The organism is Streptomyces sp. NPDC002125, assembly GCF_053593715.1.
In genome coordinates this window covers 115,344-172,516 of record NZ_JBSFDD010000010.1, presented here as the reverse complement: position 1 = coordinate 172,516, position 57,173 = coordinate 115,344, and the positions used below count along the sequence as shown (strand labels likewise).

51 protein-coding genes (2 of these 51 cut by a window edge) are annotated in these 57,173 nt (G+C 72.9%); 14 read left to right on the top strand and 37 right to left on the bottom strand.

The window, feature by feature from the left end; translation table 11 throughout:
- The 5 genes from ACWCQM_RS19515 to ACWCQM_RS19495 form a co-directional block, all read right to left on the bottom strand.
- Positions 1-602, bottom strand: the 5' end (the start) of a protein-coding gene (locus tag ACWCQM_RS19515) for a lysine N(6)-hydroxylase/L-ornithine N(5)-oxygenase family protein (protein ID WP_450916423.1). The gene continues 832 nt to the left of window position 1, outside the view; 602 of the gene's 1,434 nt are visible here — the first part of the coding sequence; the start codon lies at positions 600-602; the stop codon falls past the left edge of the window.
- Entirely contained in the window at positions 599-1,996 is a 1,398-nt protein-coding gene (locus tag ACWCQM_RS19510) for a pyridoxal phosphate-dependent decarboxylase family protein (protein WP_450916422.1), read from the bottom strand. The genes ACWCQM_RS19515 and ACWCQM_RS19510 overlap by 4 nt, the downstream gene beginning before the upstream one ends.
- Positions 1,997-2,223: 227 nt before the next feature.
- Complete coding sequence (gene pepN, locus ACWCQM_RS19505; protein WP_450916421.1) at positions 2,224-4,815, bottom strand: aminopeptidase N; 2,592 nt, start codon at positions 4,813-4,815, stop codon at positions 2,224-2,226.
- A 325-nt stretch (positions 4,816-5,140) separates the two neighbouring features.
- Positions 5,141-5,476 (bottom strand): chorismate mutase, encoded by a 336-nt coding sequence (locus ACWCQM_RS19500; RefSeq protein ID WP_450916420.1) that lies wholly within the window; start codon positions 5,474-5,476, stop codon positions 5,141-5,143.
- 37 nt (positions 5,477-5,513) lie between these two features.
- A complete protein-coding gene (locus ACWCQM_RS19495; protein WP_450916419.1) occupies positions 5,514-6,359 on the bottom strand; it encodes an AraC family transcriptional regulator in 846 nt (281 codons plus the stop codon).
- A gap of 125 nt (positions 6,360-6,484) precedes the next feature.
- On the opposite strand from ACWCQM_RS19495, the gene ACWCQM_RS19490 reads away from it, so the two are divergent.
- On the top strand, positions 6,485-8,293 hold the full coding sequence (locus ACWCQM_RS19490; RefSeq protein WP_450916418.1) for a glycoside hydrolase family 35 protein: 1,809 nt from the start codon (positions 6,485-6,487) through the stop codon (positions 8,291-8,293).
- 6 nt (positions 8,294-8,299) lie between these two features.
- Here ACWCQM_RS19490 and ACWCQM_RS19485 read toward each other — a convergent pair whose 3' ends face one another.
- Complete coding sequence (locus tag ACWCQM_RS19485) at positions 8,300-9,076, bottom strand: S1 family peptidase (RefSeq protein ID WP_450916417.1); 777 nt, start codon at positions 9,074-9,076, stop codon at positions 8,300-8,302.
- Between the two features lie 254 nt (positions 9,077-9,330).
- Between ACWCQM_RS19485 and ACWCQM_RS19480 the strand changes: the two genes are divergently transcribed.
- Positions 9,331-10,236, top strand: a complete 906-nt coding sequence (locus tag ACWCQM_RS19480; RefSeq protein WP_450916416.1) for a hypothetical protein — start codon at positions 9,331-9,333, stop codon at positions 10,234-10,236.
- A 38-nt stretch (positions 10,237-10,274) separates the two neighbouring features.
- A complete protein-coding gene (locus tag ACWCQM_RS19475) occupies positions 10,275-11,453 on the top strand; it encodes an ankyrin repeat domain-containing protein (protein ID WP_450916415.1) in 1,179 nt (392 codons plus the stop codon).
- Positions 11,454-11,703: 250 nt separating this feature from the next.
- On the opposite strand, the gene ACWCQM_RS19470 is transcribed toward ACWCQM_RS19475, so the two are convergent.
- The 5 genes from ACWCQM_RS19470 to ACWCQM_RS19450 form a co-directional block, all read right to left on the bottom strand.
- The gene (locus tag ACWCQM_RS19470) at positions 11,704-13,377 is read right to left on the bottom strand and encodes a DEAD/DEAH box helicase (protein WP_450916414.1); all 1,674 of its coding nucleotides are present in this window, start codon (positions 13,375-13,377) and stop codon (positions 11,704-11,706) included.
- Positions 13,378-13,583: 206 nt separating this feature from the next.
- Positions 13,584-13,787, bottom strand: coding sequence for a cold-shock protein (locus tag ACWCQM_RS19465; RefSeq protein WP_015607926.1), 204 nt, complete (start codon positions 13,785-13,787; stop codon positions 13,584-13,586).
- A 499-nt stretch (positions 13,788-14,286) separates the two neighbouring features.
- Complete coding sequence (locus tag ACWCQM_RS19460; RefSeq protein WP_450916413.1) at positions 14,287-14,898, bottom strand: TetR/AcrR family transcriptional regulator; 612 nt, start codon at positions 14,896-14,898, stop codon at positions 14,287-14,289.
- Positions 14,899-14,957: 59 nt separating this feature from the next.
- Positions 14,958-15,500 (bottom strand): pyridoxamine 5'-phosphate oxidase family protein, encoded by a 543-nt coding sequence (locus ACWCQM_RS19455; protein WP_450916412.1) that lies wholly within the window; start codon positions 15,498-15,500, stop codon positions 14,958-14,960.
- Between the two features lie 76 nt (positions 15,501-15,576).
- Positions 15,577-16,320, bottom strand: a complete 744-nt coding sequence (locus ACWCQM_RS19450) for a vWA domain-containing protein (RefSeq protein ID WP_450916411.1) — start codon at positions 16,318-16,320, stop codon at positions 15,577-15,579.
- A gap of 168 nt (positions 16,321-16,488) precedes the next feature.
- Between ACWCQM_RS19450 and ACWCQM_RS19445 the strand changes: the two genes are divergently transcribed.
- Positions 16,489-17,403, top strand: a complete 915-nt coding sequence (locus tag ACWCQM_RS19445) for a rhomboid family intramembrane serine protease (RefSeq protein WP_450916410.1) — start codon at positions 16,489-16,491, stop codon at positions 17,401-17,403.
- 241 nt (positions 17,404-17,644) lie between these two features.
- Positions 17,645-18,385, top strand: coding sequence for a dienelactone hydrolase family protein (locus ACWCQM_RS19440; protein ID WP_450916409.1), 741 nt, complete (start codon positions 17,645-17,647; stop codon positions 18,383-18,385).
- 136 nt (positions 18,386-18,521) lie between these two features.
- Here the strand turns inward: ACWCQM_RS19440 and ACWCQM_RS19435 are convergent, their stop codons facing one another.
- The 3 genes from ACWCQM_RS19435 to ACWCQM_RS19425 form a co-directional block, all read right to left on the bottom strand.
- Positions 18,522-19,982 carry a glutamate synthase subunit beta gene (locus ACWCQM_RS19435; protein WP_450916408.1) on the bottom strand — a complete coding sequence of 487 codons (1,461 nt, stop codon included), beginning with the start codon at positions 19,980-19,982 and terminating at the stop codon, positions 18,522-18,524.
- Positions 19,975-24,534, bottom strand: a complete 4,560-nt coding sequence (gene gltB / locus ACWCQM_RS19430) for a glutamate synthase large subunit (RefSeq protein ID WP_450916407.1) — start codon at positions 24,532-24,534, stop codon at positions 19,975-19,977. The genes ACWCQM_RS19435 and gltB overlap by 8 nt, the downstream gene beginning before the upstream one ends.
- Positions 24,535-24,940: 406 nt before the next feature.
- Positions 24,941-25,672, bottom strand: a complete 732-nt coding sequence (locus tag ACWCQM_RS19425; RefSeq protein WP_450916406.1) for a VIT1/CCC1 transporter family protein — start codon at positions 25,670-25,672, stop codon at positions 24,941-24,943.
- Between the two features lie 223 nt (positions 25,673-25,895).
- On the opposite strand from ACWCQM_RS19425, the gene ACWCQM_RS19420 reads away from it, so the two are divergent.
- The 7 genes from ACWCQM_RS19420 to ACWCQM_RS19390 all read left to right on the top strand — a co-directional run bounded on the left by ACWCQM_RS19420 (position 25,896) and on the right by ACWCQM_RS19390 (position 33,982).
- On the top strand, positions 25,896-27,191 hold the full coding sequence (locus ACWCQM_RS19420; RefSeq protein ID WP_450916405.1) for an ADP-ribosylglycohydrolase family protein: 1,296 nt from the start codon (positions 25,896-25,898) through the stop codon (positions 27,189-27,191).
- Positions 27,192-27,352: 161 nt separating this feature from the next.
- Entirely contained in the window at positions 27,353-28,594 is a 1,242-nt protein-coding gene (locus tag ACWCQM_RS19415; RefSeq protein ID WP_450916480.1) for an ADP-ribosylglycohydrolase family protein, read from the top strand.
- On the top strand, positions 28,530-29,726 hold the full coding sequence (locus ACWCQM_RS19410; RefSeq protein ID WP_450916404.1) for an ADP-ribosylglycohydrolase family protein: 1,197 nt from the start codon (positions 28,530-28,532) through the stop codon (positions 29,724-29,726). The genes ACWCQM_RS19415 and ACWCQM_RS19410 overlap by 65 nt, the downstream gene beginning before the upstream one ends.
- Positions 29,723-31,090, top strand: a complete 1,368-nt coding sequence (locus tag ACWCQM_RS19405) for an ADP-ribosylglycohydrolase family protein (RefSeq protein ID WP_450916403.1) — start codon at positions 29,723-29,725, stop codon at positions 31,088-31,090. The genes ACWCQM_RS19410 and ACWCQM_RS19405 overlap by 4 nt, the downstream gene beginning before the upstream one ends.
- Positions 31,087-31,971, top strand: a complete 885-nt coding sequence (gene rbsK, locus ACWCQM_RS19400) for a ribokinase (RefSeq protein ID WP_450916402.1) — start codon at positions 31,087-31,089, stop codon at positions 31,969-31,971. The genes ACWCQM_RS19405 and rbsK overlap by 4 nt, the downstream gene beginning before the upstream one ends.
- Positions 31,968-33,170: a CaiB/BaiF CoA transferase family protein gene (locus tag ACWCQM_RS19395; protein WP_450916401.1), complete on the top strand. Its 1,203-nt coding sequence runs from the start codon at positions 31,968-31,970 to the stop codon at positions 33,168-33,170. Before rbsK ends, ACWCQM_RS19395 begins: the two co-directional genes overlap by 4 nt.
- Entirely contained in the window at positions 33,167-33,982 is an 816-nt protein-coding gene (locus tag ACWCQM_RS19390; RefSeq protein WP_450916400.1) for an HpcH/HpaI aldolase/citrate lyase family protein, read from the top strand. Before ACWCQM_RS19395 ends, ACWCQM_RS19390 begins: the two co-directional genes overlap by 4 nt.
- Before the next feature lie 254 nt (positions 33,983-34,236).
- On the opposite strand, the gene lgt is transcribed toward ACWCQM_RS19390, so the two are convergent.
- The 11 genes from lgt to hisI all read right to left on the bottom strand — a co-directional run bounded on the left by lgt (position 34,237) and on the right by hisI (position 43,093).
- Positions 34,237-35,235, bottom strand: coding sequence for a prolipoprotein diacylglyceryl transferase (gene lgt / locus ACWCQM_RS19385; RefSeq protein ID WP_450916399.1), 999 nt, complete (start codon positions 35,233-35,235; stop codon positions 34,237-34,239).
- 118 nt (positions 35,236-35,353) lie between these two features.
- A complete protein-coding gene (locus tag ACWCQM_RS19380) occupies positions 35,354-36,178 on the bottom strand; it encodes a DsbA family protein (protein WP_450916398.1) in 825 nt (274 codons plus the stop codon).
- A 75-nt stretch (positions 36,179-36,253) separates the two neighbouring features.
- Positions 36,254-37,066: a tryptophan synthase subunit alpha gene (trpA, locus tag ACWCQM_RS19375; protein WP_267076263.1), complete on the bottom strand. Its 813-nt coding sequence runs from the start codon at positions 37,064-37,066 to the stop codon at positions 36,254-36,256.
- Positions 37,063-38,301, bottom strand: a complete 1,239-nt coding sequence (gene trpB / locus ACWCQM_RS19370; RefSeq protein ID WP_450916397.1) for a tryptophan synthase subunit beta — start codon at positions 38,299-38,301, stop codon at positions 37,063-37,065. Before trpB ends, trpA begins: the two co-directional genes overlap by 4 nt.
- 168 nt (positions 38,302-38,469) lie before the next feature.
- Positions 38,470-38,646 (bottom strand): tryptophan biosynthesis modulator TrpM, encoded by a 177-nt coding sequence (gene trpM / locus ACWCQM_RS19365; protein ID WP_383117393.1) that lies wholly within the window; start codon positions 38,644-38,646, stop codon positions 38,470-38,472.
- Positions 38,647-38,693: 47 nt separating this feature from the next.
- Positions 38,694-39,503, bottom strand: coding sequence for an indole-3-glycerol phosphate synthase TrpC (gene trpC / locus ACWCQM_RS19360; protein WP_450916396.1), 810 nt, complete (start codon positions 39,501-39,503; stop codon positions 38,694-38,696).
- Between the two features lie 115 nt (positions 39,504-39,618).
- The gene (locus ACWCQM_RS19355; RefSeq protein WP_450916395.1) at positions 39,619-40,104 is read right to left on the bottom strand and encodes a DUF2752 domain-containing protein; all 486 of its coding nucleotides are present in this window, start codon (positions 40,102-40,104) and stop codon (positions 39,619-39,621) included.
- Between the two features lie 82 nt (positions 40,105-40,186).
- Positions 40,187-40,438 carry an HGxxPAAW family protein gene (locus ACWCQM_RS19350; protein ID WP_450916394.1) on the bottom strand — a complete coding sequence of 84 codons (252 nt, stop codon included), beginning with the start codon at positions 40,436-40,438 and terminating at the stop codon, positions 40,187-40,189.
- Positions 40,439-40,533: 95 nt separating this feature from the next.
- A complete protein-coding gene (locus ACWCQM_RS19345; RefSeq protein WP_450916393.1) occupies positions 40,534-41,193 on the bottom strand; it encodes a TIGR02234 family membrane protein in 660 nt (219 codons plus the stop codon).
- Between the two features lie 14 nt (positions 41,194-41,207).
- Positions 41,208-42,701, bottom strand: a complete 1,494-nt coding sequence (locus ACWCQM_RS19340) for an anthranilate synthase component I (RefSeq protein WP_450916392.1) — start codon at positions 42,699-42,701, stop codon at positions 41,208-41,210.
- An 11-nt stretch (positions 42,702-42,712) separates the two neighbouring features.
- Positions 42,713-43,093: a phosphoribosyl-AMP cyclohydrolase gene (hisI, locus tag ACWCQM_RS19335; protein ID WP_450916391.1), complete on the bottom strand. Its 381-nt coding sequence runs from the start codon at positions 43,091-43,093 to the stop codon at positions 42,713-42,715.
- An 85-nt stretch (positions 43,094-43,178) separates the two neighbouring features.
- On the opposite strand from hisI, the gene ACWCQM_RS19330 reads away from it, so the two are divergent.
- Positions 43,179-43,811 carry a TIGR03085 family metal-binding protein gene (locus tag ACWCQM_RS19330; RefSeq protein ID WP_073747737.1) on the top strand — a complete coding sequence of 211 codons (633 nt, stop codon included), beginning with the start codon at positions 43,179-43,181 and terminating at the stop codon, positions 43,809-43,811.
- Between the two features lie 30 nt (positions 43,812-43,841).
- Here ACWCQM_RS19330 and ACWCQM_RS19325 read toward each other — a convergent pair whose 3' ends face one another.
- From ACWCQM_RS19325 to ACWCQM_RS19315, 3 genes are all read right to left on the bottom strand, one after another.
- The gene (locus ACWCQM_RS19325; RefSeq protein WP_450916390.1) at positions 43,842-45,446 is read right to left on the bottom strand and encodes a sodium/solute symporter; all 1,605 of its coding nucleotides are present in this window, start codon (positions 45,444-45,446) and stop codon (positions 43,842-43,844) included.
- A gap of 368 nt (positions 45,447-45,814) precedes the next feature.
- Positions 45,815-47,167, bottom strand: coding sequence for a PucR family transcriptional regulator (locus ACWCQM_RS19320; RefSeq protein WP_450916389.1), 1,353 nt, complete (start codon positions 47,165-47,167; stop codon positions 45,815-45,817).
- A gap of 126 nt (positions 47,168-47,293) precedes the next feature.
- Positions 47,294-50,095 (bottom strand): AAA family ATPase, encoded by a 2,802-nt coding sequence (locus ACWCQM_RS19315; protein ID WP_450916388.1) that lies wholly within the window; start codon positions 50,093-50,095, stop codon positions 47,294-47,296.
- A gap of 160 nt (positions 50,096-50,255) precedes the next feature.
- Here ACWCQM_RS19315 and ACWCQM_RS19310 point away from each other — a divergent pair, with 160 nt between their 5' ends.
- Positions 50,256-51,029: an alpha/beta fold hydrolase gene (locus tag ACWCQM_RS19310; protein WP_450916387.1), complete on the top strand. Its 774-nt coding sequence runs from the start codon at positions 50,256-50,258 to the stop codon at positions 51,027-51,029.
- A 106-nt stretch (positions 51,030-51,135) separates the two neighbouring features.
- Here ACWCQM_RS19310 and bdeA (ACWCQM_RS19305) read toward each other — a convergent pair whose 3' ends face one another.
- From bdeA (ACWCQM_RS19305) to ACWCQM_RS19265, 9 genes are all read right to left on the bottom strand, one after another.
- Complete coding sequence (bdeA, locus tag ACWCQM_RS19305) at positions 51,136-52,071, bottom strand: bis(hydroxyethyl) terephthalate hydrolase (RefSeq protein WP_450916386.1); 936 nt, start codon at positions 52,069-52,071, stop codon at positions 51,136-51,138.
- A gap of 311 nt (positions 52,072-52,382) precedes the next feature.
- Positions 52,383-53,315, bottom strand: a complete 933-nt coding sequence (gene bdeA, locus ACWCQM_RS19300; RefSeq protein ID WP_450916385.1) for a bis(hydroxyethyl) terephthalate hydrolase — start codon at positions 53,313-53,315, stop codon at positions 52,383-52,385.
- A 190-nt stretch (positions 53,316-53,505) separates the two neighbouring features.
- Entirely contained in the window at positions 53,506-54,261 is a 756-nt protein-coding gene (gene hisF / locus ACWCQM_RS19295) for an imidazole glycerol phosphate synthase subunit HisF (RefSeq protein ID WP_450916384.1), read from the bottom strand.
- Entirely contained in the window at positions 54,258-54,656 is a 399-nt protein-coding gene (locus ACWCQM_RS19290) for a RidA family protein (RefSeq protein WP_267076250.1), read from the bottom strand. Before ACWCQM_RS19290 ends, hisF begins: the two co-directional genes overlap by 4 nt.
- Positions 54,653-55,378, bottom strand: coding sequence for a bifunctional 1-(5-phosphoribosyl)-5-((5-phosphoribosylamino)methylideneamino)imidazole-4-carboxamide isomerase/phosphoribosylanthranilate isomerase PriA (gene priA, locus ACWCQM_RS19285; RefSeq protein WP_267076249.1), 726 nt, complete (start codon positions 55,376-55,378; stop codon positions 54,653-54,655). Before priA ends, ACWCQM_RS19290 begins: the two co-directional genes overlap by 4 nt.
- The gene (gene hisH, locus ACWCQM_RS19280) at positions 55,378-56,019 is read right to left on the bottom strand and encodes an imidazole glycerol phosphate synthase subunit HisH (protein ID WP_450916383.1); all 642 of its coding nucleotides are present in this window, start codon (positions 56,017-56,019) and stop codon (positions 55,378-55,380) included. Before hisH ends, priA begins: the two co-directional genes overlap by 1 nt.
- A 9-nt stretch (positions 56,020-56,028) precedes the next feature.
- Entirely contained in the window at positions 56,029-56,196 is a 168-nt protein-coding gene (locus ACWCQM_RS19275) for a hypothetical protein (protein ID WP_267076247.1), read from the bottom strand.
- Positions 56,193-56,786, bottom strand: coding sequence for an imidazoleglycerol-phosphate dehydratase HisB (gene hisB, locus ACWCQM_RS19270; protein ID WP_031098999.1), 594 nt, complete (start codon positions 56,784-56,786; stop codon positions 56,193-56,195). The genes ACWCQM_RS19275 and hisB overlap by 4 nt, the downstream gene beginning before the upstream one ends.
- Positions 56,783-57,173 carry the 3' end of a histidinol-phosphate transaminase gene (locus tag ACWCQM_RS19265; protein WP_450916382.1) on the bottom strand. Its footprint extends 728 nt past the window's final position, so the window shows 391 of its 1,119 coding nt (coding positions 729-1,119); the start codon falls outside the window, past its right edge; it ends in the stop codon at positions 56,783-56,785. Before ACWCQM_RS19265 ends, hisB begins: the two co-directional genes overlap by 4 nt.

Genomic DNA, 57,173 nt, shown 5'->3' with positions numbered 1-57,173 from the left:
TGGTGGAGGTAGTCGGCGGAGTGGATGACGGGGATGCCGGGGGCTTCCGCGAGGGGGCGCAGGGGTTCGGGGATGAAGGGTGCGGTGCCGACGCCGAGGGCGATGTGGCGGGTGTGGGTGCGGCCGAGGGCTTCGGCTTCTCCGTCGGGGCCGAGCCGGGTGTGGTCGACCTCGTAGAGGGCGCGTTCGGCGTTCCAGTGGACGGCGTCGACCTGGTGGTTGAAGTGGATGGTGGGGAGTTGTTCGCTGACCCAGCGGCAGTAGGCGTCGTATTCGGCGCGGTGGATGTGGAACTGCTCGGCGAAGTAGAAGGGGTAGAGGCGCTCGCGGGTGCGGAGGTAGTTGAGGAAGGTCCAGGGGCTGGTGGGGTCGGCGAGGGTGGTTAGGTCGGCGAGGAAGGGGACCTGGAGGGTGGCGCCGTCGATGAGGAGGCCGGGGTGCCAGTGGAATGCGGGGCGTTGTTCGTAGAAGGCGGTGGTGAGGGGGCGGCCGGTGGCGGGGAGGCCGTGGGCGAGGGCGGCGAGGGAGAGGTTGAAGGGGCCGAGTCCGATGCCGATGAGGTCGTGGGTCCGGTCGCCTTCGGGGGTGGTCCGGTCGGTCATCGGGGGCTGCCTTCCGTGGTGGCTCGGGGTTGGGCGTGGGTGACGTGGGTGAGGAGTTGGCGTAGGTGGTCGGGGGTGGTGTGGGGGTTGAGGAGGGTGGCTTTGAGCCAGAGGCCGTCGTGGGTGCGGGCGCGGCCGAGTACGGCGTGGCCGCGGTCGAGGAGGGTGCGTCGGATGGTGGCGACGGTGGTGTCGTCGGTGTGGGTGGGGCGGAAGAGGACGGTGCTGATGGTGGGGCGGGCGTAGAGGTCGAGTGCGGGGTGGTCGTCGATGAGGTCGGCGAGTCGGTGGGCGGCGGTGATGGTGCGGTCGATGAGGTCGGCGAGTCCGTCGCGGCCGAGTGCCTGGAGGGTGACGGCGATCTTGAGGGCGTCGGGGCGGCGGGTGGTGCGCAGGGAGCGGCCGAGGAGGTCGGGCAGGCCCGCTTCGGTGTCGTCGTCGGCGTTGAGGTAGGCGGCGTGGTGGTGGAGGGCGTCGAGGTCGTGGTGGTGGGGCACGGCGAGGATGCCGGCGGATGCGGGTTGCCAGCCGAGTTTGTGCAGGTCGAGGGTGACGCTCTGGGCGCGGTGGAGGCTGCGTAGGGCGTGGCGGTGGGTGGGGCTGAAGAGGAGGGGGCCGCCGTAGGCGGCGTCGATGTGGAGGTCGGCGCCGTGGGTGGTGGTGAGGTCGGCGATGTCGGTGAGGGGGTCGATCTGGCCGGTGTCGGTGGTGCCCGCGGTGGCGGTGACGAGGAGGGGGCCGTCGTGCCGGGTGAGGGCGTCGCGGAGGGCGTCGGTGTCCATGACGCCGGTGGGGGCGGGGATGACGACGGGGCGTGGGAGGCCGAGGAGCCAGGCGGCGCGGCTGATGCTGTGGTGGGCGTTGGCTGCGCAGATGGTCTGTACGGGGCCGTGGCGTTCGCGGGCGAGGAGGAGCGCGAGTTGGTTGGCTTCGGTGCCGCCGGTGGTGACGAGGGCGTCGGGGTCCTGGGTCTGGGGGTAGATCTCGGCGGCGAGCGCGGTGGTGAGGGCTGTTTCGAGGGCGGAGGCGGCGGGGGCCTGGTCCCAGGAGTCCATGGAGGGGTTGAGGGCGGACGCGGCGAGGTCGGCTGCCGCGGCGAGGGCGAGGGGTGGGGTGTGGAGGTGGGCGGCGCAGTGGGGGTGTGCGGGGTCGGCGGCGCCTTCGGCGAGGGCGGTGACGAGGGTGCGGAGGGCGTGGTGGGGGCCGGTGCCGTGGTCGGGGATGAGGGGGCCGGTGGCCTGGTGGAGGTTGTGGGTGACGGTGTGGGGGCCGCCGGCGGGGAGGGGGCCGTCGCGGCGGGTGGCGCCCTCGTGGAGGGCGTCGAGGACGGTGTCGAGGAGGGGGCGCAGGTGGGAGGGGCCTGCGGTGCCTCCGGCGAGGGGCGGGGTGGGCATGGCTGGTGTGGTCCTTCGGGTGGGCAGGGGGCGGTGGGGTCAGCTTGTCCGGATTCCGGATGGTGCGGCCGAAGAGCCCAACGATCTCAACCCGAAAGGGGTACTGCTGTGCGGTGTGGGTGGGTTGGGGGCGGTGGGACTGGTATGGGCGTTCGTTGTTCGTATGGCTGTGCCCGGCCTTTCCGCGGAGGGGGCCGGGCACAGGTGTGGGGGTTGGTGCGGGTGGGTCAGTGGGCTTCGCGTACGGCGAGTGCGCGGCGGAGGTCGTCGAGCTGGTCGGTGAGTTTGCGGCGGAGTGCGGGGGTGAGCGCGGGGGCGTCGAGGGCGTCGGTGCCGCGCTGGAGGCTCTGGGCGTCGATGGCGTGGACGGGGAAGGCGTGGCGTCCGGCGGCTTCGGCGATGGCGGGTCCGCGGCGGGCGGCGAGGGCGGTGGCGTCGGGGTAGTAGCGGGTGACGTAGTGGTGGAGGAGTTCGCTCTGTTCGGGCTGCCAGAAGCCTTGGGCGGTGGCGGTGAAGAGGTAGTTGGACAGGGTGTCGTCGGTGAACATGGCCTGCCAGGCGGCTTCCTTGGCTTCGGGGGTGGGCAGTGCGGCGCGGCAGCGGGCGGCGCCTTCCTGTCCGGTGGCGCTGGGGTCCTTGTCGAGTTCGCGGGTGATGACGGCTTCGTCGGTGGCGCCGAGGACGGCGAGGCGGGTGAGGATGCGCCAGCGGAGTTCGGGGTCGAGTTCGGGTCCGCCGGGGACGGTGCCGTCGGCGAGCCATTCCTGGATGGCCTCGGGCTGGGTGGCGGCGTCGATGAAGTGGCGTACGGCGGTGAGGCGGAGGCCGGGGTCGGGGCTGCCGGGGGTTCTGGTGCCGAGGCCCTGTTCCCAGTCCTTGGCGGTGAGGCCCTCGGTGCGGCGGAGGAGGTCGCGGCAGAGCGAGGTGAGGGTGGCGAGGGCGGCGGGGCGGTCCTGGGGGGCGAGGTAGCGGTCGGCGATCTGGGTGGCGGCGAAGCCGAGGACGCCGTTGACGAGGGCGAGGTCGGTCTCGTGGGGGAGGTGGGTGCGGGCGGCGGTGAGGTAGGCGGTGGGGTGGAGTTCGCCGTCGCGGACCATGTCGCGGGCGGTGTTCCAGATGAGGGCGCGGGTGAGGGCGTCGGGGATGCCGGAGAGGTGGGTGAGGGCGGTGTTCCAGGAGTGGGGGTCGAGGCGGACCTTGGCGTAGGTGAGGTCGTTGTCGTTGAGGACGACGAGGTCGGGGCGCGTGCCGGGCTGGGTGGCGGGGGTGCCGTTCTGGGGGATGTCGAGCTCGAAGCGTTCGCGCAGGACGAGCTGGTCGGTGCCGGTCTGTGTGTCGAGGCTGTGGTCGTAGGCGCCGACGGTGATGCGGTGGGGGCGGTCGCCGGTGCGGTCGACGGCGAGGTTCCAGCTGTGGCCGGTGTTCTCGACGTGGGCGGTGAGGGTGTCGACGCCGGTGGTGCGGAGCCAGGTGGCGGCCCAGGTGTGGACGTCGCGGTCGGTGGCGGTGGCGAGGTTGTCGATGAAGTCGGCGAGGGTGGCGTTGGCGAACTTGTGCCGGGCGAAGTGGGTGTTGATGCCGGCGAGGAAGTCCTTCTCGCCGAGCCAGGCGACGAGTTGGCGCAGGGCGGAGGCACCCTTGGCGTAGGAGATGCCGTCGAAGTTGAGGAGCGCGGAGGCGGTGTCGGGGACGGCGTCGGGGTCGGGTGCGACGGGGTGGGTGGTGGGGCGCTGGTCGGCGTCGTATCCCCAGCCCTTGCGGGAGACGCCGAATTCGACCCAGGTGTCGGGGAACGGGGTCTCCCCTGCCCGCACGGAGTCGAGGGCTCGGGGTAGGGCGGCTTCGGTGAGGGTCTGGTAGCCCATGTACTCGGCGAAGGACTCGTTCAGCCAGATGTCGTCCCACCAGGTGAGGGTGACGAGGTCGCCGAACCACATGTGGGCCATCTCGTGGGCGATGACCATGGCGCGGGTCTGGCGTTCGGTGTCGGTGACGGCGGAGCGGTAGATGAACTCGTCGCGGAAGGTGACGAGTCCGGGGTTCTCCATGGCGCCGGCGTTGAATTCGGGGACGAAGGCCTGGTCGTAGGAGTCGAAGGGGTAGGGCTCGTCGAACTTCTCGTGGTAGCGGTCGTAGCAGGCGCGGGTGATGCCGAGGATCTCGTCGGCGTCGGCGTCGAGGTGGGGGGCGAGGGAGCGACGGCAGTGGATGCCGAAGGGCAGTCCGGCGTGCTGGGTGGTGACGGAGTGCCAGGGGCCCGCGGCGACGGCGACGAGGTAGGTGGAGATGGGCGGGGTGGGGGCGATGGTCCAGCGGCCATCGGTGGCCTGGGTGGCGGTGCCGTTGCCGAGGACGGTCCAGCCGGCGGGTGCGGTGACGGTGAGGTCGAAGACCGATTTGAGGTCGGGCTGGTCGAAGGCGGCGAAGACGCGCTGGACGTCCTCCATGAAGAGCTGGGTGTAGGTGTAGGTCTCGCCGTCGGCGGGGTCGGTGAAGCGGTGCATGCCTTCGCCGGTGCGGGAGTAGCGCATGGTGGCGTCGGCGGTGAGTTCGTGGGGGCCGGCGGTGAGGCGGTCGAGGGGGTAGCGGTTCCCGTCGAGGCGTTCGGGGTCGAGCGGTTGTCCGTCGAGGCTGAGTGCGCGCAGTGTCTCCGGCTTGATCTCGACGAAGGTGTTTCCGGTCTCGCGGGCGGTGAACCGGATGGTGGTCCGGGAGTCGAAGGTCTCCTCGCCCGTGGTGAGGTCGAGGTCGACCGTGTACCGGTGTACGTCGAGGAGCTGGGCGCGGGTCTGCGCTTCTTTGCGCGTCAGTACGGACATGGCGCCCATGCTGCCGTACGGGCCGGAGGCTGTGCAGTGGGGTTCTCGCAGGGCTGACGGGGTCCGGCGGGACGGGGCGGGGGCGGTTTTCGGCGGGGGTTCCGGAGGCGGGATCTGGCCGAATGGTCGGGCGGCCCTGACGTCACATGGGGACACGGCGGCCTCGATCACGCTGCCGCTGCTGAGCGGGCCGGTGACGAGGGGGCCGGTGACGAGCGGGCCGGTGACGAGCGGGCCGGTGACGAGCGGGGGGCCGGGGCCCGGCCGGAGTACCCTCCGCGGTCGCCGCGGGACTCCCGCACCTGGTGACTGTCCCGGCGCCGTCTCAGGCTCCGGGGGGTGTGGCCTCTCCCGCCGACTCCTCCGCGATGCGCTCGTGGTGCCGGATGACCTCGGCGACGATGAAGTTCAGGAGTTTCTCGGCGAAGGCGGGGTCGAGCTTGGCGCTCTCGGCGAGCTGCCGGAGCCGGGCGATCTGACGGGCTTCGCGGGCCGGGTCGGCGGGCGGCAGGTGGTGCTGGGCCTTGAGGTGGCCGACCTGCTGGGTGGCCTTGAAGCGTTCGGCGAGCATGTGGACGACCGCGGCGTCGATGTTGTCGATGCTTTCGCGCAGCCGGTTCAGTTCGGTGGCGACGTACTCGTCGATGTCCCTCGTGGTCATGGTCAGCGAGCTTAGACGTAGGTGCGGGCGCCCCCGGTCACGGGGCGGGGTCCTGCTGGCCGTCCTGGATGCCGCGTCCCTGCTGGGCGCGGAAGCGCACGGGGGCGGTGCCGACGCGCTGGGCGAAGAGCCGGGAGAAGTAGGCGGGGTCGTCGTAGCCGACGCGGCGGGCGACGGCGGCGACCGGCAGGTCGGTGGCGGCGAGGAGTTCCTTGGCGTGGCTGAGCCGGATGTTCAGCAGGTAGTCCTTGGGCCCGCATCCGGCGGCGCGTTTCACGGCGGCGCGGAGTTCCGCGGGGGTCATGCCGTGGCGGGCCGCGTGGTCGGCGACGGACAGGGGGCGGAGTGCGTCGCGCGCGAGGGCCTGGAGCACGGGTGTGCCGTCGGGTCCGGTGTCGGCGCGCGCCCGGCGCAGAGCGACGAGGAGTTCGTGGAGGGCGGCGCCCGCCTCGACTTCGAGGAGGGGGCCCTCGTGCCGGGCGGCGCGGACGATGCGGCCGATGGCGGCGCGGGGGCCGGCGGTGCCGGTGAGGGGGACGAGGGGGCGGTCGGGTTCGATGTATCCCAGCTCGGTGTAGGTGGTGGTGGCGGGGCCGGTGAAGTCGACGAAGCTCTCGTCCCAGCCGGTGGGGTCGGCGCCGTAGTGGTGGGGCGTGCCGGGGGTGAGCCAGATCAGGCTGGGTGCGGTGACGGCCGTGCGGCGGCCGTCGGGGGTGGCGAGCCAGCCGCTGCCGGTGTTGACGAGCACGGCCGTGTGGTGGTCGAGGGTGCGGGGGCCGACGGTGGGCAGGGCGCCGTGCTGGAGGCCGACGCCGAGGCAGGCGAGGCCGAGTCGGTGGTGGCGGGGGCTGGGGGTGAAGAAGCGCATCCAGGTGTGGGGCACCGGCTTCGTCTCCCTGTCGGCTGTTGCGTCCAACTGTCGGCGATCTTTCTCCATGGACCGGGGTGTGGGCCGGGGCGATGCTGAGGGCCGGCATGGGACCTCGCACTCAGGAGCGTACGAGCACGATGACTGACTTCACTGTGGAGGACGGCGACTTCCGGCTGGACGGGGAGCCCGTACGGCTGTTGTCGGGGGCGCTGCACTACTTCCGGGTGCACGAGGAGCAGTGGGAGCACCGGCTGTCGATGCTGCGGGCGATGGGCCTGAACTGTGTGGAGACGTACGTCCCGTGGAATCTGCACGAGCCGCGGCCGGGCGACTTCCGGGACGTGGGGGCGCTCGGCCGGTTCCTGGACGCGGCTCGGGCGGCGGGGCTGATGGCGATCGTGCGCCCCGGTCCGTACATCTGCGCCGAGTGGGAGAACGGCGGGCTGCCGTCCTGGGTGACGGGGCGGTTCGGCCGGCGGGTGCGGACCAGGGACGCGGGGTACACGGCGGCGGTGGAGCGCTGGTTCGGGGAGCTGTTGCCGCAGGTGGTGCGGCGCCAGATCACGCGCGGCGGTCCGGTGGTGATGGTGCAGGTGGAGAACGAGTACGGGAGTTACGGCTCCGACCGGGTCCATCTGGAGGAGCTGGCGGGTCTGTTGCGGCGGTGCGGGGTGAGCGTGCCGCTGTTCACGTCGGACGGGCCGGAGGACCATATGCTGACCGGGGGCTCGGTCCCGGGTCTGCCGGCCACGGTCAACTTCGGTTCGGGGGCGCGGGACGCCTTCGACGTGCTGCGCCGGTACCAGCCCGGGGGGCCGCTGATGTGCATGGAGTTCTGGTGCGGCTGGTTCGAGCACTGGGGTGCGGAGCCGGTGGTACGGGATGCCGCAGGGACGGCCGCCGCGCTGCGCGAGATCCTGGAGTGCGGGGCCTCCGTGAACATCTACATGGCGCACGGGGGCACGAGTTTCGCGGGCTGGGCCGGTGCCAATCGTTCGGGCCCGCTGCAGGACCGGGAGCTGGTGCCGACGGTGACGTCGTACGACTACGACGCGCCGGTCGACGAGTACGGCCGGGCGACCGAGAAGTTCTGGCAGCTGCGGAAGGTGCTGGCGGAGTACGGGGACGGCCCGCTGCCGGAGCTGCCGCCCGAGCCGGTGGGCCTGGCGCGACCGGTGCGGGTCGCCCTGTCGCAGGGGGCGCCGCTGGCCGGTGTGCTGGAGGCGCTGGGCGATCCGGAGACGGCGGAGTCGGGGGTGCCGCCGACGTTCGAGGACCTGGGGGTGGACCGGGGCCTGGTGCGGTACCGGGTGGACGTCCCCGGGCCACGGCAGGCGTATCCGCTGCGTGTGACGGGTCTGCGGGACCGGGCCGTGGTGTACGTCGACGGGGTGCGGGCGGGGGTCCTCGACGAGGAGGACCACACGCTGGAGGAGCCGGTGGCGGGGCCCGCCGGGGTGGAGCTGTGGGTGGAGTCGCTGGGCCGGGTCAACTACGGTCCCCGGCTGGGCGAGCCGAAGGGCATCACGGGCGGGGTGCTGCACGAGCGGCAGTTCCTGCACGGGGTGCGGGCGCGGGCGTTGCGTCTGGACGCGTTCGGGGAGCCGGGGGCGGTGGCGGCCCGGGTGGCGTTCACGGACGCCGGGGAGGTGGGGCCGACGGGGCTGTTCCGGGGGTCCTTCGAGGTGGCGGGCGCGGCGGGTACGGGGCACGCGGGGCTGGAACTGCCGGGCTGGACGCGGGGGTTCGTCTGGGTGAACGGCTTCTGCCTGGGCCGCTACTGGTCGGTGGGGCCGGTGCGCCCGCTGTACGTTCCGGGGCCGGTGCTCCGCGAGGGCTCCAACGAGGTGTGGGTGCTGGAGCTGGAGCGGGCCGGCGACCCGTTCGTGGAGCTGGGCCCGGGGGCGCCCGTCAGGCGGGACGCCCCCGGGGGCGAGCTGGGCTGAGCGGGGTCAGAGGGTCGCCGCGGCCGACGCGATGGTGGAGGCGAAGGCCGACACCTGGGTGTACACGCCGGGGTAGCCGGGCTGGGCGCAGCCCTCGCCCCAGCTGACGATGCCGACCTGGATCCAGGCTCCGGCGTTGTCCTTGCGGAACATGGGGCCGCCGGAGTCGCCCTGGCAGGTGTCGACGCCGCCGGTGCTCACGTATCCGGCGCAGATCTCCTGGCTGGGCACGAGGTCACTGCCGTAGGCCTGCTGGCAGGTGGCGTCGGAGACGAAGGGGACGGTGGCCTTGAGCAGGTAGCGCTGCTGGCCTCCGCCCTCGACGGCCGCTCCCCAGCCGGCGACGGTGAAGGTGCCGGAGTCGTAGGCGGTGGTGGTGGCGATCTTCAGGGTGGGCTGGTTGATGGGCTGGGCGAGCTTGATCAGCGCCCAGTCCTTGCCGACGCCGTTGTAGCCGGGCGCCTGGAGGACCTTGGTGGAGCGGACCTTGACGGCGGAGGACGACTGGAGGTCGACGACGCCGGCGGTGGCGGTGATGGAGGTGTTGTTGCCCGATCCGCTGACGCAGTGGGCGGCGGTGAGGACGACGGTCGGGCTGTAGAGGGCTCCGCCGCAGCCCATGGAGAGGCGGACCATGAAGGGGAATTCGCCCTGGGCGGCGCGGGTGCCGCCGACGACGGGGGCCGGGGCGGCGGAGGCGCCCGACGGCTGGAGGCTGAGGGTGGCGAGGGCCACGGCGGCTATGACGGAGAGTCTCTTCAGGGTGCGCAGAAGCTGCTTCACGGCTGTGCCTGCTTTCGGTGGGGGGTCGAAGTGGGGGGTGCGGGTGCAGGCGTGCGGGCGTGCGTGTCCTGGTCAGGAGCTTGCGGCCGGAGATTCTCGGCATGCTCCCGACAAGACCATCCGATTATCGGGAAGCGATCACCGCTGCCACAAGGCGGGGAATCCGGCCAAGATCACGCGGCGACGGGCGGCGGATTCCGGACGGACCGGCCTACAGTGAGGGTCCGTTGAGCGCCGAGGATGGGGGGCCGGACGTGAGCGAGGAAAGTAGCGGAGGCGGTCCGGTCGTCCACGGCTTTCCGCATCTCGACGCCGTGCGGTCCGCGATCACCGCGCTCTACAGGCGGATCTCCCCCGAGGGGGTGCGCGCCTACTCCACCAGCCTCTCCCCCGCGGACGCCGCGTTCTCCGACGTGGACGACCTGCACCTGGGGGCCCAGCGGGTGGCCGGCGCCCTGGTCCAGCACCTGCGGCTGCCGCAGGCCCGTGTCGTCGTCGGCTTCCGGCGGATGGACCACGCGGCGAGCGTCGAACTCACGGCGGGTCCCGAGTACTTCATCGAGCTCAACGACCGCTTCCGCACGCACCGCCGGGACATCGGGGCCGCGCTCGCGCACGAGATCACCCATGTGCTGCTGCACCGGCTCGGGCTGGAGCTCCCCGGCACCCGCGACAACGAGATCCTCACCGACACCGTGACGGCCTACCTCGGCGCGGGCTGGCTCCTGCTCGACGCCTTCCGCCAGGACGCGGTCTCCAGCCAGAAGCTCGGCTATCTCACGCCCGAGGAGTTCGGTTACGTCCTCGCCAAGCGCGCCCTCGCCTTCGGTGAGGACCCCTCGGTGTGGTTCACCAGCCCCCAGGCGTACACGGCGTACACCAAGGGCCGGGCGGAGGCGCTGCGCGATCTGCACCGGCCCCCGCTGACGGCCGCGGGCTGGGCGGGCCGGCGCCGCTACGCCAAGGACCGGCGCGAGGCGAGGGACCACCCGGGCGCGGACCAGGACCCGGCCGTCCCGTACGCCTTCGAGGCCGGTGCGGACGGCCTCCGGGTCTCCTTCACCTGTCCCACCTGCCACCAGCGCGTCCGGGTGCCGGTGCGCGGCAGGACGCGGGCGCGGTGCGGGCTGTGCCGGACGGTCCTGGAGTGCGACACCTGACGGACGGGCACGGACCGGGGTGGCCGTAGGGTCGATGTATGACGAATGGTCCGGTAGGTGGTGTCAGCGGTCTCTTCGACGCGTTGTACGAGGGTGAGGACGCCGTCGTACGGGCGCTCCGCGCGGGCGCGCGCGCCGAGTCGAGCGACGCGGACGGAACGACCGCGCTGTATCTGGCGGCCACGCTGGATCTGCCCGGCTCGGTCCGGCTGCTGCTGGCCGCGGGCGCCGACCCGAACAGGGCGAGCGGTCCGGAAGCGGGCGATCTCCCGTTGTGCGGGGCGGCGTGCGGGGACCACGTCGAGGTGGTCGAGACGCTGCTCGCGGCGGGCGCGGAACCGGACCTGAGCGAGGACTTCGGCTTCACCGCGCTGCGCTGGGCCGCGGGGCTCGGACACGCACGGGTCGCGGAGGTCCTCCTCGCGCACGGCGCGGACCCGGACCTGCCCGGCCCGCACGACGAGGCCCTGCTCGTGGTCGCGGCCCGGCGGGGCTCGACGGAGACCGTACGGGCACTGCTGCGGCACGGCGCCCGCGCCCTCTCCCCCGCACTGGAGGAGGCCCGGCGCATCCTGACGCTGGACGTGGCGGCGGAGCTCCGGGGCGCGCTGCTCAGGGCGTACGGGGACGAGGGCCACACCTGCGCGGTGCGCCGCGCGCCGCACGACGGCGGGGTGACCGTCACGGCCGAACTGCTGCGGGACGGCGAGGTGTTCGCGTCCCAGGACCAGCAGACGGGACACGGGGCGATCGCGACGCTCCTGGAGCTCGAACTGGGCCTGCGCGCCCCGTACGAGGAGCTGGCGGTCAGGGCGCTGCGGGGCGGTGGCCCCGGGCTCGACAACTGGCTGGTGACGGTCGGGGCGCTGTGGCTGCGCGGCGACGAGGAGACGTTCCAGGCGGCCGCGGCCTGGACGGCGAGCGAGGATCCGCTGCGCCGGGCGTTCGGCGCGGACGTGCTGGCCCGCCTCGGATTCCGCACCGGCGACCGGCCGTTCGCGTCCCGCGCGGTGCCGCTGCTGCGCGAGCTCGCGGCGGCCCCGGACCCGCTGCCCGCCGACGCTGCGGCACGGGCCCTGAGGGAATACGAGGCCGCGCCCGCCCACGACGGGCAGTACGGGCCCGAGCCCACGCACGGCCATGAAGAGGACCACGGCCAGGAGGCCGCACCCGGTCCCGAAGGCGGGCAGGGGCAGAAGCCCGCGCCCGGCCACTAGGGCCACGGGCACGGGCACGCGTCCGGCGGGAGACGGCGGCATGCGTCCGGCGCGTGACGCCAGCGTGCGCCCAGCAGGCGACGCAGGCAGATGCGCCCAGCGGGGTACGCAGGCGTACGCCCGGCGGGAGACGGCGGCATGCATCCGGCGCGTGACGCCGACGTGCATCCGGCGCGTGACCCAGGCGCGTGACGCCGGGGGAAAGCACGGGGCGCGGTGACCGGCGAGGGCCGGTCACCGCGCCCCGGGGTCACGCCGCCCGGCGGCCACGTCCCGGCGCGCTGCCGCGGCCGGAGCCACCGGCACGGCCGGCCCCGGCCGCGCGGGCCGAGCCGCCCGCGCCACCGCGCGCCGAACCGCCGCCGGCACCGCCACGCGTGCCGCCGCCACCGGCGCCGCCGCGGGCCGTGCCGCCGGCCTGAGCGGTGCCCGAGGCCGCGCCCGTTCCGCCGCGCCGTCCACGGCCCCTGCTGCCCGAGCGGAAGGAGGATCCACCGGCCGCGGAGCCGGAGCCCGCGCTGCCGCCGCGCGTACGCGGCTTGGGCTGGGTGGGCTGGGGCACCTCTATGACGACCGCGACACCGGAGGGCTCACGGGCACCGGTGATCCGGCTGAGCTCCTCGTCACCGGACTTGATCCGGGTGGTGCGCGGCGCGATCCCCGCGTCCTGCATCAGCCGGGTCATGTCGCGCTTCTCCTCGGGCAGCACCAGCGTGACAACGCTGCCGGACTCCCCGGCGCGCGCCGTGCGCCCGCCGCGGTGGAGGTAGTCCTTGTGGTCGGTCGGCGGGTCCACGTTGACGACCAGGTCCAGGTCGTCGATGTGGATGCCGCGGGCCGCGACGTTCGTCGCGACGAGCGCGGTGACCTGGCCGTTCTTGAACTGGTCCAGCGTCCGGTTGCGCTGCGGCTGGGACCGTCCGCCGTGCAGGGCCGCGGCCCGCACACCGCTGGCGAGGAGCCGCTTGGCGAAACGGTCGGCGGCACGCTTGGTGTCTACGAACATGATCACCCGGCCCTCGCGGGCGGCGATCTTCGTGGCGACGGCCTTCTTGTCCGTCTCGTCCAGAACGTGGAGCACGTGGTGCTCCATCGTGGTGACCGCACCGGCGGACGGGTCGACGGAGTGCACGACCGGGTCGGTGAGGAACATCTTGACCAGCCGGTCGATGTTCTTGTCGAGGGTCGCGGAGAACAGCATTCGCTGCCCGTCGGGCTCGACCTGCTTGAGCAGCGCGACGACCTGCGGCATGAAGCCCATGTCGGCCATCTGGTCGGCCTCGTCGAGGACGGTGATCGCGACCTCGTCGAGGCGGCAGTCGCCGCGCTCGATAAGGTCCTTCAGCCGGCCGGGCGTGGCGACGAGCACCTCGGCGCCACGGCGCAGCGCGCCGGACTGCCTGCTGATCGACATACCGCCGACGACCGTGGCGACGCGCAGGTTCACGGAGGTGGCGTACGGGGTCAGCGCGTCGGTCACCTGCTGGGCGAGCTCACGGGTGGGCACCAGGACGAGCGCCAGCGGGGCGTGCGGCTCGGAGCGGCGTCCCGCGGTGCGGGCGAGCAGGGCCAGGCCGAAGGCCAGGGTCTTGCCGGAGCCGGTGCGGCCACGGCCGAGGATGTCCCGGCCGGCCAGCGAGTTCGGCAGGGTGGCGCCCTGGATGGGGAAGGGGTCGGTCACGCCCTGAGCGGCGAGGGTCTTCAGCAGCGCGGCGGGCATGTCCAGCTCGGCGAACGCCTCGACGGCGGGCAGCGCGGGAGTCATGGTCTCGGGCAGCGCGAATTCGCCGCCCTGCGCGGGCGCGGGCCTGCGGCGGGCCGGTGCCCTGCCGGATCCTCGGTTGGTCGCCTGTCCCCGGTCCGTGCCGCGCCCCTTTATCGGGCGGTTGCGGGTCGGTCGGTCCTGGCGTTCGGAGCGGGTCATACGGAATTGCCCTCCTGGGGGATTCCTGGGGTTGCTTGGGAGTACTGCCGACTGCTGCGGACTGCTTGATGTGCGCCCCAGGATGCATGCACAGAGCAGGTGTCCCGGCGGTGTGGGCCGACGGGGCCGGACGAGCCGGAAACAGCACAAACCGGGGCCCGCACCTTGACGGTGCGGGCCCCGGCTGCGAGGTACGCGTCCGGAGATTAGGCCGGGACGATGTTCTCCGCCTGCGGGCCCTTCTGGCCCTGCGTGACGTCGAAGGAGACCTTCTGGCCCTCCTGGAGCTCACGGAAGCCCTGGGTGGCGATGTTGGAGTAGTGGGCGAAGACGTCGGCGCCGCCGCCGTCCTGCTCGATGAAGCCGAAGCCCTTTTCCGAGTTGAACCACTTCACGGTTCCAGTAGCCATGTCATTCTCCTAAAAGAGGTGCAGTGCCGGAAATCCGCACTTTACGAATTCCAAGTCGCCGCATTGAGCCCCATCCGGAGAAAGCCGGAAAACAATAAAGCGCCTGATGGAGGGTTCCCGTCAGGCGCACATAAAGTTCATGGGTACCAAAACTGCAACTCGGCAACCGTAGCACGTTCCGTCGCGGGGCGGCAGATCACTCCGGACCGGCGCGCCGAAAATTCTGCTGACCAGGGCGATGACGAGGGACGTTCACGGCGGGTTTCCCCATCGTTCCAGGATGCCCCCGTGCCGTTCCCCCAAGGGTTGCGAGCCCTTCGCCGCGCGAGGGCCCCACCTTCCGCCCGGCGGCCGGACAGCGGCCCGCCAGGGCGTTCAGTTCACCCGAATGCCACAGTCGCCGCCATGGCGCCCTGTGTGGGGAAGCGGAGGATTCCCGCACCGCCGTTACGCCGAACGGGCGGCCCCCGCGACCGCGCCAGGGCGCCGGGGGCGGGTGTCAGTCGCGCGGTGCCAGACCGTCCAGCAGCAGGGCGAGATACGGGCGGGCGAGGCCGGCGGGATCGTGTTCCGCGTCGGGCCCGGACCAGGACGCCGCACCCCAGACCGCGTCACCGATGAAGCGGGCGGTGAGCCGGGGCTCGGGGCCCGGGCGGAGGGTCCCGTCGGCGGCGCCACGCTCCAGCGTGCGGAGCCAGGGGTCCTCGACCGCCGCCCGCGCGTCGGCGAGGCGGTGGAAGCCGGGCCGGGTGGCGAGGTGCGCGGCCTCGGTCCGGTAGATGGCGGCGGCGGCACGGTCGCGCCCGATGTGCCGGAAGGTCTCGGTGACCAGCGCTTCGAGGGTCTCCCTCGGGCCGAGTCCGGAGCCGAGCACGGTGTCGTACGAGCTCCGGAGCCCGGTCAGGAAGGTGGAGAGGATCTCGTCCGCCATCGCCTCCTTCGAGGCGAAGTGGTGGTACAGGCTGCCCGCGAGCATCCCGGCCTCGTCCGCGATCTCCCGGACGGTGGTGGCGTCGTAACCCCGTGCGGCGAAGACCTCCGCGGCGATGGCCAGCAGTTCGGGGCGGCGCCCGGGCCGGGAGGCCGCCGCGGGCTGTTTCTTGGTAGGCACTCCCCCATTGTCCGCCCGGCCGCGCGGCGCCCGGCACCGCGTGGCCGCAGGTCAGGACGTCATGACTCCCGGACCGGGCTGTCGTCGGCCGCCCTGCGCAAGGTGCGCAGCGGGTGGCCGGGGCGCCAGACCTGGACGACGAGGTCGTCCCCGTCGATCCCGGTGCGGACGACTTCGGCGGGGTCGGCGCGGAAGAGGAGGAAGGGCTCGGGCGGTGTCACCTCGTCGACGAAGCGGGCGCGCACGGCGGGGTCGGTGATCTCCACCGCCCGGCCGGAGACACGGATGTCCCCGTCCGCCATCTCGGCGTCGGGGCCGGGGTTGGCCTGGATGGCGAAGCGGGGGTCGCGCCGCAGGTCGAGCGCCTTGCGGGAGTTCGGCATCATGCCGAACCACAGGGCGTCCATCCGGAACTCGACCTCCAGGCCGGTGACCCGGGGCGAGCCGTCCTTGCGCAGGGTCGCGAGGACATGGTGCTTGTACTGCTGGAACCGCTTCCGCACGGTGTCGGCGAAGCCGGGTTCCGCCGCGTGGAAGTCCTGCCAGGAGCTCGGTGTGGGGTTCGGTGTCATGGGTTCCATCGAACCCGGTAAACAGGACATCCTCTGTCGGGTTTGCCGCGTGTCTCCGGATCGGTCCGGGAACCCTGCGGGCCGCGCGGCTCGTACGGCCGTGGGGTCATCCGACGATGCCCCTGCTCCGGGCGGCTGCCAGCCAGTGCGGGAACTCGGCGACCAGCCGGTCGTACAGCTCGGAGTCCGGCACGGCTCGCGGGTCGGGGCCCGCGTGGAAGAAGCCGGCGTTGTCGACGGGGCGTTTGGCGGGTACGTCGAGTTCGTCGAGCCGGCGCAGGAAGTCGAACTGCGAGCTCCGCTTGTTGCCGAAGCCGACGAACTGCCAGAACAGCGGCAGCTTCGCCGCCTTGCAGAGGTAGCGTTCCGCCGCGAGTTTGCTGACCGGGCCGCCGTCCGTCTGGAAGACGACGAGGGCGGGCGCGGTCGAGCCGCTGTCGAGGTAGTGGTCGATGACGGCGTCCATGGCCAGGTGGTAGCTGGTCTTCCCCATGTGGCCGAGGCCGGCCAGGATCGCGTCGATGCGCCCCTGGTGGTTCTCCAGGGCTATGTCGGTGACGGCGTCGATGTCCGTGGAGAAGAACACGACGGGCACCGTCCCGTCGTCGTCCAGGTGGGCCGAGAGGCCGAGCACCTGGTCGGCCAGGGCCTGGACGCTGCCGTCCTTGTAGTAGTCCCGCATCGAACCGGAGTGGTCGATCACCAGGTAGACGGCGGCGCGCACGCCGCTCATCCCGTGCTTCTCCAGGGACACCCGCGCGCTCGTGTAGTGCTCCACGATCGCGGGCGCCCGCTCCCGCACCTTGCTCAGGCTGATGGCGGGGCCGGCGGGTGCGGGCGGGGCGGTCATGTCGGTCTCCGTTCCGGGTGCGGCCTTCTGCCGTCGCGGGGGCGGGAGTTACGAGCGTAGGCCCTCCCCCCGGCCCCCAGGTGCGCTGCTCCCGTGGGGCGTTCGCTATCTTGAGCTGCCGCCGCCCCAGCGGCTCCTCCTCCCCGTCCACGAATGAAGGAGCCGGCCATGGAGGCCGCCGCCACCACGTGTTATCGCCACCCGTCGCACGAGACGTATGTGCGCTGCACCCGCTGCGACCGCTACATCTGCCCCGACTGCATGCGTGAGGCCGCCGTCGGCCACCACTGCGTGGAGTGCGTGAAGGAGGGTCAGCGCTCGGTCCGCCGGGCCCGCTCGCTGTTCGGCGGCGCGGTTCCGGACTCCGCGACGCCGCTGGTGACGTATGTGCTGATGGCGCTGAACATCGTGGCGTACGTCGTCGAGGTGGTCCGTTCCGAGACGGTGGACCGGTTCGGGATGCTCGGGGCGGTGCTGGTAGACCCGGCGGGCGGGCAGTACTACTACGAGGGCGGCACGTATCCCGGGTTCGAGCTGACGGGGGTGGCCGACGGCGAGTGGTACCGGCTGGTGACGGGTGCCTTCCTGCATCTGCCGCCCGACTCGTCGTTCGGTGTGATGCACCTCCTCTTCAACATGATGGCGCTGTGGAACCTCGGCCGGGTCGTGGAGGGCCAGCTCGGCCGTGCGCGCTATCTGGCGCTGTATCTGCTGTCCGCGGTGGGCGGCTCGGTGCTGGTGTACCTGGTCTCGCCGGAGACGACTGCGGTCGGCGCCTCGGGCGCGATATTCGGTCTGGCGGCGTCCTTCTACGTCATCAACCGGCGTCTGGGCAGGGACATGCGGCCGGTCAACCGCTTCATGGCCGGATTCCTGCTGTGGATGGTCATCTCGGCCGCGTTCACCTCGTGGGAGGGCCACCTCGGCGGACTGCTCACCGGCGGGCTGGTGACGTACGCGCTGGCCTACGCCCCGGCGAAGCTCCGGACCTCCGCGATGCAGCTGTCCGGCGGCGTGCTGCTGGTGGCGCTGCTCGCCGTGGTGGTCGCCGTGCGGACGGCTTCCCTGACCGGCGCGGCCTGAGGTCCCGTGCCTCCAGGGGGACTTCGGGGGTGGCACGGGTCCGGCCCGGTGAACTACGTTGTGCGCGATGACTACCGGGACGGCCTTGCGCCACACACGGATCGGTGACCCGGCTCTCCCCTGAGCGCCGTGCGGGCCGGTGCCGGCCCGCACCGTGACCGGGGACCCGGCGCCGTCGCGCGGGCTCCGCCTCCTGTCGTGCTCACCACAGCCCGACACGTCGACCACGACAGGAGAACTCATGCGCACCGAGACACGGACTCCGCACATTCCCACCAGGGACGGCCTGGCCGATGCCTTCGCCGCCTTCCCCGAGGGCGGTGAGCGGCACCCCGGGGTGCTGATGTACCCGGACGGCTTCGGTATCCGGCCCGTCCTGCGGGACATGGCCCGCGAGCTGGCGGGACACGGGTACTACGTGCTCGTCCCCAACATCTTCCACCGGCACGGCCCGGCACCGGTGATCGAGCTGCCGGAGCACATCGGGGAGGAGGCCAGGCCCGCCGTTCTCGCCCGGCTGATGCCCTTGATCGAGGCGCACACGGCGGAGCGCGCCCTGAGCGACGCCGACGCCTACATCGGCTTCCTCACCGGCCGGCCCGAGGTCGGCCCCGGACCGGTCGGGGTGACGGGTTACTGCGTCGGCGGTCTCCTCGCGGTGCGCACCGCCGTGGCACACCCCGGACGGGTGGCCGCCCTGGCCGCCTTCCACGGCCCGGTGGGTGCCGACGGGCCCGGCGGCCTCGCGGGGCTGACCGCCCGGGTCCACTTCGGCCACGCCGAGGGCGACATGACGCCCGAGTCCCTCGGGGAGCTCGACCGGGCCCTGGAGAAGACGGGCGTCGGCTACACCTCCGAGGTCTACCCCGGCACCGTGCACGGCTTCACCATGTCCGACACGGACGCCTTCGACCCGGCCGCGCTGCGGCGGCACTGGGACCGCCTGCTGCCCCTCCTCGGACGCGCTCTGTCCGACGGCTGAGGCTCCGGGCCCGTACGAGGGGTGCCGTCGGCAGGGGCCCGGACACGCCGCAGCGCCCGCCCTGGTCCGGTCGGGGACGAGGCGGGCGCCGCGTTCAGTTCCGTACGCCGTTGTACGGGACGTCTGTGTGCCGTGATCAGACCATCAGGGAACGGTCCGTCGGGCGGATCGGGGCGGGCAGTGCGCTGGCCCCGGTCAGGAAGCGGTCCACGCCGCGTGCCGCGGAGCGGCCCTCGGCGATGGCCCACACGATGAGGGACTGGCCGCGGCCCGCGTCACCGGCGACGTACACGCCGTCGACGTTGGTCGCGTAGTTCTCGTCGCGCGCGATGTTGCCGCGCTCGTCGAGGTCGAGGCCGAACTGCTGGACGAGGCCGTTGGCCTGGTCGGTGCCGGTGAAGCCCATGGCCAGGGTGACGAGCTGGGCCGGGATGACCCGCTCGGTGCCGGCCTTCTGCTCCAGCTTGCCGTCCTTGAACTCCACCTCGATGAGGTGCAGTGACTGGACGTTGCCGTCCTCGTCGCCCTCGAAGTGGGTGGTGGAGACGGAGTAGATCCGCTCGCCGCCCTCCTCGTGCGCGGAGGTGACCTTGTAGAGCATCGGGAAGGTCGGCCAGGGCTGGTTGGCGTTACGCTCCGCGCCCGGCTGCGGCATGATCTCCAGCTGGGTGACGGAGGCCGCGCCCTGCCGGTGGGCGGTGCCGACGCAGTCGGCGCCGGTGTCTCCGCCGCCGATGACGACGACGTGCTTGCCCTCGGCGGTGATCGGGGAGACCGTCAGGTCGCCCTCCTGCACCTTGTTGGCGAGCGGGAGGTACTCCATCGCGAAGTGCACGCCGTTCAGCTCACGGCCCGGGACGGGCAGGTCGCGGGAGACGGTGGCACCGGCGGCGATGACGACCGCGTCGTAGCGGCGGCGGAGCTTGGCGGCGTCGATGTCCTTGCCGATCTCCACCTCCGTACGGAACTTGGTGCCCTCCGCGCGCATCTGCTCGATGCGGCGGTTGATGTGCGACTTCTCCATCTTGAACTCGGGGATGCCGTAGCGGAGGAGCCCCCCGATGCGGTCCGCGCGCTCGAAGACGGCGACGGTGTGGCCGGCCCGGGTCAGCTGCTGGGCGGCGGCGAGTCCCGCCGGGCCCGAGCCGATGACGGCGACGGTCTTGCCGGAGAGGCGCTCGGGCGGCTGCGGGGTGACGTCGCCGCTGTCCCACGCCTTGTCGATGATGCTGACTTCGACGTTCTTGATGGTGACGGCCGGCTGGTTGATGCCGAGGACGCACGCCGACTCGCAGGGAGCGGGGCACAGGCGGCCGGTGAACTCCGGGAAGTTGTTCGTGGCGTGCAGACGCTCCGACGCCGCCGACCAGTCCTCGCGGTAGGCGTAGTCGTTCCACTCGGGGATGAGGTTTCCGAGGGGACAGCCGTTGTGGCAGAACGGGATGCCGCAGTCCATGCAGCGGCCGGCCTGCTTGCTGATGATCGGGAGCAGCGATCCCGGAACGTAGACCTCGTTCCAGTCCTTGACACGCTCGCCGACGGGGCGGGTCTTGGCGACCTCGCGTCCGGTGGTCAGGAAGCCCTTGGGGTCAGCCATTGGTCGCCGCCTCCATCATCTTCTCGGTGGTCTCCTGCTCGGAGAGACCGGCGAGCTCAGCGGCGTCCTTGGCGGCGAGCACTGCCTTGTAGGTGGACGGGATGATCTTGCTGAAGCGGGTGACCGCGGAGTCCCAGTCGGCCAGCAGCTTCTCGGCGACCGTGGAGCCGGTCTCCTCCTGGTGGCGGCGCACGACGTCGTGCAGCCACTGCTTGTCGGTGTCGTCGAGCGTCTCGACGGCGCCGATGTTGCCGGTGTTGACGTTGTCGAGGTCCAGGTCGATGACGTACGCGATGCCGCCGGACATGCCTGCGGCGAAGTTGCGTCCGGTCTCGCCGAGGACGACGGCGTGGCCACCGGTCATGTACTCGCAGCCGTGGTCGCCCACGCCTTCCGAGACGACCGTCGCGCCGGAGTTGCGGACGCAGAAGCGCTCGCCGGTCCGGCCGCGGAGGAAGAGTTCGCCGCCGGTCGCACCGTAGCCGATGGTGTTGCCGGCGATGGTGGAGTACTCGGCGAGGTGGTCGGCGCCGCGGTCCGGGCGGACGATGACACGGCCGCCGGAGAGGCCCTTGCCGACGTAGTCGTTGGCGTCGCCCTCCAGGCGCAGCGTCACACCGCGCGGTACGAAGGCGCCGAAGGACTGGCCGGCGGACCCGGTGAAGGTGATGTCGATGGTGTCGTCGGGCAGGCCCGCACCGCCGAACTTCTTGGTGACCTCGTGGCCGAGCATCGTACCGACGGTGCGGTTGATGTTGCGGATCGCGATCTGGGCCCGGACGGGCTGGGCGGCCTCGGCGCTGTCGGCGCCGAGGGCGTCGGCGGCGAGCTTGATCAGCTCGTTGTCGAGGGCCTTGGCCAGGCCGTGGTCCTGCTCGGCGATCTGGTGGCGCACCGCGCCCTCGGGCAGCTCGGGCACGTAGAAGAGGGGCTCCAGGTCGAGGCCCTGTGCCTTCCAGTGCGTGACGGCCCGCTCGGTGTCGAGGAGTTCGGCGTGGCCGACGGCCTCCTCGATCGTGCGGAAGCCGAGCTCGGCGAGGATCTCGCGGACCTCTTCGGCGATGAACTCGAAGAAGTTGACGACGTACTCGGCCTTGCCGGAGAAGCGGTCACGCAGGACGGGGTTCTGCGTGGCGATGCCGACCGGGCAGGTGTCGAGGTGGCAGACGCGCATCATGACGCAGCCGGAGACGACGAGCGGCGCGGTCGCGAAACCGAACTCCTCGGCGCCCAGCAGCGCGGCGATGACGACGTCGCGGCCGGTCTTGAGCTGGCCGTCGGTCTGGACGACGATGCGGTCGCGCAGGCCGTTGAGCAGCAGGGTCTGCTGGGTCTCGGCGAGGCCGAGCTCCCAGGGGCCGCCCGCGTGCTTGAGCGAGGTGAGCGGCGAGGCGCCCGTTCCGCCGTCGTGACCGGAGATGAGGACGACGTCCGCGTGGGCCTTGGAGACACCGGCGGCGACCGTGCCGACGCCGACCTCGGAGACCAGCTTCACGTGGACGCGGGCCGCCGGGTTGGCGTTCTTGAGGTCGTGGATCAGCTGAGCCAGGTCCTCGATGGAGTAGATGTCGTGGTGCGGCGGGGGCGAGATCAGGCCGACACCCGGGGTGGAGTGCCGGGTCTTGGCGACCCACGGGTAGACCTTGTGGCCGGGCAGCTGGCCGCCCTCGCCGGGCTTCGCGCCCTGCGCCATCTTGATCTGGATGTCGTCCGCGTTGACCAGGTACTCGCTGGTCACACCGAAGCGGCCGGATGCGACCTGCTTGATGGACGAGCGGCGTGCCGGGTCGTAGAGACGCTCGGCGTCCTCGCCGCCCTCACCGGTGTTGGACTTGCCGCCCAGCTGGTTCATGGCGATGGCGAGGGTCTCGTGCGCCTCCTGCGAGATGGAGCCGTACGACATGGCGCCGGTGGAGAAGCGCTTGACGATCTCGGCCGCCGACTCGACCTCGTCGATGGAGATCGGCTCGCGGCCGCTCTTGAAGCCGAAGAGCCCGCGGAGCGTCATGAGGCGCTCGGACTGCTCGTTGACCCGGTCGGTGTACTTCTTGAAGATGTCGTACCGGCGGTTGCGGGTGGCGTGCTGGAGACGGAAGACGGTCTCCGGGTCGAACAGGTGCGGCTCGCCCTCGCGGCGCCACTGGTACTCGCCGCCGATCTCCAGCGCGCGGTGCGAGGCGGAGATGCCGGAGGCGGGGTAGGCCTTGGCGTGCCGGGCGGCGACCTCCTTGGCGACGACGTCGAGTCCGGCGCCGCCGATCTTGGTGGCGGTGCCGTTGAAGTACGTGGCGACGAAGGCCTCGTCGAGGCCGACGGCCTCGAAGACCTGGGCGCCGCGGTAGGAGGCGACGGTCGAGATGCCCATCTTCGACATGACCTTCAGGACGCCCTTGCCGAGGGCGTAGATCAGGTTGCGGATGGCCAGCTCGGGCTCGATGCCCTCGATGAACGTGCCGGCGCGGACGAGGTCCTCGACGGACTCCATGGCGAGGTACGGGTTGACGGCGGCGGCGCCGTAACCGATGAGGAGCGCGACGTGGTGGACCTCGCGGACGTCGCCGGCCTCGACCAGCAGGCCCACCTGGGTGCGCTGCTTGGTGCGGATGAGGTGGTGGTGGACGGCCGAGGTGAGCAGCAGCGACGGGATCGGCGCGTGCTCGGCGTCGGAGTGCCGGTCGGACAGCACGATGAGGCGGGCGCCGTCCTCTATGGCGGCGTCGACCTCGGTGCAGATCTGCTCGATACGGGCCGCGAGGGCGTCGCCGCCGCCGCTGACCCGGTAGAGGCCGGCCAGGGTGGCGGCCTTCATGCCCGGCATGTCGCCGTCGGCGTTGATGTGTATGAGCTTGGCCAGCTCGTCGTTGTCGATCACCGGGAACGGCAGCGTGACGGCGCGGCACGCGGCGGGGGTCGGCTCCAGGATGTTGCCCTGGGGGCCGAGCGTGGAGCGCAGCGAGGTGACGAGCTCCTCGCGGATGGCGTCCAGCGGCGGGTTGGTGACCTGTGCGAACAGCTGGGTGAAGTAGTCGAAGAGCAGCCGGGGGCGCTCGGAGAGCGCGGCGATCGGCGAGTCGGTGCCCATGGAGCCGAGGGGCTCGCCGGCGGTGCGGGCCATCGGGGCGAGGAGGACGCGGAGCTCTTCCTCGGTGTAGCCGAAGGTCTGCTGGCGGCGGGTGACCGAGGCGTGGGTATGGACGATGTGCTCGCGCTCGGGGAGGTCCTCGAGCTCGATCTCGCCGGTTTCCAGCCACTCCTGGTACGGGTTCTCGGCGGCCAGGGACGCCTTGATCTCGTCGTCCTCGATGATGCGGCGCTCGGCGGTGTCGACGAGGAACATCTTGCCGGGCTGGAGGCGGCCCTTGCGGACGACCTTGGAGGGGTCGATGTCCAGGACGCCGACCTCGGAGGAGAGGACGACGAGGCCGTCGTCGGTGACCCAGTAGCGGCCGGGGCGCAGACCGTTGCGGTCGAGGACCGCGCCGACCTGGGTGCCGTCGGTGAAGGTGACGCAGGCCGGGCCGTCCCAGGGCTCCATCATCGTGGAGTGGTACTGGTAGAACGCGCGGCGGGCCGGGTCCATTGAGGCGTGGTTCTCCCATGCCTCGGGGACCATCATCAGCACCGAGTGCGGGAGCGAGCGGCCGCCGAGGTGGAGCAGTTCCAGGACCTCGTCGAAGGACGCCGAGTCGGAGGCGTCCGGCGTACAGACGGGGAAGATCCGGTCGAGCTTCTCGGTGCCGAAGAGGCTGGAGGCGAGCTGGGACTCGCGGGCCTTCATCCAGTTCCGGTTGCCCTTGACCGTGTTGATCTCGCCGTTGTGCGCGACGAAGCGGTACGGGTGTGCGAGCGGCCAGCTCGGGAAGGTGTTGGTCGAGAAGCGGGAGTGGACCAGCGCGACCGTGGTGGCGAAGCGGCCGTCGGAGAGGTCCGGGAAGAACGGCTCCAGCTGCCCGGTCGTGAGCATGCCCTTGTAGACGATCGTCCGTGCGGAGAGCGAGGGGAAGTACACCCCGGCCTCACGCTCGGCGCGCTTGCGCAGGACGAACGCCTTGCGGTCCAGCGCGATGCCGGCGCTGCTCCCGTCGGCGACGATCAGCTGGCGGAAGTCCGGCATGACGGCGCGGGCGCCGTTACCGAGGATGTCCGGGGTGACCGGGACCTCGCGCCAACCGAGGACGTCGAGGCCCTCTTCCCCGGCGATCTTCTCGATCCGCTGGACGGCGCCTGTGGAGTCGTCCGCGGGCAGGAAGGCGATGCCGACGGCGTAGGAGCCGGCCTCGGGGAGGTCGAACGCGACCTCTTCACGCAGGAACGCGTCCGGAACCTGCAGGAGGATGCCGGCGCCGTCACCCGAGTCGGGCTCGGATCCTGTGGCGCCGCGGTGTTCGAGGTTGCGCAGTACGGTCAGCGCCTGCTCGACCAGCTCATGGCTGGCCACACCGGTCAGAGTGGCCACGAACCCGACGCCACAGGCGTCGTGCTCGTTACGGGGGTCGTACATCCCCTGCTGGGCGGGGCGACCGTCCATGGGCGACCAGGCGTCGGAACGCATCGGCTCTCCCGTCGTCGTCGTGGCATGTGCTGTGCCGAGGGACGACTCTGGCCCTCTGCGAAATTTCGTGCAGGTTACATGATGGAACGCTTCTCAAAAAGCGAATAGTCCGTTCCATCATGCGGACACCACGGAGCCGTGGTGCGGGGTGGGTCATGATCGAACGGGTCCATGTGGATCACTGTCCGGGGAGACCGCAGAGAGCAGGCGTCGTTGCCCGCGATGTCTACGGCTCTTGCCCAGTGGTCATGGAATTGAAACCGCCGAGTAACGGCTACTTATGTGTAGCACTGCATAGTGTCTCATTTTAAGGCGGGCATACCCCATCCGCCCAGTGACGTGCGCCAAGACGTACGTCACACCGGTGCGACACCGAGGGATGCCCGGGAAGTCCCGGGGACACGGGTCAGCCGACGGCCACGCCGAAGAGCGCGCCCAGACCGTACGTGATCGCCGCTGCGGCACCGCCGAGCACCAGCTGGCGCAGGCCGCTGAACCACCAGGTGCGCGCCGTCACCCGGGCCACCACCGCGCCGCACCCGAAGAGGCCGGCGAGGGCGAGCAGGACGGCGGGCCACAACTGGTCGGCGCCCAGCAGATAGGGCAGTACGGGCAGGAGGGCGCCCAGCGCGAAGGCGCCGAAGGAGGACACGGCGGCGACGAGCGGTGAGGGCAGGTCGCCCGGGTCGATGCCGAGCTCCTCGCGGGCGTGGATCTCCAGGGCCTGCTCGGGGTCCCTGGACAGCTGCCGGGCGACCTCCTGGGCGAGCTGGGGCTCGACACCGCGCGACTCGTACAGCGCGGCGAGCTCGGCCATCTCGTCCTTGGGGTGTTTGCGCAGCTCACGCCGCTCGACGTCCAGCTCGGCCTCGACGAGTTCGCGCTGCGACGCGACCGAGGTGTACTCCCCGGCCGCCATGGAGAACGCGCCGGCCGCCAGTCCGGCCAGGCCCGTGATGACGATGGTCTGCTGGGAGACCGCCCCTCCGGCCACGCCCGTCATCAGGGCGAGGTTGGAGACGAGACCGTCCATGGCACCGAAAACCGCCGGCCGCAGCCAGCCGCCGTTGACGTCGCGGTGGGTGTGGTTGTCCCGGTGGGCCTCGTGCAGTACGGCGTCGGTCTCGATGATGGACACAGCTCTCCCCTCGTCCGGGAACGAGGGCCCTGCGTTCACCCCCGTCCCGCGTCATCGAAAATACGCACGAAAAAGGCCTCCCGCCAGCAAGGAAGGCCGAACTTACCCGCCTCGGACGCGTCACCCGGGCGGCCGATTTGTACGAAATACACGCCTCTCTTCGCCAGGATCGGGGAAACCTCGCACATCCGGTCATTCCGGGTGGGAGCGAAAGGGCGACACGATGGAGCTCATGGCGGACGGCGCGGCGGCGGGCACGGCCGACCGGGCCCGCGGGGCGTTGCTGGGGCTGGCGGTGGGGGACGCGCTCGGCGCCCCGGCCGAGAACATGCGCCCGTCCGAGATCCGCCGTCGCTGGGGCCGTATCGAGGGCTTCGTCAGCGACGACCCGGCGGGCACGGACGACACCGAGTACGCCATCTTCTCGGGGCTGCTGCTGGCCAGACACGGTTCGGCGCTCACCGTGTCGCACGTCGAGCGGGCGTGGCACCACTGGATCGCCGATCTGGACGAGGGGCCCTTCCGGGGGGCGGGGTTCAGCGAGCGCGGCACGCTGGAGAATCTGCGGCGCGGCCTCGCCGCCCCGATCTCGGCGCAGCACCGGCACGCCTGGAGCGACGGGCTCGCGATGCGGGCGGCGCCGTTCGGGGTCTTCGCGGCGGGCCGTCCCGCCGAAGCCGCCCGGCTGGTGGCCGTGGACGGGCGGGTCAGCCATGACGGGGAGGGTATCTACGGCGGGCAGGCCGTCGCGGCGGGGGTGGCCGCCGCGATGGTGGGGGCGGGACTCGCCTCCGTGATCGCCGCCGCGCTCTCGGTCGTACCGATGGACTCCTGGACGGCCCGCTCGCTGCGCCGCGCGGTCACGGCGGCACAGCGCACCCATCCGGACCGTCTGACGGCGGAACGCGCGGTGCGCTCGGCGGTGGTGATCGGCGGCTACCCGTGGACGGACCTCGCGCCGGAGGCGGTGGGCCTGGCCTTCGGCGCGCTGACGGCGGCGCGCGGCGACTTCCGTACGGCGGTGCTCACGGCCGTGAACATGGGACGGGACGCCGACACCACGGCGGCGGTGGCGGGCGCGCTGGCGGGGGCCCTGCACGGGGCGTCGGCGATCCCCCGGGACTGGGCGTCGGCGATCGGCCCGGTGCGGGGCAGCTGTCTGCCGTCGATGCGCGGGTATCACATCCTGGACATCGCGGAGCTGCTGACCCCGGACGACACGGAGGAGCCACCGGGCCCCCGCGCGGCCCCGGAACCCTTCGCCCGGCCGACCGCCGAGGACCCGCCCGGGGCGCATCCGGCCCCCGGGATCGCCCGGGCGACCGCCCAGGGCCCGCAGGGGGCGCATCCGGCCCCCGGGCCCCTCACCCCGCTCGCCGCCCGGCACGAGGCGTCCGGTGCAGCGTGCTCCGGCAGCGCGGGGCGGGGCGACGGGCCCGCCGGTGACGCACGGCCCGACGGCGCACCCCCCGGCACCGCGTGGCAGGGACCGGTCCGCACCGGGCGGGGTGTCCTGTGAGCGCCCGGGGCGCCTCCCAGGGCGCTTCCACGGCCTCGGCGGACTCCCCCGCGCAGGACGCTTCCACAACGGCGGACTCCTCCGTGCCGGGCAGGCTCACAACGGCGGACTCCTCCGTGCCGGGCAGGTCCGCGGCGGCGGACTCCGCCTCCCACGTCGCCATCCGCATCACCGCCGCGCCCGCCGCCACGAGCGGTGAACCCGGCAGGCAGGCCAGGATCGAAGGGCTGCTGCTGGGGCTGGCGGCCGGGGACGCCGCCGGCTGGCCGGCCGCGCGGCACCGGGCGGCGCGGATGCCCGAGTGGACCAGGCGGCTCACCCGGGAGCTGGACACCTTCGCGGAGCAGAACGCGACGACGACGCTCCCCGTGCCCATCGCCCTCAACCAGCCGCCGGAGCCGCTCAGGCTCGGGCCGTCCGACGACGCCGAGTGGGCCGCCTTCGCCGCCAGGACCGTACTGGCCGCCGCCGCGGACCACGCGCCCGGCCTCTCCCCCGGGCACCGGATGCGGGACGCGATCGACCGGTCGTGGAACGCCCTGGCCGCGAAGGTGGCCGCCGCGAGCGCCCGCGCGCCCGAGGTCGAGTCGGCCGTCCTGCCGCTGCGGGCCCGGATCTCCGTACGGGCCGGGCTCGGCAACCTCGCCGCGGGACTGCGTCCGCCCGCCACCGGCCACGACAACCCGCACTACTTCGACGACGCCGCCTGTGTGCGGGCCGCCGTGCTCGCGGTCGTCCACCCGGGGGACCCGGCGGCGGCGGCAGAGCTCGCCGAGTTCGACGCCCGGTACACCCAGGACGGTGACGGGGTGCACGGCGCGCGTGCCGTCGCCGCCGCGATCGCCGAGGCGCTGGCGGGCGCGGACGTCGACACCGTGGTGAACGCGGCGCTCGACCGGCTGCCCGAGGGCACCGAGATCGCGCGCAACGCCGTCCACGCCGTGCGGCTGGCGCGGGAGTTCGCGGACGAGGCCGCAGGTGCCTTCGCGCTCGTGCCCGTGCTGGAGCATCAGATCGTGGACCACGTCTACAGCTACGGGATCGCCGCCGCGGAGACCGTGCCGGTCGCCCTCGCCCTGACGACCGCCGCCCGGGGCGAGATCGCGCAGGCGGTCCCCGCCGCGGCCTGTCTCTCCCGGGTCGCGGATTCCGCGCCCGCGCTCGCCGGGGCACTGACCGGCGCGCTGGGCGGTGCCGCCACCGTGCCGGCGGGCTGGCGGGAGGCCTGCCGCACGCTCGCCGGGTGTGCGCTGCCCCGGCTCGCCGGCACGGATCTCATCGAACTCGCCGGGCTGCTCGCAGCCACGGAACCAGCCACCCCGGGTGGACAATCCCGACATGGCACACAAAACATCCGCACCGCTCGCGGCAGGCACGACCACCACGACGCTCACCCTGGATGAGCGCGTCACCGGAGCACTCGTCGGCGCGGCCGTCGGCGACGCGCTCGGCGGCCCCGTCGAGGGCTGGACACCCGAGCAGATCGCCGAGCGCCACGGCGGCCGGGTAACCGGCATCGTCGGGCCCTGGTACGGCGAGGACTGGCGCACCGCGCGCCCCATCGCGCCGTACCACAAGGGTGACGGGCACGTCACCGACGACACCTTGATGACCCATGCGCTGGTGCGGGTGTACGAGAGCGTGCGCGGCCATCTCGACGCGTACGCGGTGGCGGAGTACCTGGTACCGGACCTGATGTCCCGGCCCCGCTGGATTCCGGAGCTGGAGGCCGAGGCGCTGCCCCTGCAGCGGATCTTCCTGGCCGAGAAGTGGATCGTCACCCGGCTGCACTACGGGCACGCCGACCCCCGCGAGGCCGGCACGGGCAACATCGTCAACTGCGGGGCCGCGATGTACATGGCCCCGGTCGGCCTGGTCAACGCCGCCCACCCGGAGGCGGCGTACGCGGAGGCGCTGGATGTCGCGGGGGCGCATCAGTCCTCGTACGGGCGGGAGGCGGCCGGGGTCCTGGCCGCCGCCGTCGCCGCCGCGTGCGTCCCCGGCGCCACCCCCTCCTCCGTCGTCGACGCGGTCCTGGCGCTCGCCAAGGACGGCACCAGGGCGGCGATCGAGGCGGTCTGCGAGACGGCCTCCCGCTACACGGACTTCGAGTCGGCGCTGATCCCGCTGCGCGAGGCCGTCGCCCCCTTCGACACGGTCGGCCCGCACTACCGTGAACCCTCGCTCGGCGCCCGGCGGCCCTCGCGGCTCCACTCCATCGAGGAGCTTCCGGTCGCGCTCGGCATGCTCCTCGTCGGCGGCGGGGACTTCCGCCACACGGTGCTCGGCTCGGTCAACTACGGCCGGGACTGCGACTCGATCGCCACGATGAGCGGCGCGATCGCGGGCGCGCTCCACGGTGAGCGGCCGATCCCCGCCGGGTGGGTGAAGACGGTCGCCGACGCCAGCCGCCTCGATCTGCACGCCCCGGCGCGGGCGCTCACGGAGGTCGCCCGGGAGGTCTTCGCGCGGGACACCGCCCGGCGCAGGGCGCACGAGGCGTCGTTCGCCGCGCTGACGGGCGACGGCCGGTGACCGTACGCCTGACATGGGTCCAGCCCGAGGACCTGGTGGGCCACGAGCTGCGCCAGGCCGCGCAGGACGGCCGGGACGCCGGGGAGATCGAGCGGCGCTGGTACGCGGCGGGCGGCGCGCCCGCCCCGGAGCGCGCCGGCGCCTCGGAGCCCGCCGCGCCGCCCGGCCTGCGCCCGCTCGCGGAGCTGCTGCTCGACGAACTCGCCCTGCTGGAGAGCCCGCTGGCCCGGGACGAGCCGACCGGGCTGGCCGCGATCCGGGCCGCCTGCCCGCGCTGGCCGGCCTCCCGCACCCGCCCGGCGGACATCGGGACCGAGCGGCTGCACGCGGCGTGGCTGGGCCGGGCGGCGGGCTGCCTGCTCGGCAAGCCCGTCGAGAAGCTGCCGCTGGAGGGTATCCGCGCCCTGGCCCGCGCCACCGGGAACTGGCCGCTCGGCACCTGGTTCACCGCCCGGGGACTGCCCGCCGCCCTTGCCGCGGAGTACCCCTGGAACCGCCGCTCCGCGCCCACCTCCCTCGCCGAGAACATCGACGGCATGCCGGAGGACGACGACCTCAACTACCCGCTGCTCACCGTGCTGTTGCTCCAGCGGCACGGGCACGGCTTCAGCACCTGCGACCTCGCCCGGCTCTGGCTCGACGAGCTCCCGGCCGGCCGGGTCTTCACCGCGGAGCGCGTCACGTACCGCAATCTGCTCGACGGCATCGAGCCGCCGGACACGGCCCGGCACCGCAACCCGTTCCGGGAGTGGATCGGCGCCCAGATCCGGGCCGATGTGCACGGCTGGACCAACCCAGGCGACCCGGGGGCCGCCGCCGAAGCGGCCCACCGGGACGCCGTTCTCACCCACACGGGGAACGGCGTGTACGGGGCGATGTTCACCGCCGCCGCCCTCGCCGAGGCCGCGGGCGGCGAGACCGATGTGCACGGGTGCCTGGCGGCCGGGCTGCGCGTGGTGCCGCCCCGGTCCCGGTACGCGCGCGCGGTGCGCCTCGGCATCGCGACGGCCCGCGCAGAACGGGACTTCGACGCCGTCGTGGACCGGCTGCACGCCACCTACGGCGCGACCCACCACTGGGTGCACGTCCTGCCCAACGCCGCACTGCTCGCCGCCGCCCTCACCCACGCGGACGGGGACTTCGGCCGCTCCATCTGCCTCGCGGTGTCCGGCGGCTGGGACACCGACTCCAACGGGGCGACGGCCGGTTCCCTCGCGGGCCTGCTCGCCGGGCGGGCGTCCGCGCTGCCCGACCACTGGACAACGCCGCTCAAGAACCGTCTCGCCACCTCCGTACCCGGCTTCGACTCCATCGGCTTCGACACCCTCGCGGAACTGACCCATCAGGAGGTACGCCGCCCATGACAGCGATCGCGGTGCTCGGCAGCACCAACATGGACCTGGTCGCCTACGTCGCCCGGGCACCCGGGCGCGGGGAGACCGTCACCGGACGGGAGCTGCGGACCGTGCCCGGCGGCAAGGGCGCCAATCAGGCCGTCGCCGCGGCCCGCGCGGGGGGCGAGGTGGTGATGATCGGCGCGGTGGGAACGGACGAGTACGGCTCGCGGCTCAGGACGGAACTGGACCACGCGGGCGTAAACACGGAGTTGCTGCACACCGTGGCGGGCCCGAGCGGCACCGCGCACATCGTCGTCGACGACGACGGGGCCAACTCCATCGTCGTGATCCCCGGGGCGAACGCCTCCGTGACCACGCTCGGCCCCGGCGGCAGGGCCGCGATCGCCGCGGCCGGCCTGCTGCTCCTCCAGCTGGAACTCCCCATGACGGTCGTGACGGAGGGAGCCAGGACGGCGAAGGAGCGGGGTGTGCGGACGATCCTCACCCCCTCCCCCGTGCAGCCCCTGCCCGAGGACCTGGTGGACGCGGTCGACCTGCTGATCCCCAACGAGCACGAGGCCGCCGAGCTCACCGGGCACCGGGACCCCCACGCGGCGGCCCAGCTCCTGCTGCGGCTGGTCCCGGAGGTCGTGATCACCCTCGGCCGCAAGGGCTGCCTGTATGCGGCCCGCGGCGGCGAACCGGTGCTCTTCCCCGCCCCCGAGGTCACCGCCGTCGACACGACCGGAGCCGGGGACACCTTCGTCGGCACGCTCGCCGTGGCGCTCGGCGAGGGCCGCTCGGTCCCCGAGGCGGTCGCCTGGGCGTCCTCGGCGGCGGCGATCTGCGTCCAGAGACACGGTGCCTCGACGTCCATGCCCTACCGAAGCGAGATCGATGCCGCATGACTGCTGCCGCTACGACACCGCCGCTCGCCGGCCTGCGGGTCCTGGACCTCGCCACGCTGTTCGCCGGGCCGCTCGCGGCCACCATGCTCGGGGACTTCGGAGCCGAGGTCATCAAGGTCGAGCATCCGCGCAAGCCCGACCCCTCGCGCGGCCACGGCCCGTCGAAGGACGGGATCGGCCTGTGGTGGAAGCTGCTCGGCCGCAACAAGCGCACCCTGACCCTCGACCTGTCCAGCCCGGGCGGCCGGGACGTGCTGCTGCGGCTGGCCGCCGACACCGATGTGATCGTCGAGAACTTCCGGCCCGGCACCCTGGAGCGCTGGGGCCTGGGCTGGGAGGAGCTTCGGGCGGTCAACCCCCGGCTGGTGCTGGCCCGGGTCACCGGCTTCGGCCAGTCGGGCCCGTACGCGCACCGGCCGGGCTTCGGCACGCTCGCCGAGGCGATGAGCGGCTTCGCCGCCGTCACCGGGGAGCCGGACGGGCCGCCGACCCTGCCCCCGTTCGGGCTGGCCGACTCGATCGCGGCGCTCGCCACGGCGTTCGCGGTGATGACGGCGCTGGCGGGACGCGACCGCACCGGTGGCGGACAGGTGGTGGACATGGCGATCATCGAGCCGATCCTGACCGTACTGGGGCCGCAGCCGCTCTGGTACGACCAGCTCGGCTACGTCCAGCCGCGCACCGGGAACCGCTCCAGGAACAACGCTCCGCGCAACACCTACCGCACCGCCGACGGGCACTGGGTGGCCGTCTCGACGTCCGCGCAGTCGGTCGCGGAGCGTGTGATGCGGCTGGTGGGGCGCCCGGAGCTGATCGAGGAGCCGTGGTTCTCCGCCGGGAGCACCCGCGCCGAGCACGCCGACGAGCTGGACGAGGCCGTGGGCCACTGGATCTCCCGGCGCACCAGGGAGGAGGCGGTGGACGCGTTCGAGAAGGCCGAGGCGGCGATCGCGCCCATCCATGACGTACGGGACGTCATGGAGGATCCGCAGTACCGGGCGCTGGGCACGATCGCCGAGGTCGACGATCCGGAGCTGGGGCCGCTGCGGATGCAGAACGTCCTGTTCCGGCTCTCGGAGACCCCGGGGTCGATCCGCTGGGCGGGACGGCCACACGGCGCGGACACGGACGAGATCCTGGCGGAGCTCGGCCTCTCCGGTCCGAGGATCGCGGCGCTGCGGGACGAAGGAGCGCTGTGAACAGCCCGGAGGTGGCACTGACCTGGCTGTACGTCCCCGGCGACCGCCCCGAGGTGGTCCGCAAGGCGCTCGGCTCGGGCGCGGACGTGGTGATCGTGGATCTGGAGGACGCGGTCGCCCCCGACCGCAAGGAGTACGCCCGCTCGGCGACGGCCGAGCTCCTCGCGGACACGGTCACGGCGGACCCCCTGTCGGTGCCGGTACATGTGCGGGTCCACGGCGAGGACGACGTGAAGGCCCTGACGGGGTTGCCGGGGCTGTCCGGGATGCGGCTCCCCAAGATCACCCATGCGGCGTCCGTGCACCATGTCGCCGCGCTGGCGCCGGGTGTGCCCCTGTATCCGCTGCTGGAGTCGGCGCTGGCGATCGAGCACGCGTACTCGATCGCCGGGGCCCATCACGCCGTACGGGGGATCGCGCTGGGCGAGGCGGACCTCCGGGCGGATCTGGGGGTACGGGACGACGCCGGGCTGGACTGGCCGCGCAGCCGTGTGGTCGTCGCGGCCCGGGCCGCCGGGCTCGCCCCGCCCGTGATGTCGGTGTACCCGGACGTCCGGGATCTGTCGGGGCTCCGCTCGTCCTGTGCGCACGGCCGGGATCTGGGCCTGCTGGGCCGGGCGGCCATCCATCCCCGGCAGCTGCCGGTCATCGAGCGGGCGTTCCGCCCGACGTCACGGGAGGTCGAGGCGGCCCAGCAGATCCTGGAGGCGTCCCGGAGCGAGGCGGGGGCGCAGGCACTGCCGGACGGGAGGTTCGTGGACGCGGCGGTGGTGGCGACGGCGGAACGCACCCTGTCACTGGCGAGACGCTGAAGGGCTGGTGCTGAAGGCCGGGCGCTGAGGGGCAGGTGCTGAGGAGCAGGCGCTGACGACCGGGCGCTGAGGAGCAGGTGCTGAGGGCCGGTGCTGAGAGGGCTCTGCACCGGGGCCGGCTCCGGAGGGGCCCGGCGTGAGCGGCCCCGGTGGCAGGGCGCCCGGCTCCGAGAGGCCCGAGCGCCAGGGGCCCGGCACATGCGAAGGGGCCGCCGGACCCGTGGTCCGGCGGCCCCTTCGCTGGTCTCGGAGCGTCAGCTCCTGTCGGCCTTCTGCGGAGCGCCGTCGGCCTCCGCCTCCTTCGACTCCGCGTCCGGGGCGTCGGCCGCGTCCCCGGAGGTCTCCCCCGAAGCGGTGGTCCCCTCGGACCCGGAGGAGCCGTCCTCGGAGGAGCCGTCCTCGGAGGGGGCGTCCTTCTCCTCGTCCCCGGCCAGCTCGGCCGTGGTGGGCTCGACGATCTCCTCGCGGCCCGGGCGCAGCTTCGCCGAGATCACGATGTAGGTCACCGCGAGCACGAAGACGATGATCGCGGTCCAGACGTTGAGCCGGAGGCCCAGCACGTGGTGCGCCTCGTCGACGCGCATGTACTCGATCCAGCCGCGCCCCGCGCAGTACGCCGCGACGTACAGGGCGAACGCCCGGCCGTGTCCCAGCTTGAAGCGGCGGTCGGCCCAGATGACCAGCAGCGCGACACCGACGCACCACAGGGACTCGTACAGGAACGTCGGGTGGTAGGTGCCCTCGACCCGGTTCGCCCCCTCGCTGATCTTCACCGCCCAGGGCAGGTCCGTCGGCTTGCCGTACAGCTCCTGGTTGAACCAGTTGCCCCAGCGGCCGATCGCCTGGGCGAAGGCGATACCGGGGGCCAGGGCGTCCGCCCAGGCGGGAAGCGGGATGCCCCGGCGGCGGCAGCCGATCCAGGCACCGACCGCGCCGAGCGCGATGGCGCCCCAGATGCCGAGGCCGCCCTCCCAGATCTTGAAGGCGTCGACCCAGTCCTCACCGTCGCTGAAGTACAGCTGGTAGTCGGTGATGACGTGGTAGAGCCTGCCGCCGACCAGGCCGAAGGGCACGGCCCAGACGGCGATGTCGGCGACGGTGCCGGCTTTTCCTCCCCGGGCGATCCAGCGCTTGTTGCCGAACCAGACGGCGACGAAGACACCGATGATGATGCAGAACGCGTAGCCGCGGAGCGGGATCGGGCCGAGCTCGATCACCCCGGTCGACGGGCTGGGAATGAAGGCAAGGTTCATGACGAGGTCGACGCTACCCTGCCGGACGGGACGTACGGCAAGCCGTCCGGCAACTTCTGGATAACGAGGACCCCGCCGGAGCACCCGCCGGGCCCTCGCCCGAACCCCGTCCCCGGGGCTATGACGCCGAGGGGGTCGCCCCGACCGTGCCCGGCTTCTTGCCCTTGTTGGCCTCGGCCACCCACTTCTTCAGATTGGCCTCGGAGATCTGCTCGTCCCCCTTCTTGGGGAAGATCGACCCGCCGTTGAGCAGGGCCGTCGGGGTGCCCTGGAAGCCGCCCTCACTGAACGCCTTGTTCGACTTCTCGACCCAGCTGTCGTGCGTGCCGTCCTCCACACAGCTGCGGAAGGCCGGGGTGTCGAGGCCGTCCACCTCGCCCGCCAGCTCGATCAGCTTGCTGTTGTCGGCGAAGGCGTCGTCGGTCTCGGCGGGCTGGTTGGTGTAGAGCACGTCGTGGTACGGCGCGAACTTCCCGGCGTCCTGGGCGCAGGCCGCGGCGTTCGCCGCGCGCAGCGATCCGCTGCCGCCGAGGTTGCCGTCGATGATCGTGGCCAGGTGGTACTGCACCTTCAGCTGTCCGCTCTCCGCCAGCTCCGTGATCTCGTCACGGAAGGCGTTCTCGAACTGGGCGCAGACCGGACAGCGGAAGTCCTCCCAGATCGTGAGCGTGGACGGCGCGTCGTCGGCTCCGACCTGGAGGGCGAGTCCGTCCTCCCCCATCGCCCCGGACGGCGTGACGGCCGGTCCGGCCTCGCTGTCCTGGTCGTTCTTCCCGGCGTTGGCGGCGATCAGGCCGACCACGGCGGCCAGTGCCAGCACCCCCACCACGGCGGTCGCGACGATCAGCGTGCGGCGGCGGCGCTCCTTGGCCCGGTCCTGCTCACGCTGCTGGGCGAGCCGGTCACGCGCGGCTCTTCTGCGGTCTTGGTTCTTCTCGCTCACATTGCGCAAACGAACCGGGGAGGCGCGCGAGCGCCTCCCCGGTCCCATGTCCACCCGTACGGGTGACGAGCGCTGTCAGCGCTTTCGAACGCCTTCGGCCAGTTCGGCCGCCAGAGCGCGTACGGCGGCGAGACCGGCGGCCTCGTCAGGGGCGTCCAGCATCCGCTTGACGAAGGCCGAGCCCACGATCACGCCGTCGGCGAAGTCCGCGACCTGCCTGGCGTGCTCGGCGGTGGAGACGCCGATGCCGACACAGACCGGCAGACCGGTGGTGGCGCGGGTGCGCCGCACCAGGTCCTGGGCCTGCTCGCCGACCGACTCACGGGTGCCGGTGACACCCATCAGCGAGGCGGCGTACACGAAGCCGGAGCCCGCCGCCGTGATGGTCGCGAGGCGCGCGTCCTTGCTGCTCGGCGCGACGACGAAGACGGTGGCGAGACCGTGCTTGTCGGCGTGCTCCCTCCACAGGCCGGACTCCTGGACCGGCAGGTCGGGCAGGATGCACCCGGCGCCGCCCGCCTCGGCGAGCTCGGCGGTGAAGCGCTCCACGCCGTACCGGTCGATCGGGTTCCAGTACGTCATGACGAGGATCGGCGCGCCGGTGGCCTCGTGGGTCTCGCGCACGGTGCGCATGATGTCGGCGATCTTGACGCCGCCACGCAGCGCGATGTCGTCGGCGGTCTGGATGACCGGCCCGTCGAGCACCGGGTCGCTGTGCGGGAGGCCGACCTCGATGACGTCGGCGCCGCCCGCGACGGCCGCCTTGACGGCCGCGATGCCGCCGTCGACGGTCGGGAAGCCGCCGGGCAGGTAGGCGATGAGCGCCGCCCGGTCCTCGGACGCCGCCTTGGCCAGCGTCGTCTCCAGAAGCTCTCGGTTGCCGCTCACTTCTCCCCCTCCTGGTCGTACAGGCCGAAGTAGCGTGCGGCCGTGTCCATGTCCTTGTCGCCGCGGCCGGACAGGTTGATCAGGATCAGCCCGTCCTCGCCGAGTTCCTTGCCGACCTCCAGGGCCCCGGCGAGCGCGTGCGCGCTCTCGATGGCCGGGATGATCCCCTCGGTGCGGGAGAGCAGCCGCAGCGCCTGCATGGCCTCGTCGTCGGTGACCGCGCGGTACTCGCCGCGGCCGACGTCCTTGAGATAGGCGTGCTCCGGGCCGATGCCCGGGTAGTCGAGCCCGGCAGAGATCGAGTAGGGCTCGGTGATCTGGCCCTCGTCGTCCTGGAGGACGTAACTGCGCGAGCCGTGCAGGATGCCGGGCTCGCCCGCGGTCAGGGTCGCCGCGTGCTCGCCGGTCTCCACGCCGTGGCCCGCGGGTTCGCAGCCGATCAGCCGGACGCCCGCGTCGGGGATGAAGGCGTGGAAGAGGCCGATCGCGTTGGAGCCGCCGCCGACGCAGGCGACCGCGGCGTCCGGCAGCCGGCCGGTGTGCTCCAGGATCTGGCGGCGGGCCTCGACGCCGATGACGCGGTGGAAGTCGCGGACCATGGCCGGGAAGGGGTGCGGCCCCGCGACCGTGCCGAAGAGGTAGTGGGTGCGGTCCACGTTGGCGACCCAGTCGCGGAACGCCTCGTTGATGGCGTCCTTGAGGGTCCTGGAACCGGACTTCACGGCGATCACCTGGGCGCCGAGCATCCGCATCCGCGCCACGTTCAGCGCCTGCCGCTCGGTGTCGATCTCGCCCATGTAGATGGTGCAGTCGAGCCCGAAGAGGGCGCAGGCGGTCGCGGTGGCGACGCCGTGCTGGCCGGCTCCGGTCTCCGCGATGATGCGGGTCTTGCCCATGCGCTTGGTGAGGAGGGCCTGGCCCAGCACGTTGTTGATCTTGTGCGAGCCGGTGTGGTTGAGGTCCTCGCGCTTGAGGAAGACGCGGGCACCTCCCGCGTGCTCGGCGAAGCGCGAGACCTCGGTCAGCGCGCTGGGACGGCCGGTGTAGTCGACCATCAGCTTGTTGAGCTCGGCGGCGAAGGCCGGGTCCGCCTTGGCCTTGTCGTACTCGACGGCGACCTCGTCCACGGCGGCGACGAGCGCCTCCGGGATGAACTTGCCACCGAACGCGCCGAAGTACCCCTCGGCGCTGGGGATCAGACCCTCGGGGTCCGGGATGAAGAAGTCGGACGACATGCGATGTGCTCCTCGAATCGCAACGGGTGGTTTCACCGTATGCGCCATGAGCGGAGCGCCGCGCCGGCCGCGGAGGCGGTCGGTGCGGTGGAGCCGTGCGGATGTCCCCCGCGCGGGGCGGGGCGGCACTTCCCCCGTGTACGGCGGGGAGACGACGGCTGGGGCTCGCTAGGGCGCGGACCCCGTGCGCCATCGCATGCCGTTGACCTGTCCCGGCTCGTCGCCGATCACGTACCGCACGCGCCGCCCGTGCACGCGCCGGGCGGGGGCGCGGCAGCCGCGTGGGCGGCAGCCGCGCGCCAGCGGCGCGTGCGGGTCCCGGGCGCTCGCCCCGGCAGGGCGCAGGCCCGGCCGGACACGGGAGGCGGGACGGTCGGCGGACACGGGTGCGGTCAGCCCCGTCCGTGCCTGAGCGCGGGGTGGGCGCCTGCGGCGACCAGGTCGGCGACGGCGGCCCGCGGGTCGCGGCCGGTGACCAGGGACTCGCCGACGAGCACGGCGTCCGCGCCCGCGTTGGCGTAGGCAATGAGGTCGTGCGGGCCCCGGACGCCGGACTCGGCGACCTTGACGATGTGGTCGGGGATCTCGGGCGCGACGCGTTCGAAGACGGAACGGTCGACCTTGAGGTCCTTCAGGTTGCGCGCGTTGACACCGATGATCTTCGCTCCGGCGTCCACGGCGCGCTCCGTCTCCTCCTCGTCGTGCACCTCGACGAGCGGCGTCAGGCCGATCGACTCGGCGCGCTCGATCAGCGAGACCAGGGCCTCCTGGTCGAGGGCGGCGACGATCAGCAGGGCGAGGTCGGCGCCGTAGGCCCGTGCCTCCCACAGCTGGTACGAGGTGACGATGAAGTCCTTGCGCAGGACCGGGATGTCGACCTTGGCGCGGACGGCCTCCAGGTCGGCCAGCGAACCGCCGAAGCGGCGCTCCTCGGTGAGGACCGAGATGACGGATGCCCCGCCGGCCTCGTAGTCCGCGGCGAGCGCGGCCGGGTCGGCGATGGCGGCAAGGGCCCCCTTGGAGGGGCTGGAACGCTTGACCTCGCAGATGACGGTCACACCCTCGCCGCGCAGCGCGGCGACTCCGTCCTTGGCCCGGGGAGCGCGCGCGGCGCGTTCCTTGAGATCGTCGAGGCTGACACGCGCCTGCCGCTCTGCGAGGTCGGCGCGAACGCCGTCAATGATCTCGTCGAGCACACTCACGCGAGCGGCCCCCTTCCGAAGCGGTGGTGGGAAACAGGATCAGCCATCTCGATGGTATCCGCAGGAGCGCCCAGGGCTCGCATCCTGAGGCCGCACGTCCCACTACCTGGGCACATCAGGGAGCCAGGGCGGAGCCGAACGGCAGGTTCCTGACCACGGAGAAGACCAGCAGCACGGTGCCGATGCCCCACCAGTGGACCGGCCTGAGACCGACGCTCAGGGGCAGTCCGCGGCCGGCGCGGACCGTCCAGAGCAGCCAGACCGCGGCGAACGCGAGATAGCCGGCGACGGCCAGCGCGTTCGAGCCGAGGGCGGTGACGAGGTCGCCGTGGGCGAAGGCATGGGCGCTGCGGAGCCCGCCGCAGCCGGGGCAGAACACCCCGGTGAACCGGAGCATGGGGCAGACCGGGTAGTGGCCGGGCTCGTTGGGGTCGACCGTGGCCACGTAGCCGAAGGCTCCGACGACGGCCGCCATGACCCCGACGGGGGCGGCGAGCCTGCGGAGCCGGGAGACCGGCGCGGGGGCCGCCCGGCCGGGGCCGGGCGGAGCCGGCGCGGCGGGAGGGGCTGGGGAAGCTGCGGGAGAGGCTGAGGCGTCCACGCGGTGATTGTCCCCGCTGACGCGAGAAGGCGCAGCCCGGTCGGTGCTGCGCCTCGCGTCGTGTCCGGATGCGGGCATCCGGTCAGGCGGTGATCTGGGCCTTGGAGGCTCGGGCCCTGGCGGCGGCCATCTCGGCCGACTCCTTCGGCATGCCGAGGCCGGCCATCTTCATGGCGAGACCGACGACACCGCCCAGCAGGACGACTGCGATACCGGCCCAGAAGCCGAGCACGTTGGCCGCGACCATGAAGAGGCCCGCGATGCAGAACCCGATGAAGGAGATGATGACACCGGTCCAGGCGGCCGGGGTGTGTCCGTGGCTGCTGCCCGCCATGAGTTGCTCCTTGTTGGTGTTGCGCTGAAGGTGTCGCTGTTGGGAAAGCTCGCTGCCCATTGTCCCGTACGCGCCGGTGGACGTGAGGCTCGGGGTCATGCCTCGCGCGTCGGGTCCTCGCCGCGGTCGAGTGCCTTCCAGAGTTCCTCGGGCCGTTCGGGGTCCGGGGCGGTGCGGGGGGCCTTGCGGGGGCGGGGGGTGCCGTCGCGCTCGTAGCGGCCCGACATGGTGGGCCAGCGGCTGCCGTAGCGCAGGGCGAGCAGCCCGGCGAGGAGGATCAGCAGGCCGCCCGCCGCGGTCACGTAGGGCCAGGCGGTGTGGCTGAGGGCGTCGATGGTGGCCGAGGCGTTGCCGGTGGTCTCGGCGGCCCGCTCGTCCAGCGCGGCGCTGTCGGAGGCGCCGGCGTAGGCGCTCAGTCCCGCGCCGAGGCCGCTGAGGGCCAGCAGCGCGGCGACCAGCAGCCGGCCGGCGCCGCGGACGGCGAAGACGGCCACGAGGGCGGCCAGGCCGACGACGGCCAGGGCCGCCGGGAGGCCGGTGACGTCCTGGCCGTCGGCGCTGAGCGGCAGGGTGCCGCCGCCGACGGCCGCCCTGCCCTCGGCCCAGGTCTGCCCCGAGGCGAGGAGGACGACGGTGGCTCCGGCGGCACCGAGGAGCAGGCCGGCGGCCAGGCTTCGGCGGCTTCCCGCGCTGTCGGGCGCGGAGGCGGCTCGGGCACGGGGCTGGGGTACGGGGACAGCACTCACGTACCCCACTATCCCTTACCGGCTCACCGGTCCCCGAGGCGGTTCGCCGTGTGCACCGCGCGCAGGACCGCCGCGGCCTTGTTCCGGCACTCGTTGTCCTCGGCCTCGGGGTCGGAGTCCGCGACGATCCCGGCTCCCGCCTGGACGTACGCGGTGCCGTCGCGGAGCAGTGCGGTCCTGATGGCGATGGCGGTGTCGGAGTCCCCGGCGAAGTCGAGGTAGCCGACGCAGCCGCCGTACAGGCCGCGGCGGGTGGGTTCGAGGTCCTCGATGATCTGCAGGGCCCGGGGCTTGGGCGCGCCGGAGAGGGTGCCCGCGGGGAAGCAGGCGGTGAGGACGTCGAAGGCGCTGCGGCCCTCGGCGACGCGTCCGGTGACGGTGGAGACGATGTGCATCACGTGGGAGTACCGCTCGACCGACATGAAGTCGACGACCTCGACGCTGCCGGGCGCGCAGACCCGTCCCAGGTCGTTGCGGCCGAGGTCGACGAGCATCAGGTGCTCGGCGCGTTCCTTGGGGTCGGCGAGGAGCTCCTCGCCGAGCGCCTGGTCCTCCTGCGGGGTGGCGCCGCGGTGCCTGGTGCCCGCGATGGGGTGGACCATCGCCCGGCCGTCCTCGACCTTGACGAGGGCCTCGGGGCTGGAGCCGACGACGTCGAACCCGTCGAAACGGAAGAGGTACATGTACGGCGACGGGTTGGTGGCGCGCAGGACCCGGTAGACGTCCAGCGCGCTCGCCGTGCAGGGGGTCTCGAAGCGCTGGGAGGGCACGACCTGGAAGGCCTCGCCCGCCCTGATCCGCTCCTTGACGTCGTCGACGGCGTCCCGGAAGGCCTGGCCGCCCCAGAGCGCGGTGTAGGGAGGGAGCTCGGAGGGCGGCAGGACCGCGGGGGCGTTCTCCACCGGCCGGGAGAGGTCGCGTTCCATGGCGTCGAGCCGGGCGACCGCGTCGGCGTACGCCTCGTCGACGCCGGTGTCCAGGTCGTTGTGGTTGATCGCGTTGGCGATCAGCAGCACGGTGCCGGTCCCGTGGTCGAGGACGGCGAGGTCCGAGGTGAGCAGCATCGTGAGCTCGGGGAGCTCCAGGTCGTCGCCGCCGTGCTCGGTGATCCGCTCCAGCCGGCGCACGATGTCGTAGCCGAGATAGCCGACCATGCCGCCGGTGAAGGGCGGCAGGCCGTCGTCGCCGACCAGGTCGCGCGGGGTGTGCAGGGTCTCGACCGTGGCCCGCAGCGCCTCCAGCGGGTCCCCCTCGACGGGAACGCCGACGGGCGGGGTGCCGAGCCAGTGGGCCTGTCCGTCGACGGCGGTGAGGGTGGCGGCGCTGCGTACCCCGATGAAGGAGTAACGGGACCAGGTGCGGCCGTTCTCCGCGGATTCGAGGAGGAACGTGCCGGTACGCTCGGCCGCGAGCTTGCGGTAGAGCCCGACCGGGGTGTCACCGTCCGCGAGGAGCCGGCGGCTGACGGGGATGACGCGCCGGTCGACGGCGAGCTTGCGGAAGATCTCGAGATCCATGGCGGCTGACCTTACTGGGGCGCGGTGAGCGGAAGGACGTCCTCGTCGAAGCAGGTGCGGGCGCCCGTGTGGCAGGCGGCGCCCGTCTGGTCGACCTTGACCAGGACGGTGTCGGCGTCGCAGTCGAGGGCGACGGACTTCACCTGCTGGATGTGGCCGGAGGTGTCGCCCTTGACCCAGTACTCCTGGCGGCTGCGGGACCAGTAGGTGCAGCGGCCGGTGGTGAGGGTGCGGTGCAGCGCCTCGTCGTCCATCCAGCCGAGCATGAGCACCTCGCCCGTGTCGTACTGCTGGGCGATGGCCGGGACCAGTCCGTCGGGGCCGCGCTTGAGGCGTGCGGCGACGGCCGGGTCGAGATTGCTGGCGGGCGTGGAGCCGGGCGTGCTGGTCATGCGCCCCATTGTGCCGCGCCGGGCGGGGCCCCCAGGCCGTGCGTCCACTGGGCGGACCGGTGGCGTCGGTCGTACGCTGGCGGGCATGTCGACCCATGCGAAGCGTGAACGTCTTCTGCTCGCCGACCTGTTGGAAGCGGCGGGTCCCGAGGCCCTGACTCTGTGCGACGGGTGGAAGACCCGTGACCTGGCCGCCCATGTGGTGGTGCGTGAGCGCCGCGCGGACGCCGCGGGCGGGATCGTGCTGGGCGCGCTCAAGAACCGGATGGAGCGGGTCCAGGCCGAGTTCGCCGCCAAGCCGTACGAGGAACTGATCCAGCTCATCCGTACGGGCCCGCCCCGGATGTCGCCCTTCGGGCTGAAGCAGCTGGACGAGGCGGCCAACACGGTCGAGTTCTACATCCACGCGGAGGATGTGCGCCGCGCGCAGCCCGACTGGTCGCAGCGTGAGCTCGATCCCGTCTTCGCCGATGTGCTGTGGTCCCGTACGGAGAAGACGGCCCGGATGCTGGGCCGCCGGGCGCCGGTGGGTCTGGTGCTGCGGCGGCCGGACGGCCAGACGGCGGTGGCCCACAAGGGCACCCCGGTGGTGACGGTCACCGGGGAGCCCGGCGAGCTGCTGCTGTTCGCCGCGGGGCGCCAGGACGCGGCGCGGGTGGAGCTGGACGGCGACAAGGACGCGCTGGCGAGGCTGCACACCGCCGAGCTCGGTCTGTAGGGCGTACGCGCGAGCGCCCCGGCCCCGCCGTCAGGCCCGGTCGCGCGCCCTCTGGGGTGTCCATCCGGCCCGGTGGCGGTGGCCCGTGCCCTCTCCTGCGTGCGTCCGGTTCCGGGCCGATCCCAGGAGCCCGAGGAGGAAGCCCGCGGGGATGGTGACGAGGCCGGGTGTCTGGAGTGGGAACACGTCGAAGTCCCACTCCGGGAACAGCGCGATCGGGGTCCCGGAGAAGGCCGGCGACATGACCATCAGGACGAGGATCAGCGGCAGCGTCCCGTAGACGGTCCACCGCACTCCCCGGGCGTTAAAGCCCGGCCGGAACAGTGCGTACAGCAGCACGGGCGGCAGGATGGAGGCCGCTGCGGCGAACGACAGGGAGAGCAGCACCTGGGGGTTGCGGTCGTGGGTGTACGCCGAGAGGAACACGGCGAACGCCCCGATCGCGACGACGGTCCAGCGGGCGCGCCTGATCTCCCTGCTGGATGCCTTGCCCTCGCCCTGGGCGCCCGACTTCAGGGTGAAGTCGCGGGCCAGGGAGGAGGCCGCGGCCAGCGTGATGCCGGCGACCGCGGCCAGGGTGGTGGCGAAGGCGGCGCAGGCGACCAGGGCGAACAGCGGGCTGTCGCGCGGTCCCGCCGCGGCGGGGTCCAGGGCGCTGGTCACCATGAGCAGCGCGGTGCCGCCGGCCGGGTCGGCGGCGTGCAGGAGGTCCCTGCCGATGAGCGCGGACGCGCCGAGTCCGACGACGACGATGCCCGCGCAGAGCAGGGCGACGGGGGCCACGGCCCAGACCCCGGCCCGGCGCGCGGTCCAGGCGTCGCGGACGGGGTGCAGCCGCATCATGATGTGCGGCATGCAGGCGGCGCCGAGCACCAGGGTGAGCTGGAAGCCGGTCAGGTCGAGCGCGCCGGCGAATCCATGGCCGAACTGGAGCCCGGGGCGCGCGTAGTCGCCGCCCGCCTTGCTGCCCGCCTGGGCGGCGTCGAAGAGGGCGAAGGGTGACCAGTCGAAGCGGGCGAGGACGAGTCCCGCGAGGAGGGTGACCGTGCCCAGGACCACGGCGATCTTGAGGATCTGGATGTAGCCGGTGCCGCGCATGCCGCCGAAGGCGGAGTAGCAGACCATCAGCGCCCCGCTGGCGACAGTGCAGCCGGTGAGGGCGCCTTCGGGGAGCCCGAACATGGAGGTCATGACGCGCCCGGCCGTGGTGAGCTGCACGAGGAGCAGCGGGGCGAGCACGACGAGGGTGGCCACCCCGAGCGCCCGGCGTACGGAGCCGTCGCCGAGCCGGTCGGCGAGGAAGTCGCCCATGGTGAACACGCCTCTGCGGCGCAGGCGTTCGGCGAAGAGGCGCATGACGAGGACGAGCGAGGCGACGGTGGCCAGCGCGAACAGCAGGCCGTCGAACCCGGCGAGCGCGACCGATCCGGTGGTGGAGAGCAGCGTGGCGGCGGAGACGTAGTCCCCGGCGATGGCCAGTCCCGCGCCGACGGGGCCGAGGGTGGCGCCGCCCGCGTAGAAGTGCTCCGGGTCGTCCTGGTCCGCCGCGGCCAGTCCGCACAGCAGCAGGGACACGGCGACGAAGGCGAGGAAGATGACGACGGCCAGGGACCGGGCGTCGATCGCGCCGCTCACCGGGATCTCTCCACCGGTACGGCGCCACAACAAGGGGCAGCTGATGACATGCGCGCCATGGCACCAGCTGAGGCGTGCGGGGCACAGGGGGCGGAGGCGGGGCGCGGCGCCCGTACAGCCCGCCGCGCCCCGAACTGTGCCCGGGCACAAGCGCGTTCGGCGGACGCGGACGGGCGGCCCGCGGGCTTCCCTCGTCCGGCCGGGGCCCGGCCATGGGCACGGAGGCGTACGAGCCCTCCGCCCGCGCCGCACCGTGCCGTCAGCCGGTCCGCCCGCGCCGCGGCCTGTCGTCGGCCGGTCCGCGCCCGCCGCGCCCCGCAGTCGGCCGGTCAGCCGGTCCGCCCGCGCCGCGCCCCGCAGTCGGCCGGTCAGCCCGTCAGCAGTCGGCGCGCCGCCAGTGCCAGCGACACCTCGACCGCGTCCGACGGCCGCGTCAGGCACCGTCCCGTCAGCTGTTCGAACCGCCGCAGCCTGTTCAGCACGGTGTTGCGGTGGCAGTAGAGCTTCGCCCCGGCCCGCTGCGCCGAGCCGTCCGAGTCGAGCCACGCGGTCAGCGTCTCGATGAGCACGTCCCGGTCGGCCGGGTCGATCCGGTCCAGCGGCCCGAGGACGCGGTCCGCGAGCGCGGTGCCGAGTCCCGGCGAGGACACGACGAGCGCGGCCGGCAGGTGTTCGTCGAGCAGGACGGTGCCCCCGGAGGCGGGGCAGGCCCGCAGTGCCGTCTCGGCGAGGCGCCGCGCGTCACCGACGGAGGCGAGCCCGTCGACGACGGAGCTGATCCCGACCCGGGTGCCCGGAGGCACCGTCAGGTCCTGTGCGACGGAAGCCAGTTCGGCACCCGGGGCCGGGCAGGGGCCGGCGTTCCGCTCGGGTTCCGCCTCCCCCTCCGCGGGCGGCTCGGTATCCGCCGCCACCGGCCCCGCGCCCAGCGGCAGGATCGCCAGCTCCACCTCGCCCGCCGAGTGCCAGAGCACGGGCGTGTCCTCGGCCAGGGTCACCGGCGGCTTCCCGGTGTCGTGCGGGGCGCGGCGCGCGGCGGCGACCGCGAGCACGGCGTACCGCCCGTGCACCGGGAGCCCCAGCATCAGGGCGGCGTCCGGCAGGTCCGCGATCCGGGCGGTGCCGTCCAGCAGGGCCGCGGTCATCAGCCGCTGGCGGTTCTCGCGGCGCCAGGAGAGCCGCCGCTCGGCCTGGCGGTAGGCCTCGGCCACCACACCGCAGTGCTCGTCGACGAAGTTCCAGACGTCCGCCGCGACATGGACGAGCAGCCGGGTGTCCTCGGGTGAGCGGCGGGCCGTGTCGTCGACCAGGTCCTGCCAGACCATCGCGCCGCCCATGCGGAAGGCGTGCATCACCGCGTCGAGCGGTACGCCCTGCTCGGCCCTGGTCTCCCCGATCCAGCGGGAGGTGCGGTGGGCCGCCTCCCGGAACTCGCGGGGCTGGATGAGCGAGGCGACGTTGTGCCGCAGCGAGTGGTGGACCTCCTGCCAGATCTCCGCCGCCTCGGTCTCCATCGCCGCGCGGTAGGCGGGCTCCTGCTCCCGCAGCGCCTCGACCAGCCGGTCGGTGAGCTCCGGGAGCGCCTCCAGCAGCGCCCGGGCGGCCCGGTGGAGCACGGCTACGGCCTCGCTGTCGGCCAGGGAGCGGGCGCGGTGCGGCAACGGGGTTACGGGGGGCGGTCCGTGCAGCGCCCTGATCCGTGAACGTACGACCTGTGGCATGGCGGCCTCCACCGGGAATCGGCCGGCTGCGGTGGGCCGGCCCCGGTGTGCGCCCGGCCCGGAATTGGGCGGGCGCACACCGATTGATCCTGACGTCCGCAGAATGGCATACCGCCCGGTCGGTACCTAGAGGTCTGCGCGGTTCTTCTCATCACGGTCCTGCAACCTCGCCCCTGCCCCGCGGTCCAGCAGCCGCGCGAGCTCGGTCCTGGACCGGACGCCGAGCGCGGCGAAGACGTTGCGCAGGTGGTGGTCGACCGTCCGCGGGCTCACCGAGAGCCGCACCGCGACCTCACGGTTGGTGGCTCCCTCCGCGACGCACCGGGCGATCCGCTGCTGCTGCGGGGTGAGTCCGGCGAGCGGGCCCGGGCCGCTCTGGTCGGGCACGTCCACCGCCTCCCCGGCCGCCCGCAGCTCCCCGCCCGCCCTGTCCGCCCAGACGCGGGCGGAGCAGCGCTCGAAGGCGACCAGCGCGTCGCGCAGCGGGCCCCGGGCCTCGCGGGTGCGGCGCAGACGGCGCAGGAGCTGGCCGTGGAGCAGCCGGGTGCGGGCGCGTTCGAAGTCGCCGCCCGCGCGGTCGTGGTGGGCGAGCGCCTCCTCGTAGCGCGCGGCGGCCTCCTCGGGGGGTGCGAGCAGCGCGCGGCAGCGGGCCAGCTGGGCGGGCACCTGGGGGTCGGTCGTCCGGGCGGTCCACAGGGCGAACTCCTGGACGGCAACGGCGAGTTCCCCGGCTCCCTCGTCCGCGCGTCCGGAGAGGACCATCGCCTCGATGTAGCAGGGCACGGCGAGCATCCGGGTGGCGAAGTGGCCGGTCCCCGGTCCGGGTCGGACCAGGGGCCCGAGCCGGGCCGCCGCCTCGCCCGGCCGCCCCGCAGCGAGGTCCGCGCGGGCGACCGCCCAGGTGGCGAGCATGGCGGCCTGGGCGAGGCCGTGCGGCCCCGCGCCCGCCAGTGCCGCGTCGGCATGGGCGGCGCACGCCTCGGCGGGGCCCTCCACGGAGGCGGCGAGCGCGAGCACGGCGTGCAGATGGGTGGCGGAGTTCTGCTGCCCGGTACGCCGGGCGGCGTGCAGCCCCTCCAGCGCGTGGGCGCGGGCCCTGGCGTGCTGCCCCGAGCGCAGTTCGGCGTAGGCGAGCTGTTCCAGGGTGTGCGGCAGCAGCGCCTCGGGCCCCCGGGTCCGTACGACGGCGAGCGCCCTGGCCCCCGCCCGGCAGGCCGCGTCGACCTCGCCGAGCACCAGCGCGGAGGCACCGGCCCGCAGGAGCTCGCCCGCGTCCTCCGCGCGGTCGGCGGAGTCCAGGCAGCAGCGCAGCAGGGCGTGGCCACGGTCGGGATGGCCCGCGAGCACGGCGCACATCCCGGCGCGGTACTGGGCCATGGGCCGGTCGGCCGCGGCGACGGGGATGCGGTTCATGGCGTCCAGGTACGCGATGGCGTCACCCATGTCCCACGCCGCCTCGGCCGCGCCGAACAGGGCGTCCAGGGTGCGGCGCGGGTCGTGCGGGGCGAGCAGCTCCGCCGCGGAGAGCAGTGCCTCGCGGGCATCGGCCGCCGGCCCGTCGCGCAGGGCGAGCATGCCCCGTACATAGGGTGCGGCTCCCCCGGCGAGGTGGGGGCCGACGCGGGCCAGCATGGCGCGGGCCCGGCCGGTGTCCCCGGCGAGCCTCGCCTGCTCGGCCGCGGCGGTGAACCGTGCGGCGCGCACGGTGTCGTCGGTGGAGAGCGCGGCTGCACGGGCCAGCGCCGCCGACCGTTCGCCGTGCGGGCGCGGGGCGGTGGCCGCGGCCTCCAGCTGCCCGGCGAGGGCGGCGTCCGGGCCGGTCGCGGCGCAGGCCCGCTGGACCAGGGCGGGGAGCGGGGGCGAGCCGGGGCCCGAGAGCAGGCCGGCGAGCAGTTCGTGGACGGCCCGGCGGCGGCCGGGCGGCGCCCGGTGCAGGACCGCGCGGCGCAGCAGCGGGTGGCTGAAGTGGACCCGGCTGCCCGCGCGCTGGAGGGCTCCGGCGGTTCCGGCGGGGGCGAAGAGCACCCGGTCCAGGTGCGCGGGGGCGAGTCCGGCGCGGGCGCCGGCCCGCAGCAGCAGGGCCGCGTCCGCGCCCGCCCCGTCCGGCTCGTGCTCCTCCGCGGCGGCGGCCAGCAGGAGCAGGGTGTGGGTGTCGGGCGAGAGCCCGTCCAGGTGCTCGGCATGGGCGTCGAGGACGCTCTCCGCGCCGGGCAGCGGATAGGGCAGCGCGGTGCGCCCGGCCAGCTGGCCCGGGGTGAGACGGCCCACGAGCCCGGCCAGCAGCCGCGGGTTCCCGGCCGCCTCCCGCAGGAGTTCGCTGCGTACGACGGGGTCGACATCGGCCGTACCGTCGGTGAGCCGGTCCAGCAGCGCGGTCCCCGCGTCCTCGTCGAGCGGGCCGAGGCGGAGGGCGGGGAGTCCGGCGAAGGCGGTCTCGTCGGCGGCGCCGATCACCACCGCGACCCGGCTGCCCTCGCCGAGCCTGCGGGCGGCGAAGCCCAGTGCGGCGCGGGAGTCGGGGTCCCAGGCGTGCGCGTCGTCCACGCAGACCAGCAGCGGCTGTTCGGCGCCCAGGCCCCGCAGCAGTCCGAGCAGCCCTCCGGGGGTGATACCGGAGCGCAGGACGCTGTCGGGCGCCAGGGGCAGCGGGCCGGGTGCCGAGCAGAGCAGGGCGTGCAGCCCGCTGTAGGGCAGGCGCTGTTCGGTGGGGGCGGCGGCGGCGTACACGACGGGGCCGCCGTGTCTGACGCGGTAGTCGGCAGCGGTCTGCCGCAGCAGGGCGGTGCGGCCGAGGCCGGGCGGCGACGTGAGCACGAGCGCTCCGCCGTCCCCTGCTCTCAGCCGCCCCAACAAGGTTTCCAGGATGGCGAGTTCACCGCTGCGGCCGTACAGCCGGAGCGGACTGTGCACGGTCGTCGATGGGGTCACGCTTTCACGTTACTTCCGCGTAAACAGCGTCGGAAGGCTCGCGTCCGCTCCCTGTTCCCGGGCGGCCAGGAGCGGTGCGGGCTCCCAACGGAACGGCGTGGGGGCTGTGCCGGGGCACAGCTCCGGCGCGTTCGGCCGCGGTCACCCGTAACGTCGGTGCATGACTGCTGAATTGCGTACACACGACGGTTTGACCCTGCGTTACTGGTCCTGGTCGCGGAATCCGGACCCGGCCCTTCCGCCGGTGGTGCTGCTCCACGGTTTCGCCGCGCACGCCCGGCTGAACTGGGAGGGCCCCGGCGTCGTCGAGGCGCTGGTGGCGCGGGGGCGGCGGGTGTACGCCCTGGACGCGCGGGGCCACGGCGAATCGGACCGGCCGCACGACGAGGCGTACTACGGCGAGGCGCTGATGGCCCGTGACGTCCGTCTGCTCATCGACCGCGTCGGCGAGGACCGGGTCCATGTCGCGGGCTACTCCATGGGCGCCGTGGTGGCGGTCCTGGCGGCGGCCGAGGACAAGCGGATCAGCCGTCTGGTGGCCGGCGGGATCGGCGCGGGCGCGGTGGAGGTGGGCGGCCTGGACACCCGGGTGATGCCTCCGGAGCTGGTGTCGGCGGCGCTGACGGCCGAGGACGCGGCGGACGCGCCCGAGCGGACCCGGGCCTTCCGCGTGCTGGCCGACACGGCGGGCTGCGACCGGCTGGCGCTGGCCGCGCAGATCCGCTCGGTGCACCGGGACGCGCTGCCGCTGGACCGGATCGTGATCCCGACGCTGGTCCTCGCCGGCGGGAGCGACCCGCTGGCGACCCGGCCCCAGGTACTGGCCTCGGCGATAGCCGGGGCGGAGCTGAGGGTGCTGCCGGGAGACCATCTGACGGCGGTGCGCGATCCCGGATTCGCCGGGGCCGTCGCGGAGTTCCTCGCGCGGGACTGACCGGACCGCGGGCCCGGCGGCCGCACGGAGCGCCACACCAGCGGCCGTGCGGACCACGCGAAGGGCCGGACCGCGGTACGCGCGGCCCGGCCCCCGCCCCCCGTGGTCAGGAGGTGTGCGGGCAGTTGCCCCTGTACTCGGCGATCGTCAGGCTCGTCGACGGCAGCGGGCAGAGGAACTGCTCGTAGCGGGTGTCGTTGTCGATGAAGCGCTTCAGCCACGAGATGCTGTACTTCGCGATCGTGGTGTTCGATGTGTTCGGGGTGAAGTGCGTGGCACCCCGAAGCTCCAGATACGCCTTGTCCAGCGAGCTCGGCAGCGAGTTGTAGAACGGGCTGGAGTGCGTGGCCACGGGGGCGACCGTGTCACCGTCCGCACCGATCACGAGGGTCGGGGTCTGGACCTCGGGCCACGTCTTGTCGGTGTTCCAGCCGGTCAGCGGGATCGCCGCCTGGAGCGAAGGACGGTCCTTCGCCGCTTCGAGGGTGCCGCCGCCACCCATCGAGTGGCCCATCACACCGAGCCGGGAGGCATCCACCCGGCTGCGGACCGAGCTGTCCTCGGTGAGGTAGTCCAGCGCCGCGAGCAACTGGTCACCTCGGCTGGCCGGCTGGTCCAGCGTCGTGTTGGTGTCGATGGTGAACACCACGAACCCCTGCGAGGCCAGACGCGGCCCCAGCCAGGCGATGCTGGACTCGTAGGCGGTGAAGCCGGGCGAGATGACGACCGCGCCGAACGTGCCGTCCGCCGTCGACGTCGGATAGTAGATCGTCCCGCCGCCGAAGCCACGGACGCTCAGCGAGGACACCGACGTCTGGGAGGTCGAGTAGGAGCCTCTCAGCGCCTCGATGCTCGAATTGCTGGGCGCCGGGCCGCGCTCGTACGGGTTGGCGGCGGCCTGAGCTCCGCCGGGGATCAGGGCGGTGAGCAGGCCCGCGGTCGCCGCCGCGGCTGCGAGGGCGCCCTTGACGGCGCGGGAGCGGCTCCGGGACATCCGGTGGCGGCGCGGGGAGTCGTCGCCGGAGGGAAGGTGCTGCTGCACGGGGATTCCTCTCGGTTGGGCGCGGAACCTCACCGCGACAGCCGGCGGCCCCGTCGTCCGGGGGTCTCCGGGGATGCACCGCGTGGGTGGCGCCGTGTTCACTGGCCTGCTGCCACTCTCGGGGTGCCGCCCCCGCGCGGGCATCGGCGAGATCGCCGGTCTCCGCTCCGGAACCGGTGAACGGCGCGGTCCGGGCAGTGGGAAGGGCTCGACAGCGGGAAGGACTCGACAGCGGGAAGGGCCGGGGGAAGGAAGCCGGACAGCAGGAAGGGCCGGACCGCGTCATGCGGTCCGGCCCCGGTGCCTGCCGGTCAGGAGGTGTGCGGGCAGTTGCCCTTGTACTCGGCGATCGTCAGGCTCGTCGACGGCAGCGGGCAGAGGAACTGCTCGTAGCGGGTGTCGTTGTCGATGAAGCGCTTCAGCCACGAGATGCTGTACTTCGCGATCGTGGTGTTCGACGTGTTGGGGGTGAAGTGCGTGGCACCCCGGAGCTCCAGATACGCCTTGTCCAGCGAGCTCGGCAGCGAGTTGTAGAACGGCTCCGAATGAGACGCGACCGGAGCGACCGTGTCACCGTCCGCGCCGATCACCAGGGTCGGGGTCTGGACCTCCGGCCACGTCTTGTCGGTGTTCCAGCCGGTCAGCGGGATCGCCGCCTGGAGCGAAGGACGGTCCTTCGCGGCCTCCAGCGTTCCGCCGCCGCCCATCGAGTGGCCCATCACACCGAGCCGGGAGGCATCCACCCGGCTGCGGACCGAGCTGTCCTCGGTGAGGTAGTCCAGCGCCGCGAGCAACTGGTCACCTCGGCTGGCCGGCTGGTCCGCCGTGGTGTTGGTATCGATGGTGAACACCACGAAGCCCTGCGAGGCCAGGCGCGGCCCCAGCCAGGCGATGCTGGACTGGTAGGCGGTGAAGCCGGGCGAGATGACGACCGCGCCGAACGTGCCGTCCGCCGTCGACGTCGGGTAGTAGATCGTCCCGCCGCCAAAGCCACGGACGCTCAGCGAGGACACCGACGTCTGGGACGTGGCGTACGAGCCGCGGCTCGCCTCGATGCTGGAGTTGCTCGGGGCCGGGCCTCGCTCGTACGGGTTCTCGGCGGCCTGGGCGCCCGGCATCAGCGCGGTGACCAGACCGGCGGTCGCGGCGGCCGCGGCGACGGCGATCCTGAGGGAACGGGAGCGGCTCCGTGACATCCGGTGGCGGCGCGGGGAGTTGTCGCCTGAGGGGAGGTGCTGCTGCACGAGGGGGGATCCTCTCGGTTGAGGCGGACCACACCGCGGCAGCCGGCGACCCCGTCGTCCGGGGGCCTTCGGGGACGCGCCGCGTGAGTGGCACCGTCATTCGTTGACGGCGCCACTCTGGCGGCGCTTCCCGGGCACGGACATCGGCGAGATCGCCGGTCTCCGCCGCCGGATCACTCCCCGCCCGGACTCAGCGGACCGGGTGCCCGGCCTCGCTCAGGGCGCCCTTGACCTCGGAGATCCGCAGGTCACCGAAGTGGAAGACGGACGCGGCGAGGACCGCGTCGGCGCCCGCGTCGATGGCCGGCGGGAAGTCGGCGAGCCGGCCCGCGCCGCCCGAGGCGATGACGGGAACGGTGACGTGCGCCCGTACCGCCTTGATCATCTCGGTGTCGTAGCCGTCCTTCGTGCCGTCGGCGTCCATCGAGTTGAGCAGGATCTCGCCGGCGCCGAGCTCGGCCGCCCGGTGCGCCCACTCGACGGCGTCGATGCCGGTGCCCTTGCGGCCCCCGTGCGTGGTCACCTCGAAGGCGCCCTCGGGGGTGCGCCTGGCGTCGACGGAGAGCACGAGCACCTGGCGCCCGAAGCGTTCGGCGATCTCCCGGATGAGCTCCGGGCGTGCGATGGCCGCGGTGTTGACGCCGACCTTGTCGGCCCCGGCGCGCAGCAGCTTGTCGACGTCCTCGGTGGTGCGGACCCCGCCGCCGACCGTGAGCGGGATGAAGACCTGCTCGGCGGTGCGGCGCACCACGTCGTAGGTCGTCTCGCGGTCGCCGCTGGAGGCGGTGATGTCGAGGAAGGTCAGCTCGTCGGCGCCCTCGGCGTCGTACAGCTTCGCCATCTCGACGGGGTCGCCCGCGTCCCGCAGATTCTGGAAGTTGACGCCCTTGACGACGCGGCCCTTGTCGACGTCCAGGCAGGGGATGACCCGTACGGCGAGCGTCATCGGGCACCTGCCCCGTAGGCCTCGATCTCGACCTCGACGACCAGCGAGGGGTCGACGAAACCGGACACGATGATCATCGAGGCGGCGGGGCGCACGTCGTCGAAGAGCTCCTTGTGGGCGCGGCCCACCTCGTCGACGTCCCGGGCGTGGGTGATGTACATCCGGGTGCGGACGACGTCCTCACGGCCGAGGCCGACCTGCTTCAGGGCGTCGAAGGCGACCTGGAAGGAGGCGACGGCCTGCTCGTACGGACCGCCCGCGGAGATCTGGCCGTTGACCACGGAGGTGCAGCCGGAGACCAGGACGAGTCCGTTCGGCAGCTGCACGGCGCGGGAGTAGCCGAACTTGTCCTCCCAGGGGCCGCCCGAGGAGACCCGGCGTACGGAGTCCGTCATACGGCGACCGCCTTGAGGGCCTCTTCCAGGGTGAACGCCTTGGCGTACAGCGCCTTCCCGACGATGGCTCCCTCGACGCCCTCGGGGACGAGCAGGGAGATCGCGCGGAGGTCGGCGAGCGAGGAGACGCCGCCGGAGGCGACGACGGGCCTGTCGGTGGCGGCGCAGACATCGCGCAGGAGCGCCAGGTTGGGGCCCTCCAGCGTGCCGTCCTTGGCGATGTCGGTGACGACGTAGCGGGCGCAGCCCTCGGAGTCGAGGCGGGCGAGCGTCTCGTAGAGGTCGCCGCCGTCGCGCGTCCAGCCACGGCCGCGCAGGGTCGTGCCCCGGACGTCGAGGCCGACGGCGATCTTGTCGCCGTGCTCGGCGATGACCTTGGCGACCCACTCCGGGGTCTCCAGGGCGGCGGTGCCGAGGTTGACCCGGCGGCAGCCGGTGGCGAGGGCGGCGGCGAGCGAGGCGTCGTCGCGGATGCCGCCGGAGAGCTCGACCTTGATGTCCATGGCGCCCGCGACCTCGGCGATCAGCGCGCGGTTGTCGCCGGTGCCGAAGGCGGCGTCCAGGTCGACGAGGTGCAGCCACTCGGCACCGGACTTCTGCCAGGCGAGGGCCGCCTCCAGCGGGGAGCCGTAGGAGGTCTCGGAGCCGGATTCGCCGTGGACGAGGCGGACGGCCTGGCCGTCACGGACGTCGACGGCGGGGAGCAGTTCAAGCTTCGGCATTACAGCGTCTCGATCCAGTTGGTCAGCAGCTGGGCGCCGGCATCGCCGGACTTCTCGGGGTGGAACTGGGTGGCCCACAGCGCGCCGTTCTCCACGGCGGCCACGAACCGCTCTCCGTGCGTCGCCCAGGTGACCCTGGGGGCACGGATCTTGTCGTTGGTCACTTCGAGGGACCAGTCGTGCGCCGCGTAGGAGTGCACGAAGTAGTAGCGGGACTCGGGGTCCAGGCCCGCGAAGAGCTGGGACCCCTCGGGAGCCTCGACGGTGTTCCAGCCCATGTGCGGGACGACGTCCGCCTTCAGCGGCCCGACGGTGCCGGGCCACTCGTCCAGCCCTTCCGTCTCGACGCCGTGCTCGATGCCGCGCTCGAACAGGATCTGCATGCCGACGCAGATGCCCATGACGGGACGGCCGCCGGAGAGCCTGCGCCCGATGATCCAGTCGCCGCGGGCCTGCTTGAGGCCGTTCATGCAGGCGGAGAAGGCACCGACGCCGGGGACGAGCAGTCCGTCGGCGTTCATCGCGGTGTCGAAGTCGCGGGTGATCTCCACGTCCCCGCCGACGTGGGCGAGTGCCCGCTCGGCCGAACGGACGTTGCCGAAGCCGTAGTCGAAGACGACGATCTTCTTCTTGTCGCTCACAGTGCCACCTCAGTCCCAGAGTCCCTGGATCCGCATGATGCCCGCCACCAGGCACATCACGGAGCCGATCCCGAGGAGCACGACGACGCCCTTGGGCATGCCCTGCTTCCAGAAGGAGTAGACGCCGCCGGCCAGGAAGAGGCCGACGACGATCAGAACGGTGTTGAGGCCGGTCACAGGGCGCCCTTCGTGGAGGGCAGGATGCCGGCCGCGCGCGGGTCGTGCTCGCTGGCGTACCGCAGGGCGCGGGCCAGCGCCTTGAACTGGCACTCCACGATGTGGTGGGCGTTGCGGCCGTACGGGACGTGGACGTGCAGGGCGATCTGCGCCTGCGCGACGAAGGACTCCAGGATGTGCCGGGTCATCGTCGTGTCGTACTCGCCGATCATCGGCGCCATCTTCTCGGGCTCGGTGTGCACGAGGTAGGGGCGGCCGGAGAGGTCGACGGTGACCTGGGCGAGCGACTCGTCCAGCGGGACGGTGCAGTTGCCGAAGCGGTAGATGCCGACCTTGTCGCCGAGCGCCTGCTTGAAGGCCGCGCCGAGCGCGAGGGCGGTGTCCTCGATGGTGTGGTGCGAGTCGATGTGCAGGTCGCCCTCGGTCTTGACCGTGAGGTCGAAGAGTCCGTGGCGGCCGAGCTGGTCGAGCATGTGGTCGTAGAAACCGACCCCGGTCGCGACATCGACCTTGCCGGTGCCGTCGAGGTTGATCTCGACGAGCACGGAGGTCTCCTTGGTGGTCCGCTCCACCCTGCCTACGCGGCTCATGCGTCGTGCTCCTTCTTCAGTTCGCGCACCGCATCGAGGAACGCGTCGTTCTCTGCCGGGGTTCCCGCGGAGACCCGCAGCCATCCCGGTACGCCGTTGTCCCGGACCAGGACGCCCCGGTCGAGGATCTGCTGCCAGGCGTCGTGGCTGTCGGCGAAGCGGCCGAACTGGACGAAGTTGGCGTCCGAGTCGGTCACGGCGAAGCCGAGCTCCCGCAGCCCGTCGACCAGCCTGTCGCGCTCGCTCTTGAGCTGGGCGACGTACCCGAGCAGCGTATCGGTGTGCTCCAGGGCGGCGAGCGCGGTGGCCTGCGTGACGGAGGACAGGTGGTACGGCAGCCGCACCAGCTGGACGGCGTCGACGACGGCCGGGGCGGCGGCGAGGTAG

Coding starts and splice junctions, on each gene's coding strand:
- ACWCQM_RS19510 (WP_450916422.1), bottom strand. CDS start 1,996: ATGCCCACCCCGCCCCTCGCCGGAGGCACCGCAGGCCCCTCCCACCTG.
- pepN (WP_450916421.1), bottom strand. CDS start 4,815: ATGTCCGTACTGACGCGCAAAGAAGCGCAGACCCGCGCCCAGCTCCTC.
- ACWCQM_RS19500 (WP_450916420.1), bottom strand. CDS start 5,476: ATGACCACGAGGGACATCGACGAGTACGTCGCCACCGAACTGAACCGG.
- ACWCQM_RS19490 (WP_450916418.1), top strand. CDS start 6,485: ATGACTGACTTCACTGTGGAGGACGGCGACTTCCGGCTGGACGGGGAG.
- ACWCQM_RS19475 (WP_450916415.1), top strand. CDS start 10,275: ATGACGAATGGTCCGGTAGGTGGTGTCAGCGGTCTCTTCGACGCGTTG.
- ACWCQM_RS19470 (WP_450916414.1), bottom strand. CDS start 13,377: ATGACCCGCTCCGAACGCCAGGACCGACCGACCCGCAACCGCCCGATA.
- ACWCQM_RS19465 (WP_015607926.1), bottom strand. CDS start 13,787: ATGGCTACTGGAACCGTGAAGTGGTTCAACTCGGAAAAGGGCTTCGGC.
- ACWCQM_RS19455 (WP_450916412.1), bottom strand. CDS start 15,500: ATGTCCTGTTTACCGGGTTCGATGGAACCCATGACACCGAACCCCACA.
- ACWCQM_RS19450 (WP_450916411.1), bottom strand. CDS start 16,320: ATGACCGCCCCGCCCGCACCCGCCGGCCCCGCCATCAGCCTGAGCAAG.
- ACWCQM_RS19445 (WP_450916410.1), top strand. CDS start 16,489: ATGGAGGCCGCCGCCACCACGTGTTATCGCCACCCGTCGCACGAGACG.
- ACWCQM_RS19440 (WP_450916409.1), top strand. CDS start 17,645: ATGCGCACCGAGACACGGACTCCGCACATTCCCACCAGGGACGGCCTG.
- ACWCQM_RS19435 (WP_450916408.1), bottom strand. CDS start 19,982: ATGGCTGACCCCAAGGGCTTCCTGACCACCGGACGCGAGGTCGCCAAG.
- gltB (WP_450916407.1), bottom strand. CDS start 24,534: ATGCGTTCCGACGCCTGGTCGCCCATGGACGGTCGCCCCGCCCAGCAG.
- ACWCQM_RS19420 (WP_450916405.1), top strand. CDS start 25,896: ATGGAGCTCATGGCGGACGGCGCGGCGGCGGGCACGGCCGACCGGGCC.
- ACWCQM_RS19410 (WP_450916404.1), top strand. CDS start 28,530: ATGGCACACAAAACATCCGCACCGCTCGCGGCAGGCACGACCACCACG.
- rbsK (WP_450916402.1), top strand. CDS start 31,087: ATGACAGCGATCGCGGTGCTCGGCAGCACCAACATGGACCTGGTCGCC.
- ACWCQM_RS19395 (WP_450916401.1), top strand. CDS start 31,968: ATGACTGCTGCCGCTACGACACCGCCGCTCGCCGGCCTGCGGGTCCTG.
- lgt (WP_450916399.1), bottom strand. CDS start 35,235: ATGAACCTTGCCTTCATTCCCAGCCCGTCGACCGGGGTGATCGAGCTC.
- trpB (WP_450916397.1), bottom strand. CDS start 38,301: ATGTCGTCCGACTTCTTCATCCCGGACCCCGAGGGTCTGATCCCCAGC.
- ACWCQM_RS19350 (WP_450916394.1), bottom strand. CDS start 40,438: ATGGCGGGCAGCAGCCACGGACACACCCCGGCCGCCTGGACCGGTGTC.
- ACWCQM_RS19340 (WP_450916392.1), bottom strand. CDS start 42,701: ATGGATCTCGAGATCTTCCGCAAGCTCGCCGTCGACCGGCGCGTCATC.
- hisI (WP_450916391.1), bottom strand. CDS start 43,093: ATGACCAGCACGCCCGGCTCCACGCCCGCCAGCAATCTCGACCCGGCC.
- ACWCQM_RS19330 (WP_073747737.1), top strand. CDS start 43,179: ATGTCGACCCATGCGAAGCGTGAACGTCTTCTGCTCGCCGACCTGTTG.
- ACWCQM_RS19320 (WP_450916389.1), bottom strand. CDS start 47,167: ATGCCACAGGTCGTACGTTCACGGATCAGGGCGCTGCACGGACCGCCC.
- ACWCQM_RS19310 (WP_450916387.1), top strand. CDS start 50,256: ATGACTGCTGAATTGCGTACACACGACGGTTTGACCCTGCGTTACTGG.
- hisF (WP_450916384.1), bottom strand. CDS start 54,261: ATGACGCTCGCCGTACGGGTCATCCCCTGCCTGGACGTCGACAAGGGC.
- ACWCQM_RS19290 (WP_267076250.1), bottom strand. CDS start 54,656: ATGACGGACTCCGTACGCCGGGTCTCCTCGGGCGGCCCCTGGGAGGAC.
- priA (WP_267076249.1), bottom strand. CDS start 55,378: ATGCCGAAGCTTGAACTGCTCCCCGCCGTCGACGTCCGTGACGGCCAG.
- hisB (WP_031098999.1), bottom strand. CDS start 56,786: ATGAGCCGCGTAGGCAGGGTGGAGCGGACCACCAAGGAGACCTCCGTG.